Source organism: Pseudomonas sp. MG-9, assembly GCF_018729515.1.
Taxonomy (GTDB): domain Bacteria; phylum Pseudomonadota; class Gammaproteobacteria; order Pseudomonadales; family Pseudomonadaceae; genus Aquipseudomonas; species Aquipseudomonas serboccidentalis.
Genome location: NZ_JAHHZH010000003.1, coordinates 569,461 through 627,131 on the forward strand (window position 1 = coordinate 569,461; position 57,671 = coordinate 627,131).

At 61.1% G+C, this 57,671-nt stretch carries 41 protein-coding genes and 1 other RNA gene (2 of these 42 only partly in view); 17 read left to right on the forward strand and 25 right to left on the reverse strand.

The genetic code is table 11. The annotated features are described in order from the left end of the window. From recR to KKQ10_RS10740, 11 genes are all read right to left on the reverse strand, one after another. Positions 1-439 carry the 5' portion of a recombination mediator RecR gene (gene recR, locus KKQ10_RS10690; RefSeq protein ID WP_127652042.1) on the reverse strand. 164 nt of this gene lie to the left of the window's left edge, so the window shows 439 of its 603 coding nt (coding positions 1-439); the start codon lies at positions 437-439; the stop codon falls past the left edge of the window. Between the two features lie 66 nt (positions 440-505). Then, positions 506-1,540, reverse strand: a complete 1,035-nt coding sequence (curA, locus tag KKQ10_RS10695; RefSeq protein ID WP_127652041.1) for an NADPH-dependent curcumin/dihydrocurcumin reductase — start codon at positions 1,538-1,540, stop codon at positions 506-508. 273 nt (positions 1,541-1,813) lie between these two features. Beyond that, positions 1,814-2,152, reverse strand: a complete 339-nt coding sequence (locus KKQ10_RS10700; RefSeq protein WP_102358119.1) for a YbaB/EbfC family nucleoid-associated protein — start codon at positions 2,150-2,152, stop codon at positions 1,814-1,816. A 68-nt stretch (positions 2,153-2,220) separates the two neighbouring features. Beyond that, a complete protein-coding gene (dnaX, locus tag KKQ10_RS10705; protein WP_215501064.1) occupies positions 2,221-4,332 on the reverse strand; it encodes a DNA polymerase III subunit gamma/tau in 2,112 nt (703 codons plus the stop codon). Positions 4,333-4,707: 375 nt separating this feature from the next. Continuing rightward, positions 4,708-6,657 carry a hypothetical protein gene (locus KKQ10_RS10710; RefSeq protein ID WP_215501065.1) on the reverse strand — a complete coding sequence of 650 codons (1,950 nt, stop codon included), beginning with the start codon at positions 6,655-6,657 and terminating at the stop codon, positions 4,708-4,710. Positions 6,658-6,885: 228 nt separating this feature from the next. Further along, positions 6,886-6,982: signal recognition particle sRNA small type (gene ffs, locus KKQ10_RS10715), an RNA gene on the reverse strand. Positions 6,983-7,116: 134 nt separating this feature from the next. After that, positions 7,117-8,280 (reverse strand): zinc-binding metallopeptidase family protein, encoded by a 1,164-nt coding sequence (locus tag KKQ10_RS10720; protein ID WP_215501066.1) that lies wholly within the window; start codon positions 8,278-8,280, stop codon positions 7,117-7,119. 228 nt (positions 8,281-8,508) lie between these two features. After that, entirely contained in the window at positions 8,509-10,866 is a 2,358-nt protein-coding gene (gene ligA / locus KKQ10_RS10725) for an NAD-dependent DNA ligase LigA (protein WP_215501067.1), read from the reverse strand. 141 nt (positions 10,867-11,007) lie between these two features. Next, entirely contained in the window at positions 11,008-11,871 is an 864-nt protein-coding gene (zipA, locus tag KKQ10_RS10730; RefSeq protein ID WP_215501068.1) for a cell division protein ZipA, read from the reverse strand. Between the two features lie 259 nt (positions 11,872-12,130). Then, positions 12,131-15,619, reverse strand: a complete 3,489-nt coding sequence (smc, locus tag KKQ10_RS10735; protein ID WP_127652035.1) for a chromosome segregation protein SMC — start codon at positions 15,617-15,619, stop codon at positions 12,131-12,133. Between the two features lie 2 nt (positions 15,620-15,621). Next, positions 15,622-16,281, reverse strand: a complete 660-nt coding sequence (locus tag KKQ10_RS10740; RefSeq protein WP_215501069.1) for a GntR family transcriptional regulator — start codon at positions 16,279-16,281, stop codon at positions 15,622-15,624. 267 nt (positions 16,282-16,548) lie between these two features. Here KKQ10_RS10740 and xdhA point away from each other — a divergent pair, with 267 nt between their 5' ends. The 4 genes from xdhA to guaD all read left to right on the forward strand — a co-directional run bounded on the left by xdhA (position 16,549) and on the right by guaD (position 22,689). Then, positions 16,549-18,003 carry a xanthine dehydrogenase small subunit gene (gene xdhA, locus KKQ10_RS10745; protein WP_215501070.1) on the forward strand — a complete coding sequence of 485 codons (1,455 nt, stop codon included), beginning with the start codon at positions 16,549-16,551 and terminating at the stop codon, positions 18,001-18,003. Next, complete coding sequence (gene xdhB, locus KKQ10_RS10750; RefSeq protein WP_215501071.1) at positions 17,996-20,395, forward strand: xanthine dehydrogenase molybdopterin binding subunit; 2,400 nt, start codon at positions 17,996-17,998, stop codon at positions 20,393-20,395. The genes xdhA and xdhB overlap by 8 nt, the downstream gene beginning before the upstream one ends. Positions 20,396-20,513: 118 nt before the next feature. Beyond that, positions 20,514-21,371, forward strand: a complete 858-nt coding sequence (gene xdhC / locus KKQ10_RS10755; RefSeq protein ID WP_215501072.1) for a xanthine dehydrogenase accessory protein XdhC — start codon at positions 20,514-20,516, stop codon at positions 21,369-21,371. Between the two features lie 13 nt (positions 21,372-21,384). Continuing rightward, complete coding sequence (gene guaD, locus KKQ10_RS10760; RefSeq protein WP_127652031.1) at positions 21,385-22,689, forward strand: guanine deaminase; 1,305 nt, start codon at positions 21,385-21,387, stop codon at positions 22,687-22,689. A gap of 183 nt (positions 22,690-22,872) precedes the next feature. Here the strand turns inward: guaD and KKQ10_RS10765 are convergent, their stop codons facing one another. Then, on the reverse strand, positions 22,873-23,637 hold the full coding sequence (locus tag KKQ10_RS10765) for a GntR family transcriptional regulator (protein ID WP_007961054.1): 765 nt from the start codon (positions 23,635-23,637) through the stop codon (positions 22,873-22,875). A gap of 354 nt (positions 23,638-23,991) precedes the next feature. Here KKQ10_RS10765 and KKQ10_RS10770 point away from each other — a divergent pair, with 354 nt between their 5' ends. Beyond that, a complete protein-coding gene (locus KKQ10_RS10770; RefSeq protein WP_127652030.1) occupies positions 23,992-25,182 on the forward strand; it encodes a benzoate/H(+) symporter BenE family transporter in 1,191 nt (396 codons plus the stop codon). 82 nt (positions 25,183-25,264) lie between these two features. Here the strand turns inward: KKQ10_RS10770 and KKQ10_RS10775 are convergent, their stop codons facing one another. Then, a complete protein-coding gene (locus KKQ10_RS10775) occupies positions 25,265-25,609 on the reverse strand; it encodes a YggL family protein (protein ID WP_127652029.1) in 345 nt (114 codons plus the stop codon). Between the two features lie 234 nt (positions 25,610-25,843). Here KKQ10_RS10775 and dacB point away from each other — a divergent pair, with 234 nt between their 5' ends. Beyond that, a complete protein-coding gene (dacB, locus tag KKQ10_RS10780; protein ID WP_127652028.1) occupies positions 25,844-27,304 on the forward strand; it encodes a D-alanyl-D-alanine carboxypeptidase/D-alanyl-D-alanine endopeptidase in 1,461 nt (486 codons plus the stop codon). A 134-nt stretch (positions 27,305-27,438) separates the two neighbouring features. Here the strand turns inward: dacB and KKQ10_RS10785 are convergent, their stop codons facing one another. After that, positions 27,439-29,826, reverse strand: a complete 2,388-nt coding sequence (locus KKQ10_RS10785) for a sensor domain-containing diguanylate cyclase (RefSeq protein ID WP_215501073.1) — start codon at positions 29,824-29,826, stop codon at positions 27,439-27,441. A gap of 145 nt (positions 29,827-29,971) precedes the next feature. Then, positions 29,972-32,242: a bifunctional 23S rRNA (guanine(2069)-N(7))-methyltransferase RlmK/23S rRNA (guanine(2445)-N(2))-methyltransferase RlmL gene (gene rlmKL, locus KKQ10_RS10790; RefSeq protein ID WP_127652026.1), complete on the reverse strand. Its 2,271-nt coding sequence runs from the start codon at positions 32,240-32,242 to the stop codon at positions 29,972-29,974. Positions 32,243-32,773: 531 nt separating this feature from the next. Here rlmKL and rmf point away from each other — a divergent pair. Next, positions 32,774-32,989 carry a ribosome modulation factor gene (rmf, locus tag KKQ10_RS10795; protein ID WP_003223300.1) on the forward strand — a complete coding sequence of 72 codons (216 nt, stop codon included), beginning with the start codon at positions 32,774-32,776 and terminating at the stop codon, positions 32,987-32,989. A gap of 237 nt (positions 32,990-33,226) precedes the next feature. On the opposite strand, the gene KKQ10_RS10800 is transcribed toward rmf, so the two are convergent. Next, positions 33,227-34,249: a quinone-dependent dihydroorotate dehydrogenase gene (locus tag KKQ10_RS10800; protein WP_215501074.1), complete on the reverse strand. Its 1,023-nt coding sequence runs from the start codon at positions 34,247-34,249 to the stop codon at positions 33,227-33,229. Between the two features lie 223 nt (positions 34,250-34,472). Between KKQ10_RS10800 and KKQ10_RS10805 the strand changes: the two genes are divergently transcribed. The 8 genes from KKQ10_RS10805 to cobA all read left to right on the forward strand — a co-directional run bounded on the left by KKQ10_RS10805 (position 34,473) and on the right by cobA (position 46,103). Then, positions 34,473-35,684 carry a CmpA/NrtA family ABC transporter substrate-binding protein gene (locus tag KKQ10_RS10805; protein WP_215501075.1) on the forward strand — a complete coding sequence of 404 codons (1,212 nt, stop codon included), beginning with the start codon at positions 34,473-34,475 and terminating at the stop codon, positions 35,682-35,684. A gap of 15 nt (positions 35,685-35,699) precedes the next feature. Continuing rightward, positions 35,700-36,275 (forward strand): ANTAR domain-containing response regulator, encoded by a 576-nt coding sequence (locus KKQ10_RS10810; protein ID WP_042558507.1) that lies wholly within the window; start codon positions 35,700-35,702, stop codon positions 36,273-36,275. 311 nt (positions 36,276-36,586) lie between these two features. After that, positions 36,587-37,798 (forward strand): nitrate/nitrite transporter, encoded by a 1,212-nt coding sequence (locus tag KKQ10_RS10815; protein ID WP_127652023.1) that lies wholly within the window; start codon positions 36,587-36,589, stop codon positions 37,796-37,798. 7 nt (positions 37,799-37,805) lie between these two features. Then, a complete protein-coding gene (locus tag KKQ10_RS10820) occupies positions 37,806-39,479 on the forward strand; it encodes a bifunctional protein-serine/threonine kinase/phosphatase (RefSeq protein ID WP_215501076.1) in 1,674 nt (557 codons plus the stop codon). A 376-nt stretch (positions 39,480-39,855) separates the two neighbouring features. After that, entirely contained in the window at positions 39,856-42,309 is a 2,454-nt protein-coding gene (gene nirB / locus KKQ10_RS10825) for a nitrite reductase large subunit NirB (RefSeq protein ID WP_215501077.1), read from the forward strand. Then, positions 42,306-42,623 (forward strand): nitrite reductase small subunit NirD, encoded by a 318-nt coding sequence (gene nirD, locus KKQ10_RS10830; RefSeq protein WP_027613287.1) that lies wholly within the window; start codon positions 42,306-42,308, stop codon positions 42,621-42,623. Before nirB ends, nirD begins: the two co-directional genes overlap by 4 nt. Next, positions 42,623-45,337, forward strand: coding sequence for a nitrate reductase (locus tag KKQ10_RS10835; RefSeq protein WP_215501078.1), 2,715 nt, complete (start codon positions 42,623-42,625; stop codon positions 45,335-45,337). Before nirD ends, KKQ10_RS10835 begins: the two co-directional genes overlap by 1 nt. 13 nt (positions 45,338-45,350) lie before the next feature. Beyond that, on the forward strand, positions 45,351-46,103 hold the full coding sequence (cobA, locus tag KKQ10_RS10840; protein WP_127652019.1) for a uroporphyrinogen-III C-methyltransferase: 753 nt from the start codon (positions 45,351-45,353) through the stop codon (positions 46,101-46,103). An 88-nt stretch (positions 46,104-46,191) separates the two neighbouring features. Here the strand turns inward: cobA and KKQ10_RS10845 are convergent, their stop codons facing one another. The 8 genes from KKQ10_RS10845 to ppsA all read right to left on the reverse strand — a co-directional run bounded on the left by KKQ10_RS10845 (position 46,192) and on the right by ppsA (position 54,451). Continuing rightward, positions 46,192-47,241 carry an OmpA family protein gene (locus KKQ10_RS10845; protein WP_102357820.1) on the reverse strand — a complete coding sequence of 350 codons (1,050 nt, stop codon included), beginning with the start codon at positions 47,239-47,241 and terminating at the stop codon, positions 46,192-46,194. 107 nt (positions 47,242-47,348) lie between these two features. Beyond that, on the reverse strand, positions 47,349-47,939 hold the full coding sequence (gene sigX, locus KKQ10_RS10850) for an RNA polymerase sigma factor SigX (protein ID WP_011333251.1): 591 nt from the start codon (positions 47,937-47,939) through the stop codon (positions 47,349-47,351). 87 nt (positions 47,940-48,026) lie between these two features. Next, positions 48,027-48,851 carry a mechanosensitive ion channel family protein gene (locus tag KKQ10_RS10855; protein WP_007916401.1) on the reverse strand — a complete coding sequence of 275 codons (825 nt, stop codon included), beginning with the start codon at positions 48,849-48,851 and terminating at the stop codon, positions 48,027-48,029. A 2-nt stretch (positions 48,852-48,853) separates the two neighbouring features. Further along, positions 48,854-49,102, reverse strand: a complete 249-nt coding sequence (locus KKQ10_RS10860) for a hypothetical protein (protein ID WP_003223293.1) — start codon at positions 49,100-49,102, stop codon at positions 48,854-48,856. 63 nt (positions 49,103-49,165) lie between these two features. Beyond that, on the reverse strand, positions 49,166-50,161 hold the full coding sequence (gene cmaX, locus KKQ10_RS10865) for a divalent cation transporter CmaX (protein ID WP_127652018.1): 996 nt from the start codon (positions 50,159-50,161) through the stop codon (positions 49,166-49,168). Between the two features lie 21 nt (positions 50,162-50,182). Further along, the gene (rraA, locus tag KKQ10_RS10870) at positions 50,183-50,674 is read right to left on the reverse strand and encodes a ribonuclease E activity regulator RraA (protein ID WP_215501079.1); all 492 of its coding nucleotides are present in this window, start codon (positions 50,672-50,674) and stop codon (positions 50,183-50,185) included. A 226-nt stretch (positions 50,675-50,900) separates the two neighbouring features. Beyond that, the gene (locus tag KKQ10_RS10875) at positions 50,901-51,890 is read right to left on the reverse strand and encodes an alpha/beta fold hydrolase (protein ID WP_127652016.1); all 990 of its coding nucleotides are present in this window, start codon (positions 51,888-51,890) and stop codon (positions 50,901-50,903) included. A gap of 185 nt (positions 51,891-52,075) precedes the next feature. Beyond that, positions 52,076-54,451 (reverse strand): phosphoenolpyruvate synthase, encoded by a 2,376-nt coding sequence (ppsA, locus tag KKQ10_RS10880; RefSeq protein ID WP_215501080.1) that lies wholly within the window; start codon positions 54,449-54,451, stop codon positions 52,076-52,078. A gap of 332 nt (positions 54,452-54,783) precedes the next feature. On the opposite strand from ppsA, the gene ppsR reads away from it, so the two are divergent. Then, on the forward strand, positions 54,784-55,602 hold the full coding sequence (gene ppsR, locus KKQ10_RS10885) for a posphoenolpyruvate synthetase regulatory kinase/phosphorylase PpsR (RefSeq protein WP_127652014.1): 819 nt from the start codon (positions 54,784-54,786) through the stop codon (positions 55,600-55,602). Between the two features lie 96 nt (positions 55,603-55,698). Here ppsR and KKQ10_RS10890 read toward each other — a convergent pair whose 3' ends face one another. After that, on the reverse strand, positions 55,699-57,108 hold the full coding sequence (locus KKQ10_RS10890; protein WP_215501081.1) for an aminotransferase-like domain-containing protein: 1,410 nt from the start codon (positions 57,106-57,108) through the stop codon (positions 55,699-55,701). A gap of 91 nt (positions 57,109-57,199) precedes the next feature. Between KKQ10_RS10890 and KKQ10_RS10895 the strand changes: the two genes are divergently transcribed. Then, a protein-coding gene (locus tag KKQ10_RS10895; RefSeq protein WP_215501082.1) for a DMT family transporter crosses the window boundary here: on the forward strand, positions 57,200-57,671 show its 5' portion. The gene runs 467 nt beyond the window's last position; 472 of the gene's 939 nt are visible here — the first part of the coding sequence; its start codon is at positions 57,200-57,202; its stop codon lies beyond the right edge, outside the window.

Sequence of the window (57,671 nt, forward strand, 5' to 3'; positions counted from 1 at the left end):
CCGTCGGGTTGGTGGCGAGGATGACTTCGGTAAAGGTACCCGCCTCTTCGATGCGCGCCATCAACTGCGGAATGCCGATCGCCTCAGGCCCCAGACCGTCGAGCGGCGACAGATGGCCCTTGAGCACGAAGTAGCGGCCACGGAAACCGGTCTGCTCGACCGCATACACGTCCATCGGCCCTTCCACCACGCACAGCAGCGTGTCGTCGCGGCGCGGATCGGCGCATTGCGGGCACAGATCGTCTTCGGTCAGCGTGCGGCACTGACGGCAATGACCGACCCCTTCCATGGCCTGGCTCAGGGCCTGGGCCAGGCGCGTGCCGCCGCTGCGATCACGCTCGAGCAACTGCAACGCCATGCGCTGGGCGGTTTTCTGACCCACGCCCGGCAAGGTTCGCAGGGCGTCGATCAGTTGGCGAATCAAAGGGCTGAAGCTCATGGGTAAAAAGTCCGACAAAACAACGAGACGCGGTTTATACCCGCGCCTCCGGCCAGCGTCAAATGCTCAGTCCTGAGCGACCTTCACCACCAGTTTGCCGAAGTTGCGCCCCTCCAGCAGACCGATAAACGCCTCCGGTGCCTGCTCCAGGCCTTCCACCACGTCCTCGCGGAATTTCACCTTGCCGTCGCGCACCCACGGCACCATGTGGCTGATGAATTCCGGCTGACGGTCGCCATAGTCGTCAAACACGATGAAGCCCTGAATCCGCACACGCTTGGTCAACAACGTACGTTGCAGCATCGGCAGACGATCCGGGCCTTGCGGCGCTTCAGAGGCGTTGTAGCCGGCAATCAGCCCGCACAGCGGAATTCGCGCCTTGGGGTTGAGCAGCGGCACCACGGCATCGAAGACATGACCACCGACGTTCTCGTAATAGATGTCGATGCCATTCGGGCACGCCTTGGCCAGTTGTTCGGCAAAATCCGGCGCCTTATGATCGATGCAGGCATCAAAACCCAGCTCCTCGACCACGTATTTGCATTTGTCGGCGCCACCGGCCACGCCGACGGCGCGCAGACCTTTGATCTTCGCCACTTGGCCGACCACCGAGCCAACTGCGCCGGACGCAGCGGCAACCACCAGGGTTTCACCCTCCTTCGGCTGACCGATGTCGATCAGGCCCATGTACGCGGTCATTCCCGGCATGCCCAATACACCGAGAGCCATCGACGGGCTCGGCAGGCCGGACGGGATCGGAATGATGTTGCGCCCGTCGCTGATGCTGTGGCTCTGCCAACCGGTGAGGCCGACCACCAGATCACCCTTGTGGAATTTCGGATGACGGGAGTCTTCGACACGGCTGACAGCACCACCGGTCATCACTTCGCCGATTTGTACCGGCGCGGCGTAGGACGGCGCGTCACTCATACGCCCGCGCATGTACGGGTCGAGCGACAGGTACAGGGTTTTCAGCAGCACCTGACCGTCTTCGAGATCCGGCAACGCTTCGCGCTCCAGACGGAAATTTTCCGGGGTCGGCGCACCGACCGGGCGCGAGGCGAGGACGAAGCGTTGGTTGAGCGTCAGAGGGTCGGACATGTCAGCATCTCCTGTGAATGGGGAATTCAGGGGGTATAGGGAGCAGACCTTTGTGGCGGTAGCGGGTTCGATGTTTCGACACTGCACGAGATTTATGCAGGAGCTGCGGCATGCTGCGATCTTTTGATTTTGCTTTTAAAGATCAAGATCAAAAGATCGCAGCCTCGTTTCACTCGACAGCTCCTACAGGGTTTGTACCTGATCCGGCAGAAACAAAAATGCCAGGCGCGATGCCTGGCATTTTGTGTAGCTCATCTGTCGCGCAATGGCGAATCAGAATGGCAGTTTCATACCCGCTGGCAGGTTCATCCCGGCGGTCATGCTGCCCATTTTTTCCTGGCTGTTGGCTTCGATCTTGCGCACGGCGTCGTTGACGGCGGCAGCGACCACGGCTTCCAGCATTTCTTTGTCGTCTTCGCTCAGGCCTTCAACCAGGCTTGGGTCGATGCTGACGCTTTTCACGTCGTGACGACCGGTCATCACCACGGTGACCATATCGCCACCGGCCTTGCCGATGACTTCGGCGTTGGCCAGTTCTTCCTGCATCTTGGCCATTTTTTCCTGCATCTGCTGCGCCTGCTTCATCAGGCCGGCCATGCCACCTTTCATCATGGGAATCACCTCAAAAGTACTTGGATCAAATCAGCACCCGGCGAATGCACGCCGAACGCCTTCAGTTATTAGCCCTGAGTGACCAGAGCGTCGACAGGTTCAATAGTATCGTGTCGCACGACCGCACCGAACTGCTGGACCATCTGCTGGATGAACGGATCACCGTGGATCGATTCCTCCGCTTCGCGCTGACGGTTGGCCCGACGACGAGACGCAGCCTGCGCCGGGGTTTCCTGCTCGGGCTTGATCAGCTCGATGGTCAGGGTCAGCGTGCGACCGTGGAACTGGTTCAATGCATCGTTCAGGCGACGCTGCTGCGTAGCGTTGAACAGCGCACTGTGCGCCGGGTCCAGGTGCATCAGCCAATGGTCGCCATCGACCGCGATCAGCGTGCAGTTGGCGGCGATGCTGCCGGTCATGCCGGAGATCGGCAGTTGCGGGAACAGCTCCAGCCATTGCAACGCCAGACCGGTGGCCGGCGCGGCGGCAGGCTCCGGCTCGGGTTCCGGAACCGGCTCGGCGGTGTGTTCGCTGGCCAGGTCGTCGAGGTAGCTGTAGGCCGAATCCATGTCCGGCTCGATGTAGTCTTCGTCCAGCGGCGGTTCGTCGTCCAGGTCCATGCCCGGCGTGGCGGCATCGACCTCGGCGACCGACGGCTCGGGAATCGGCGCGGCGGCCCACTCCGGTGCATCCGGTACCACGCTGTCCGGGGTCGGCAGCGGCATCGGCGGCAACTCGGGCTGCTCGCCAGCGGTTTCCAGCACCGGTTCGACGGCCGGTTGCTGCGCGGGCTCAGGCTCGGGTTCGACCGGATCGTTCCACGGCAGGTCGACGACCTCTTCGGCGACGACCGGCTCGGGTTCTGGCGGCAGCTCTGGCGCCGGCGCGGGCTCGGCGACCACGACAGGCGCGGGTTCCGGGGTCGGTACTGGCGCAGGCGCAGGCGCAACAACCGGTGCAGGTGCAGGCGTCGGCGCAACAGCCGCAGCGACTACCGGCGCAGGTTTAGGCGCGGCAGCCACTGAGTTTGCGGAATCAACTGTGGCCTGGCTGATCCCCACTGGCTTTAGCGGTTGCCTCGGGGCGTCCGCCGTGTCCGCCGGCCGGAAGGCCAGCATCCGCAGCAGAACCATCTCGAAGCCACCCCGGGGGTCCGGCGCCAGCGGCAAGTCGCGGCGGCCGATCAGGCCCATCTGGTAATAGAACTGCACATCTTCGGCCGGCAGCGCCTGAGCCAGCGCCAACACCCGATCACGGTCGCCATGACCGTTGTCGACACCTTCGGGCAACGCCTGGGCGATGGCGACGCGGTGCAGCACGTTGAGAATTTCCGAGAGCACGCCGTTCCAGTCCGGGCCTTGCTCGGCCAGGTGGCGCACGGCTTCGAGCAACGCCTTGGCGTCGCCTTCGATCAGCGCGTGCAGTACGTCGAAGACCTGGCCGTGATCCAGCGTACCGAGCATCGCCCGCACGTCGGCGGCCAGTACCTTGCCTTCACCGAAGGCGATGGCCTGGTCGGTCAGGCTCATGGCGTCACGCATCGAGCCGTCAGCGGCGCGACCCAGCAGCCACAGTGCGTCGTCTTCGAACGGCACGTTCTCGGCGCCGAGGACGTGGGTCAAATGCTCGACCACGCGCTCGGGCGTCATGTTCTTCAGAGAGAACTGCAGGCAACGCGACAAAATCGTTGCCGGAAGTTTCTGCGGGTCCGTCGTCGCCAGGATGAACTTGACGTACGGCGGCGGCTCTTCGAGGGTTTTCAGCAGCGCATTGAAGGAATGGCTGGAGAGCATGTGCACTTCGTCGATCAGGTAGACCTTGAAGCGCCCGCGGCTCGGGGCGTACTGCACGTTGTCGAGCAGCTCGCGGGTGTCCTCGACTTTCGTCCGGCTCGCGGCGTCGATCTCGATCAGGTCGACGAAGCGACCTTCATCGATCTCGCGGCACACCGAACACTCGCCGCAGGGGCTGGAAGTGATACCTGTCTCACAGTTCAGGCATTTGGCAATGATCCGCGCAATGGTGGTCTTGCCGACCCCGCGCGTACCGGTGAACAGGTACGCGTGGTGCAGCCGCTGGCTGTCCAAGGCATTGATCAGAGCCTTGAGCACATGGGTCTGGCCGACCATTTCGCGGAACGAGCGCGGACGCCATTTACGTGCAAGAACCTGATAACTCATCGAAAACCGTCGCAACGAAGGAAGCTGAAGCGGCTAATGCTAGCGGAGCAAGGGCAAAATTGCATCCGGTGTGCTCGTCTAATATGGCCAAGCTGCTGTTGGCGGGGGAATATCAGCCCGGGATCGTAGCAATCAATGGCCCTGGACTGGTTCAACCAGCGTCTACTGCCTGAAGAACAACAGCAAGGGGTGGCGGAAAATGTTGGGGGAGATCGAGACATGATCCGGTTGTATACCGGCAGTTTCGAAGACAACCCGTAACTCTGCAGGAGTGAGCCTGCTCGCGATGGCGGTGTATCAGCCGCCATCCTTTAGTGAATGATCTACCGCTATCGCGAGCAGGCTCACTCCTACAGGGAGATTGTGGCCAGGTATTCAGTAGCCGTGCGATTCGCGGAATTTCTGGTAGTCATGAAATTCGATCCATTCGACCACGTCGTACGGCAGATAGAGCTGCTGCCGTGCGCGCGAGATGGCGATGTACACGGCGCAGATCCGCTCATCGAACGCATAGGCGTCCTTGAACTTGACGTTGGTCAACAGCTCGGGTGTCAGCAGCACCCGGTCGAACTCCATGCCACCCGCCTCCTGCGCCTGCATCAGCATGCAGCTCTTGCCGGGGCCGCCGATCATGCGATTCAGACGGGTCAGGTCAGCCACCTTGAAGCCCTTTTGCAGCTCGGCCTCGACCCACAGAAACGCCTCGTCGAACTGATTGGCCTCGCGCACCTGCTGCCAGTCGGGCAAGTCGCTGAAATACCGATACGGGCCCTTATCGCTGTACTCGGCACTGTAGTAGTCGACCTTGAACAGCTCGATGGCGGTGGTCATGAAGTGTTCGAGATCGCGCTGCGCTTTCATGTCGGCAAAGCTGAACAGGCAGTTGCCATCGTGCAATTGCATGGCCCACATCATCGTGTCCCACGGTGAGGCGGTCAGCACCACGCAACCTTCGGGCGGCACAAAGCCTTGTGGATAAAACTCGATTCCGACGTCCGCCTCACGCGCGCCTTCGAAAGGCACCTTGGTCTTTTCCGAGTGCCGGGAAATCAGCGGATTGACCAGACGCTCGACGTTGCGGCCGGAGCGTACCGAATAGGTGATATCGCTCTGGCGCACTTCACGCTTTCTTTTCACCAGATCGCGGCTGGCGTGCTGATACTCATCGCCCAGGGTGATCAGCACCTGACGGCCGCGCTCGATGATCTGCAGCAGCGAGGCAGGAATATCCTGGCTCTCGTCAATCAGCACATGGGTATAGCGAGGCGGCACCACGCAGCCGGCCAGACTCGCCCGCTTGATCAGCAACAACGCTTCGAAGCCGCTCTGCCGCCCCCATGCCGGGTTGGCCTCAAGATAGGTCCAGACGCGGCTGGAATATTCCAGCAGCACCTTGGACTCAAGGCTGGACAACGAAAGCTGGAAATACGGCAGATGCTGGGCGCTCAGGCTGTAGTCCCGGGACTGACAATAGCGCTCAAGGGTTTCCAGGCAAACGTTGAAGGTCCGTTGCGCATCATGGCCGCGAAAGCCGAGGATATTCAGTTCCTGCGCCACACTCTGCTTACTCGCCAACCTGGCGGCAGCACCCGCCGGCTGCGGTCTGCGACCGTGTATCAGCCCGCGCGCGAAGGCTTCGAACGTGATGCCGGGCTTGCGATCACCGGTAATGCCCATGCGCTGACCGAGCGTGGCCAGTTTTTCCGGGGTGCGCGCCAGCAGCAGGGTTTTCTCCGGTCGCAGACACTCGGTCAAGGCACCGAGCAGATGGCTCTTGCCGATCCCGGCGTAGCCCTGCACGTGCAGGTCTTCGTCCAGATTGGCGCGGAAGGTCCTGACCAGTTTGTCTTGTGCCGCGCTCAGCCAGCGCTCGCGATGGATGGGGCTGATCATCTGTTGGCTGAACGGATTGTTGGCGGCGTGGTGGCGCGTCTTGAACTCGTCATCCCATTTGCCATCAGGCAGCAGGTAATCCTGCGCCGATACTTCGTCGGCCAACAGCAATCGCAGGTTCAGCCGCCGGATGGCGTTGAGCCCGAAGTACAGCTGGCGCGGATCGAACAGTCGCTGCGCCTCGGACAACAGCCCTGCCCGGCCATCGACCGCCCATGCAATCAACTTGGCCAGGACCTTCTCCGCCGCGGCGGCGGTGAGATCCTTTTCGGCCGCCTGGGCCAGATTCTGAATGACCAGCACCGCGGCCAGTTGCGCGTCCGTCAGCTCGCCGAGGGTTTTCACGCCCTCTGGCTGCAACAGGCTCGCGCAGGTTTCATCCGTCACGGGCAAGTAAACGGCAGTGGATAAATCGTGATGTTCCGGGTGCATACAACCTCGTAGCCAGGGCGCGAACTTGTCAACGACGCGCGCAGCAAGACGGTGGAGTATGCCACTGTTGCGCAGCGAAGGCCGAACAGGCATTGGGGCGTTGCCTTCGCGAGCAGGTTCGCTCCCACAGAGGCTGGCGTGAAAACTCGAATCGCAGGCATAAAAAAACTGCAGTGGGCGAAACCCATGCAGTTCTGTTGAAGCGTTCGATGTTCGTTAAGGTGGTAACCCCACCAGCCACACCCCGGCACACAATGTTCCCGCTGTGGCTGCTTCCTTCCGGATCTGACCAGGTTCACGGGTAATCGTTGCGGGGGGACCGATGGGGTCACCATAACGACACTCACCTGTCGGCGAGCCGCGCCATTGTACCTATCTGAAGCGAAGTTACAACCGTTGGTTTCAGATTAAAAATATGAGTGGCTTCAAGGACATAAAGATCGCAGCCTGCGGCAGTTCCTACAGGGTGAGAACCTCGTCTGCCCGACCACCCGCCTGCTGGATCACCAGATGGATGAAGTGCAGCTTGGCAATCGCCGCCGCCGGCAGCACGAACGGGTAGAAATCCGGCTGGCCCATGCTGCGCGACAGTTCGTTGAGCATGCCGGCCAGTTCGATCCACGCATTGACGAATGACAGGAATGCCGCGCCGCCGGGGTGCTCCGGGTCGTACAGGGTGCCGGGCGGAAACGGCTGGTAGTCGAAGTCCATTTCCCGCGCGCTCATGCCGAAGCCCAGCGCAGTGTCCACGGCGTCCATCATGTGCAGGTAATGCGCCCAGGTTTCGGCCCAGTCTTCCCACGGATGCATGGTCGCGTAGGCGCTGACGTAGTGTTGCGGCCAGTCCAGCGGTGCGCCCTGTTGATAATGACGGTCAAGCGCTTCAGCGTAACTGGCGCGTTCGTCGCCAAACAGGCTACGGAAGGCTTCGAGCCACGGGCCGTTGGCGATCAGGCGATCCCAGTAGTAATGCCCGACCTCATGCCGGAAATGCCCGAGCAGCGTGCGATAGGGTTCATGCATCGCCGCCCGCACCTGCTCGCGGTGGGCGTCGTCGGCTTCCTTGATGTCGAGGGTGATCAGGCCGTTGGCGTGGCCGGTCATCGGTGCGTTGCCTTCAAGGTCGACGCCGATGAAATCGAAGGCCAGACCGGTGTCTTCATCCACGGTTTTCGGGATGACCGGCAGACCGAGGGTGATCAGTTGCGCGACGAGGCGTCGTTTGGCGATTTCGACTTTGCGCCAGCGCTCGGGGTTTGCCGCCACCGCGAGGTCGGGGATGGTGCGATTGAGGCTGCACGCGACACACAAACTGTCGTGCGCATTGAGGGGCAGCAGCCAGTTGCAGGCGGCCGGCGTGTCCAGGTTGGCACAGCGGCGAAACAGTCCGGCATCGGGGTCGGCGTCGAGCGTCCAGATGCCACCCTCCACACCGGGCGACAATGAAGTGATGCGACTTTCTTCAGGCTGGTAGCCCAGCGCAGCGTTGCAAGCCAGGCACTGGCTGTTGCGAAAGAACAGCGACTGGCCGCAGCGGCACGGCCAGACTTTGCTGTTGCGTGAAGTTTCGCCCATGAACGGCGCGACGATGCGAGAACTGAGCTGCTCGAAAAAGCGGTACATGGCGATCTCTCCCTGGGGCTTGCCAAGACTAGATCATTGCCGAGACAACATCGTTCCCACTAACACCATGAGGAATCATTGTGGTGAGGGGGGCTTGCCCCCGTTGGAGTGCAACGCACTCCAACGGCAGACTATGGATGAACTGCATTCTCTGAAGTCGGGGCTGCTTCGCAACCCAACGGGGGCAAGCCCCCTCACCACAAAAAAGCGCACTCTCCGGAAGAGGTATCAGGCAGAAATACCATGGGTTTTGAGGAAGGCGATAAACGCTTCTTCGTCCATGACCTTCACGCCCAGCTCATTGGCCTTGGTCAGTTTCGAGCCGGCGCCCGGCCCTGCGACCACGCAATGAGTTTTCGCCGATACCGAGCCCGCCACCTTGGCGCCGAGGCTTTCCAGATGCTCTTTGGCCACATCACGACTCATCAGCTCAACCTTGCCGGTCAGCACCCAGGTCTGGCCGGACAGCGGCAGGCCTTCGACGACTTTCTTCTCGCTCAACCAGTGCATGCCGAAATCACGCAGCTGTTTCTCGGCGGACTCGGCGATCTGCCGGTGCTCTGGCGAAGCAAAGAACTCGCGCACCGAATTGGCCTGTTTCTCCGGCAGTGCCTGACGCATGTCCAGCCAATCGGCATTCATCACCGCTTCCAGCGAGCCGAACTTGTCTGCGAGTTTCTGCGCGCCGCCCGGGCCGACCGAAGGGATGTGCAGCTTGTCGAGTAACCCACCGAGCGTGGTACTCGCAGCAAATTCGGCGCCCAGCTCGCCCTGATCCTGAATCTGCAAGCCGTGCCCCAGCAATTCAGTAATCACCTGCTGGTTGTGCGCATCTTCGAAGAAGCTGTGAATCTCGTGCGCCACTTCCAGGCCGATGTCCGGCAGGTAGGTCAGCACCTGTGGCAACGCCTGTTGCACGCGCTCCAGCGAACCCAGCGAACGCGCCAGGACCTTGGCCGTCTCCTCGCCGACATCGGGAATGCCGAGGGCGTAGATGAAGCGCGCCAGCCCCGGCTGTTTGCTGTCTTCGATCGCCGTCAGCAGCTTGTTGCTGGAGACTTCAGCGAAGCCCTCCAGATCGACGATGTCGTCGAACTTCAGCGCGTACAGGTCCGCCGGCGAACTGACCAGACCTTCGTCGACCAGTTGCTCGACGCTCTTGTCGCCGAGGCCTTCGATGTCCATCGCCCGGCGCGACACAAAGTGAATGATCGCCTGTTTCAGTTGTGCGCCACAGGCCAGACGGCCGACGCAGCGGTACACCGCGCCTTCGCTGATGGTTTCCTTGCCTTTGCTGCGCTTGACCAGTTGCGTGCGCTCGACGTGGGAGCCGCACACCGGGCAGCTTTGCGGGATATGCACCGGGCGCGCATCGTCGGGGCGACGTTCGGTGACCACTTGCACCACCTGCGGGATCACGTCGCCGGCGCGGCGGATGATCACCGTGTCGCCGATCATCAAGCCCAGACGCGCCACTTCATCCATGTTGTGCAAAGTGGCGTTGGCGACAGTGACACCGGCAACCTTGACCGGTTTCAGTCGTGCAACGGGGGTGACGGCACCGGTGCGGCCGACCTGGAATTCCACGTCGAGCAGTTCGGTGAGTTCTTCCATCGCCGGGAATTTGTGCGCGATGGCCCAGCGCGGTTCGCGGGCACGAAAGCCCAGCTCACGCTGATCGGCAATGCTGTTGACCTTGAACACCACGCCGTCAATTTCGTAGGCCAGCGAGTTACGCCGCTCGCCGATGTCGCGGTAGTAATCCAGGCACTCGCCGATGCCTTTGGCCAGTTTCAGCTCATGGCTGATCGGCAGGCCCCACGCCTGCAATTGCTTGAGGTTGCCGATGTGGGTGTCAGAAATATCGTGGGAGACCTGACCAATGCCGTAGCAGCAGAATTCCAGCGGGCGGTTGGCGGTGATCTTCGAATCCAGCTGACGCAGGCTGCCGGCAGCGGCGTTGCGCGGGTTGGCGAAGGTCTTGCCGCCGACTTCCAGTTGCGAGGCGTTGAGGCGCTCGAAACCGGCCTTGGACATGAACACTTCACCGCGCACTTCCAGGGTCGCCGGCCAACCGCTGCCGTGCAGCTTCAGCGGAATGTTGCGCACGGTGCGCACGTTGACGCTGATGTCTTCACCGGTGGTGCCGTCGCCGCGTGTGGCGCCGCGCACCAGCACGCCGTCCTGATACAGCAGGCTGACCGCCAGGCCATCGAGCTTCGGTTCGCAGCTGTACTCCACCGCCGCACCGCCACCGAACAGATCGCCGGCCGGCAGATCCAGCCCTTCAGTCACCCGGCGGTCGAACTCGCGCATGTCGGTTTCTTCGAAGGCGTTGCCGAGGCTGAGCATCGGCACTTCGTGACGCACCTGGGTGAACGCGGTCAGGGCCACGCTGCCGACGCGCTGGGTCGGCGAGTCGCTGGTGATCAGTTCCGGGTTGGCCGCTTCCAGCGCCTTGAGCTCGTGGAACAACCGGTCGTATTCGGCGTCCGGAATGCTCGGTTCGTCGAGGACGTGGTAACGGTAGTTATGCTGATCGAGCTCAGCGCGCAGTTCTAGAATGCGGGTTTTGGCGGCGGTCATGGGTGTTCTCTCATAAAGCAAAAGAGCAGCCGAGGCTGCTCCAGTTTCATCATTTAAAGATCGCAGCCTCGTTGCACTCGACAGCTCCTACAGGGTCCTCTGTAGGAGCTGCCGAAGGCTGCGATCTTTTGATCTTGGCCTTTAGCGCTTCTGGGTCAGGGCCCGGCGTTCGAATTCGACGATGCGCTGACGGTAGTGCTCGATGGTCTGCGCGGTCAGAACGCTGCGCTGATCGTCTTTCAACTCGCCGTTCAGTTCCTGGGACAGCTTGCGGGCTGCCGCCACCATCACGTCGAAGGCCTGCTTCGGATGACGCGGGCCTGGCAGGCCGAGGAAAAAGCTCACCGCCGGGGTGCTGAAATGGTCGATGTCGTCCAGATCGAAGATACCCGGCTTGACGGCGTTGGCCATGGAGAACAGCACTTCACCGTTACCGGCCATGCTTTCGTGGCGGTGGAAAATATCCATCTCGCCGAAACGCAGACCGCTTTCCAGAATGTTCTGCAACAACGCCGGGCCTTTGAAGCCGGCTGCGTCGCGGCAGATCACGCTGATCACCAGGACTTCTTCGGCTTGCGGCTGATCCTTGTCGGCCACGGCCGGCGAAGGCTTGCTGTCTTCGACAAAGTCATCATCACGGCTGCTGAAGCTCGGGCCACCGTCCAGGTCCAGGTCGAGGTTCAGGTCGCCCTGGGCCGGACCATTGCTGCCACGCTTGCCACGTTTGGAGCCCGATTCGCGAGGCTCGCGTGCTTCGCGGGCCGGCATGCTCACCGACGGCAGATCGTGTTCGTCCAGTTGCGGTTCTTTATGCGTGTCCAGCACGCGAGCCGGGCCCAACAGCTCAGCGCTGGTGTCCTCGTCCGGCAGGTTGGACAGACTTCGGTCAAGACGGAATTTCAGTTTTCCCTTGCCGCCGCGCATACGGCGCCAGCCATCGAAAAGAATACCGGCTATCACAATGATGCCGATGACGATCAGCCACTCGCGCAGACCGATTTCCATGTAATCCCGTGCCTCTATAAAAAATGCTGAAAAATAAGGGGTTTACACTGTGTAAACCGCTTTAAAACGTGGCGCCAACTCTATGTTCTGACAGGCGTTTTGCCCACGTATACGAAAAATTGACATTAAACTAGCACGACCAAAGACAACTTTACACCGTCTGTCACATTGGCTTGCGCGAATATGTCGATTGGCCAGCAAGTCGAAGTCGGTAAAAAAGTCCTACAGAACATCAATACCCTTCCGACACCACGCTGGCTCAGGCGTCCACCATCGCCATCGCCTCCTCGACATCCACTGCAACCAGTCGCGAACAACCCGGCTCGTGCATCGTCACCCCCATCAGTTGATCGGCCATTTCCATGGCGATCTTGTTGTGGGTGATATAGATGAACTGCACGGTCTGCGACATCTCTTTAACCAATCGTGCGTAGCGTCCAACGTTAGCGTCATCCAGTGGCGCGTCAACTTCATCGAGCATGCAGAACGGCGCCGGATTCAATTTGAAGATCGCAAAAACCAGTGCCAGTGCGGTCAGGGCTTTTTCCCCGCCGGAGAGCAAATGGATGGTGCTGTTCTTCTTTCCAGGCGGCCGCGCCATGATCGTCACCCCTGTATCGAGTAGATCTTCGCCCGTCAGTTCCAAATAGGCGCTGCCTCCACCGAAAACTTTCGGGAAAAGTGCCTGTAAACCGCCATTGATCTGATCAAAGGTATCTTTGAAACGGTTACGGGTTTCCTTGTCGATCTTGCGAATGACGTTTTCCAGGGTCTCCAGTGCTTCCACCAGATCGGCGTCCTGCGCATCCAGATAACGTTTACGCTCGGATTGTTGCGTGTATTCGTCGATGGCCGCGAGGTTGATCGCGCCCAGACGCTGAATCCGCGCATTGATTCGTTCGAGTTCATCTTCGGCGGCGCGTTCACTGGCCTCAGGCGTCAAGGTCGCGAGCACGCCATTGAGATCGTAGCCGTCTTCGAGCAATTGATCCTGCAACGCCTTGCGTCGCACGGTCAGCGCTTGCCATTCCATGCGCTGCTGTTCGAGTTGGCCGCGGATCAATTGCGATTGCTGCTCGGCCTGGGTCCGACGTTTTTCCGCTTCGCGCAATTCGCGGTCGGCGTCTTCCAGCGCGATCTGCGCAGTCTTCAGTTCTTCGTCGACGGTCATGCGTTTGTCGAGCAGCTCTTCGAGTTTCAGGCGCAGCTCTTCCAGCGGCGCCTCACCCTCCTCCAGATTCAGACTCAACTGTTCGCGTTTTTCGGTGAGGCGCTCGGCCTGCATCTCCAGACGCTCCAGCGCCTGACGCGTGGAATCGTGCTGGGCACGCAACGAGCCGAGACGCACGGCCAGTTGATGAGCGTGATCCTTGTGCTGACGGGCTTCCTGTCGCACGCGGTCGAGGCGTTCGCGCAGGCTGTCGCGCTGGGCCAGCAGCAATTCGCGCTGTTCGGTGTCCAGCGCCATGGCGTCGAGCGCTTCCTGCAATTGCATGCGCGCTTCGCCGATCTGTTCGTGTTCCAGCTCGCGCTGTTCGCCGAGTTCGACCAGCTCTTCATCGAGGCGCGTACGGCGCAAGGTCAGTTGTTCGGCCTTGGCTTTGCCGGCGGACAATTGGGCTTTCAGTTCACCTTGCTGACGCGCTTCGTCTTGCAGCAAGCGCCGCAAATGTTCGCGACCGTTTTCCTGCTGACGCTGTTGCGCACGCAGGGTTTGCAAGCGGGTTTCCATGGCCTCGACCGTGGCTTCGCGCTCTTCGCGCTCGGCCTGCAGCGTCTCGATTTCCTGACCTCGGGCGAGCATGCCGCTCTCGGCTTCACTGGCACGACGCACGCGCAGAAAGTGCCGGCCGACCCAATAACCGTCGCGGCTGATCACGCTCTGGCCGGCGCTCAACTGTCCGCGCAAGGCCAAGGCCTGCTCGAGGCTGTCGACCGGTTTGACCTGACCGAGCCACGGCGACAGATCAATCTGCGCCTCTACCTTGTCCAGCAAGCTGCCGGCCACCCGCACGCCATCGTTGCCCGGGCTGAGCAGGCGCAAATCACCCTGGCTGAAACCGGACAGATCGAAACCGCTGAAATCGTCGACGAGTACCGCTTGCAGATCGGCGCCGAGCACGGTTTCCACCGCCAGCTCCCAACCCGCCTCGACCTTCAGGCCCTCGGCCAGGCGCGGGCGCTCGGCGAGGTTGTGTTCCTTCAACCATTCGGCGGTGCCGGTGCCCGGATCGAGCGCGGCTTGCTGCAGGGCCTCAAGGGACGCCAGGCGACCGTTGAGCCGCTGCAGATCGCCCTGCGCCTGTTGCTGCGCGGTCAGCGCCTGCTGCAATTCCTGACGCAGTTGCTCAAGCTTTTCGACCTGCGCTTCTTCGCTGGTCTGCAAGTCTTCCAGGGTCGCTTCGGACTCGGCAAGTTGCTCGTTGAGCGCCATGATCGCGGCGTCTTCCGGATCGGCCGAGAGCAAGTCGCGTTCCTCCGCGAGACGCTTTTGTCGATCGGCCAGACGCTCCATGCTGGTTTCCAGCTGCTGGATGCGCGACTGCTGCACTTCGGCCTGACGCCGGGGTTCAGCGGCGGTCAGGTTGAAGGTGTCCCACTGCTCCTGCCAGCCGTGCATGACGCTTTCGGAATCTTCCAGCGCAGCGGCGGCTTCTTCGGCGGCGGCGCTGGTGACCTCCTGCTCGGGGGTGAGCATGTCCAGCTCTTCGCCGAGGGTCAGCAGCAGCGTGCGGTCGTGGCCCAGATGCGATTCGGTTTCCAGACGCGCGCGTTCGGCTTCTTTCAGGTCATCCTGCAACTGACGCAAGCGCTGCTGGCCGTGCTGGATGCTCTGCTCGACCCGGGCGATATCGCCGCCGACCGAATAGAAGCGCCCCTGCACCAGATTGAAGCGTTCGGACAGTTCATGGTGCCCGTCGCGCAGGCGCTCAATGGCCGCATCCGCATTACGCTGCTCGGCGACCAACGCTTCGAAACTGACTTCCTGAGTGCCGATGATCGACTCGCGCTGGCCGACCTGATCGTTCAGATCCTGCCAGCGCAGGGCCGACAGTTGCGCCTTGAGCTGACGCTCTTCGGTCTTGTATTCCTGATACTTCTTCGCGGACTCGGCCTGACGGTGCAGGCGTTCGAGCTGGCGTTCGAGTTCTTCGCGCAGGTCGGTCAGGCGGGCGAGGTTTTCGTGGGTGCGGCGAATGCGGTTTTCGGTCTCGCGCCGGCGCTCCTTGTACTTGGAGATGCCCGCCGCTTCTTCGATGAAGTTGCGCAGGTCTTCGGGCTTGGCTTCGATCAGCTTGGAGATCATCCCCTGCTCGATGATCGAGTAGCTGCGCGGCCCCAGACCGGTGCCGAGGAAGATATCGGTGATGTCGCGACGGCGGCATTTGGCGCCGTTGAGGAAATAGCTGTTCTGACTGTCGCGGGTAACTTTGCGGCGAATGGAAATCTCGGCATACGCCGCGTATTCACCAACCAGCGTGCCATCGGAGTTGTCGAACACCAGCTCGATGCTCGCCTGGCTCACCGGTTTGCGGCTGGTCGAGCCGTTGAAGATGACGTCGGTCATCGACTCGCCACGCAGGTTTTTCGCCGAGCTTTCGCCCATCACCCAGCGTACGGCGTCGATGATGTTCGACTTGCCGCAACCGTTCGGCCCGACGACTGCCGCCATGTTACTGGGGAAGTTCACCGTGGTCGGGTCGACGAAGGACTTGAACCCCGCCAGTTTGATGCACTTTAGCCGCACGCTCAGGCAACCGTCAGGGCGGAAACCACCAGATCGCAGCTGCGCCGGGCGTAAGCCGTCAGCACGATGCGGATCTGCGGCAAATCACGGGCGAGCACGGCGGCGAGCAGGCGTTCGAACAGTTCGAGGAACTCGCTCATTTCGGCCTTGCGCTGTTCGAGGGCGAGGAAGTAGGCACGGCTCATGGCCGGCTGCAGGTTCTCGACGGTCTCTTGCAGGTACGGGTTGTTGGCGAACGGGTACGCTGCGCGCATCACGGCGAAGCTGTCGTCGACGAAGGTGCGGATGTCCTGACGTTCATAGCTGGCGCTCAGGCGCTGCTGGATCTGCACGAACGGCGCCATGTCGGCCTGGGTCTGCCAGCCATTGGCGACCGCATTGCCGAGCAGGATGTACAGCTCGCTCATCAACGTGCACAGGCTCTGCACCTTGTGCGCGGTGAGTTCGGTGACATGGGCGCCACGTCGCGGCAGGATCGCGATCAGGTGGCGGCGTTCGAGGATCAGCAGGGCTTCGCGGACCGATCCGCGGCTGACATTGAGGGCCAGCGTGACCTTCTGTTCCTGAATGCGCTCTCCCGGCTTCATTTCGCCGCGAATGATGCGTTCGGCGAGGTGGTGAGCGATTTGCTCGGCGAGGCTGTCCGGCGCCTTGAACGTCATGGTTGTCCTTCAAACTCTTCGATCTGCACAAGCGGCGCAGTGTAGCGCAAATGCAGGTGCATGGCGGAGTGCCCGCAGGGCGGTTTTTGGCACGATTCAAGCAAAAAAGCAGTGGATCCGCTCAGGGTCAATACTCAATAGAGCACACGTTAATCGACAGAAGCGATTTTCCTGACCCTTAAGTCAGAAAACCATTGACCGAAAAGTCAGACCTGCTAAATTCGGTTCAAGTCGGTTAACAACAATAATGAGTCTGCGAGGCCTTCCGTGATCCAGTTTTTACTTAACCAGGAACTCCGTAGCGAGCACGCCCTGGACCCGAACCTGACCGTGCTCAATTACCTGCGCGAGCATGTGGGCAAATCCGGTACCAAAGAAGGCTGTGCCAGCGGCGATTGTGGCGCCTGCACCGTGGTGGTCGGCGAGTTGCAAACGGGTGACGACGGCCGCGAACACATTCGCTACCGTAGCCTCAACTCGTGCCTGACCTTTGTGTCGTCGCTGCACGGCAAACAACTGATCAGCGTCGAAGACCTCAAGCACCAGGGCGAACTGCACAGCGTGCAGAAAGCCATGGTCGAGTGCCACGGCTCGCAGTGCGGGTTCTGCACCCCCGGTTTCGTCATGTCGCTGTTCGCCCTGCAAAAGAACAGCGATGCACCGGATCAGGCCAAGGCCCACGAAGCGCTGGCCGGCAACCTCTGCCGCTGCACCGGCTACCGGCCGATCCTCGCTGCCGCCGAGCAATCGTGCTGCGGCAAGCAGCCGGACCAGTTCGATGCCCGCGAAGCCGAGACCATCGCCCGCCTCAAAGCCATCGCCCCGACCGATATCGGCGAACTCAACAGCGGCGACAAGCGCTGCCTGGTGCCGCTGACCGTCGCCGATCTGGCCGACCTCTACGATGCTTATCCACAAGCGCGGCTGCTGGCCGGCGGTACCGATCTGGCGCTGGAAGTCACCCAGTTCCACCGCACCCTGCCGGTGATGATCTACGTCGGCAACGTCGCGGAAATGAAGCGCATCGAAACCTTCGACGACCGCATCGAAATCGGCGCCGCCACTGCCCTCTCCGACTGCTACGACGCGCTGAATGCCGAATACCCGGACTTCGGCGAACTGCTGCACCGATTCGCCTCGCTGCAGATTCGCAACCAGGGCACCCTCGGCGGCAACATCGGCAACGCCTCGCCAATCGGTGATTCGCCACCGCTGCTGATCGCCCTCGGCGCGCAGGTGGTGCTGTGCAAGGGTGAAACCCGGCGCACGCTGAACCTGGAAGATTACTTCATCGACTACAAGGTCACGGCCCGCCAGGAAAGCGAGTTCATCGAGAAGATCATCGTCCCGCGCGCCAGCGCCGAGCAGTTGTTCCGCGCCTACAAGGTCTCCAAGCGCCTGGACGACGACATCTCTGCGGTCTGCGCCGCCTTCAACCTGCGTGTGGAAAACGGCGTGATCACTGGCGCCCGCATGGCTTTCGGCGGCATGGCGGCGATCCCGAAACGCGCCGCCCATTGCGAAGCCGTGCTGCTCGGACAGCCGTTCAACAACGCCGTGGTCGAACGCGCCTGCGCCGCGCTGGCCGAGGACTTCACGCCGCTCTCGGACTTCCGCGCCAGCAAGGATTATCGCCTGCTCAGCGCGCAGAACCTGCTGCGCAAATACTTCATCGAACTGCAAACACCGCACATCGAGACTCGGGTGACCGCTTATGTCTAACCATCACGCCGTAGAGAAGACTCAGGCCGAACTGGCTGAACTGTTCGCCCAGGACCTGACCACCGGTGTCGGCCGCAGCGTCAAGCACGACAGCGCCGCCAAGCATGTGTCCGGTGAAGCGCAGTACATCGATGACCGTCTGGAATTCCCCAACCAGCTGCACGTTTACGCACGACTGTCAGACCGCGCCCACGCGAAAATCATCAGCATCGACACCAGCCCCTGCTACGCCTTCGACGGCGTGCGCATTGCGATCACCCACGAAGACGTGCCGGGCCTGAAAGACATCGGCCCGCTGCTGCCGGGCGATCCGCTGCTGGCCATCGACGATGTGCAGTTCGTCGGCCAACCGGTGCTGGCCGTGGCCGCCAAAGACCTGGAAACCGCGCGCAAAGCAGCGATGGCGGCGATCATCGAATACGAAGATCTGGAGCCGGTGCTGGATGTAGTCGAAGCCCTGCGCAAACGCCACTTCGTGCTCGATAGCCACACCCATCAGCGCGGCGATTCAGCGTCGGCACTGGCCACGGCCGAACACCGCATTCAGGGCACGCTGCACATCGGCGGCCAGGAACACTTCTATCTGGAGACGCAGATCTCCTCAGTGATGCCCACCGAAGACGGCGGGATGATCGTCTACTGCTCGACGCAGAACCCCACCGAAGTGCAGAAACTGGTGGCCGAAGTGCTCGACGTGTCGATGAACAAGATCGTCGTCGACATGCGCCGCATGGGCGGTGGTTTCGGCGGCAAGGAAACCCAGGCCGCCAGCCCGGCGTGCCTGTGCGCGGTAATCGCGCACCTCACCGGGCAGCCGACCAAGATGCGTCTGCCACGGGTCGAAGACATGCTGATGACCGGCAAGCGTCACCCGTTCTACGTCGAGTACGACGTCGGCTTCGACAGCACCGGGCGCCTGCACGGGATCAACATGGACCTGGCCGGCAACTGTGGCTGCTCGCCGGACCTGTCCGCATCGATCGTTGACCGGGCGATGTTCCACTCGGACAACTCGTACTACCTGGGTGATGCGACCATCAATGGTCACCGCTGCAAGACCAACACCGCGTCGAACACCGCCTACCGTGGTTTCGGCGGTCCGCAAGGCATGGTTGCCATCGAAGAAGTGATGGACGCGATTGCCCGCCACCTGCACCTCGACCCGTTGGCCGTGCGCAAGGCCAACTACTACGGCAAGACCGAGCGCAACGTCACCCACTACTACCAGACCGTCGAGCACAACATGCTCGAGGAAATGACCGCGGAACTGGAAGAAAGCAGCCAGTACGCCGAGCGCCGCGAAGCGATCCGCCGCTACAACGCCAACAGCCCGATCCTGAAAAAAGGCCTGGCGCTGACCCCGGTGAAATTCGGCATTTCCTTCACCGCCAGCTTCCTCAACCAGGCCGGCGCGCTGATCCACGTCTACACCGACGGCAGCATCCACCTCAACCACGGCGGCACGGAAATGGGCCAGGGCCTGAACACCAAGGTCGCGCAGGTGGTGGCCGAAGTGTTCCAGGTGGAAATGGACCGGGTGCAGATCACCGCGACCAACACCGACAAGGTGCCGAACACCTCGCCGACCGCCGCCTCCAGCGGTGCCGACCTCAATGGCAAGGCTGCGCAGAACGCCGCCGAGATCATCAAGCAGCGTCTGGTGGAATTTGCCGCGCGGCACTACAAGGTCAGCGAAGAAGACGTGGAATTCCACAACGGCCATGTGCGCGTGCGTGACCACATCATGACCTTCGAAGCGCTGATCCAGCTGGCGTATTTCAATCAGGTCTCACTGTCGAGCACCGGCTTCTACAAGACCCCGAAAATCTACTACGACCGCAGCCAGGCCCGTGGCCGGCCGTTCTACTACTTCGCCTTCGGCGCGGCGTGCTGCGAAGTGATCGTCGACACCCTGACCGGCGAGTACAAGATGCTGCGCACCGACATCCTCCACGATGTCGGTGCCTCGCTGAACCCGGCGATCGATATCGGTCAGGTCGAGGGCGGTTTCGTTCAGGGCATGGGCTGGCTGACCATGGAAGAGCTGGTCTGGAACAACAAGGGCAAGCTGATGACCAACGGCCCGGCCAGCTACAAGATCCCGGCCGTGGCGGACATGCCGCTGGATTTGCGGGTGAAACTGGTGGAAAACCGCAAGAACCCGGAAGACACGGTGTTCCATTCCAAGGCTGTCGGTGAGCCGCCATTCATGCTCGGGATTGCCGCGTGGTGTGCGATCAAGGATGCAGTGGCGAGCCTTGGTGACTATCAGCATCAACCGCAGATTGATGCGCCGGCGACCCCGGAGCGGGTGTTGTGGGGGTGTGAGCAGATGCGCCAGCTCAAAGCGGTAAAACCGGTTGCTGCTGAAGCTGAGCTGGCTCCGCTTTAAGGACCGAGGTGCGGCTATCGCGAGCAGGCTCACTCCTACAGGGGAATGCATTCCAACTGTAGGAGTGAGTCCTGCTCGCGATGGCGGACTGACAGACAACGAAGATGTCGAGGTGAACATGTACAACTGGATCGACGCCCTCGCCGACCTGCAGAACCAGGGTGAACCCTGCGTTCTGGTGACGATCATCGAAGAACTCGGCTCGACCCCGCGCAATGCCGGCTCGAAAATGGTCGTCAGCGCGAAACAGACCTTCGACACCATCGGTGGCGGGCATCTGGAATACAAAGCCATGCAGATCGCCCGCGACATGCTCGCCAGCGGCAAGCAGGACACCCATCTGGAGCGCTTCAGCCTCGGTGCCAGCCTCGGTCAGTGCTGCGGCGGCGCCACGGTGTTGCTGTTCGAACCGATGGGCCAGGTGCAGGCGCAGATCGCCGTATTCGGCGCCGGCCATGTCGGCCGCGCGCTGGTGCCATTGCTCGCCAGCCTGCCCTGCCGGGTGCGCTGGATCGATTCGCGGGAAGAGGAATTCCCCCAACAGATCCCCCACGGCGTGCGTAAAATCGTCGCCGAAGAGCCTGTGGATGAAATCGATGACCTGCCCGTCGGCAGCTATTGCATCGTCATGACCCACAACCATCAGCTGGACCTTGAACTCACCGCCGCGATCCTCAAGCGCAACGACTTTGCCTGGTTCGGCCTGATCGGTTCGAAGACCAAACGGGCCAAGTTCGAACATCGCCTGCGTGATCGCGGTTTCGACGCCAGCGTCGTGCAACGCATGCGCTGCCCGATGGGCATCGGCGAAGTCAAAGGCAAACTGCCTGTGGAAATCGCCATCTCCATCGCCGGCGAAATCATCGCCACCTACAACGCCAATTTCGGCCTGCACACCGCCAGCGCCGAACCGATTGCCAGACTGCTGCCCGCTTCCCGGCGCAGTCAGGCCGCCAAACTCAAAGCCTCAAACTGATTAGAGAACCCTCATGCCTCTGACTCGCAAAGCCTACCGCGCCGCCATCCTGCACAGCATCGCCGACCCCGCTGAAGTGGGGATCGACGCCTCCTACGAATATTTCGAGGACGGCCTGCTGGTGGTCGATGGCGGCAAGATCAGCGCCCTCGGCCACGCCAGCGAACTGTTGCCGACGCTGCCGGCGGACATCGAGATCACGCATTATCAGGACGCGCTGATCACCCCGGGCTTCATCGACACCCACATCCACCTGCCGCAAACCGGCATGGTCGGTGCCTACGGCGAACAACTGCTGGACTGGCTCAACACCTACACCTTCCCGTGCGAAAGCCAGTTCGGCGACAAGGCCCACGCCGATGAAGTCGCGGACATTTTCATCAAGGAACTGCTGCGCAACGGCACCACCACCGCGCTGGTGTTCGGCAGCGTGCACCCGCAATCGGTGAATTCGTTCTTCGAAGCCGCCGAGAAGCTCGACCTGCGAATGATCGCCGGCAAGGTGATGATGGACCGCAACGCCCCGGACTACCTGACCGACACCGCCGAATCCAGCTACGTCGAGAGCAAGGCGCTGATCGAGCGCTGGCACGGCAAGGGCCGCCTGCACTACGCCGTCACCCCGCGCTTCGCCCCGACCAGCACCCCGGAACAACTGACCCTCGCCGGACAACTGCTGACCGAATACCCGGATCTGTACATGCAGACCCACATCAGCGAGAACCTCAAGGAAATCGAGTGGGTCAAGGAACTGTTCCCGGAGCGCAAGGGCTACCTCGACGTTTACGATCACTACCAGTTACTCGGCGAGCGCTCGGTATTCGCCCACGGTGTGCACCTGTGCGACGACGAATGCGCGCGCCTGGCGGAAACCGGCTCGGCGATCTCGTTCTGCCCGACCTCGAACTTGTTCCTCGGCAGCGGCCTGTTCAACCTGCCGATGGCCGAGAAGCATAAGCTGAACGTCGGCCTGGGCACTGACGTCGGCGGCGGCACCAGTTTCTCGCTGCTGCAAACCCTCAACGAAGCCTACAAAGTCATGCAGTTGCAGGGTGCGCGTCTGAGTCCGTTCAAGTCGCTGTACCTCGCAACGCTTGGCGGTGCGCGGGCGCTGCGCCTGGAAGACAAGATCGGCAACCTGCAACCGGGCTCCGACGCCGACTTCCTGGTGCTGGATTACAACGCCACGCCGCTGCTCAGCTATCGCCTGAAGCAGGCCAACACCATTGCCGAGACGTTGTTTGTGTTGATGACGCTGGGCGATGACCGCACGGTGCAACAGACGTATGCGGCGGGTGCTTTGGTGCATCAGCGCTGAGTTTTCCCGAGGCATAAAAAATCCCCCGGGGGTGTTCACCCCGGGGGATTTTTATTGCTTGTCCGATTGCTATCGCGAGCAGGCTCACTCCTACAGTGATCTTTGTTGTTCACACATTTTGTGGCCACTGAAGATCCACTGTAGGAGTGAGCCTGCTCGCGATTGGAGCGACCCGGTATCAGCTCAGAGCTTGGCCGCCGGACGCCCAGGCTTCTTGGTCTGCAACAGATGCGAGAACACCGCATGCAGGTCATCCGACGCACTTTCCTCATCGAGGTTGAGCTTGCTGTCGATGTGATCCATGTGATGCATCATCAGGTCCACCGCCAGCTCACCGTTGCGCGCTTCGATGGCGTCGATCAACTGGGTGTGCTCGTCGTAGGAACAATGCGAGCGGTTGCCGCTTTCGTACTGGGCGATGATCAGCGAGGTCTGCGAAACCAGGCTGCGCTGGAAGCTGATCAGTGGCGCGTTTTTCGCCGCTTCGGCCAGTTTCAGATGGAATTCGCCCGACAGACGGATACCGGCACCGCGATCGCCACGGGAGAAGCTGTCGCGCTCATCGTTGACCATCTGGCGCAGTTCGGCGATCTGCTCGGCGGTGGCGTGCTGCACGGCGAGCTCAGTGATCGCGCGCTCCACCAGACGGCGGGCCATGAACACCTGACGCGCTTCTTCAACGCTCGGGCTGGCGACCACGGCGCCGCGGTTCGGCCGCAACAACACCACGCCTTCATGGGCCAGACGCGACAGCGCACGGCGAATGATGGTGCGGCTGACCCCGAAGATTTCCCCCAGCGCTTCTTCGCTCAACTTGGTGCCGGGCGCCAGACGCTGTTCGAGGATGGCCTCGAAGATATGCGCGTAGACAATATCGTCCTGGGTTCCGCTGCGGCCGGCTTTGCCTGCTCGCGGTTGTTTCTTGAGGGGTTGCAACTGTTCGTTCATGGGCACTCGAGTCGGGAGAACTGCGGCGAATAGACCGTGACTGTAATACGGCACAGTAGGTCGCTGGCAAGTATCGCGTAAAAAACAGCGCGATTGTACACAATGGAAGGTGGCAACACGACTGTATGGCTGTTTGCGTCCACGGCTGTATTGCAACGATCCGTTACGATTGAGTTTAGGCTTGATCGCAGAATCCGCCGCCAGAACACCACCTCCCCTGTAGGAGCTGCCGAAGGCTGCGATCTTTTGACTTTGATTTTAAGAAGCAAGATCAAGAGATCGCAGCCTTCGGCAGCTCCTACAAGGGTTAGCGTTATGGCGGACATCTTCATCTGTATAAGGAACACCACCGTCATGAACGACGCCACCTACACCCGGCTGCGCCCTCTCGCCGACACCTCGCCGTCGGCCATCGTCGCCGGTTTCATTGCGATGATGACCGGCTACACCAGCTCACTGGTGCTGATGTTTCAGGCCGGGCAAGCGGCGGGCCTGAGCAGCGGGCAGATTTCCTCGTGGATCTGGGCGATCTCCATCGGCATGGCGGTGTGCTCGATCGGCCTGTCGCTGCGTTACCGCACGCCGATCACCATCGCCTGGTCGACCCCGGGCGCGGCCCTGCTGATCACCAGCCTGGGCGGCGTTACCTATGGCGAGGCCATCGGCGCCTATATCACCTGCGCGGTGCTGGTGACGATTTGCGGGCTGACCGGCAGCTTCGAACGCCTGGTGAAAAAGATTCCGGCTTCGCTGGCGGCGGCGTTGCTGGCAGGGATTCTGTTCAAGATCGGCAGCGAAATCTTCGTCGCTGCGCAGCATCGCACCGGGCTGGTGCTGGGGATGTTCTTCACCTATTTAGTGGTCAAACGCCTGTCGCCACGTTACGCGGTGCTCGCGGCATTGCTGATCGGCACCGCGCTGTCGGGCTTCATGGGCCTGCTGGATTTCAGCGGTTTTCACCTGGAAGTGGCGACACCGGTGTGGACTACGCCGCACTTCTCGCTGGCGGCGACCATCAGCATCGGCATCCCGCTGTTCGTGGTGGCCATGACCTCGCAGAACATGCCCGGCATCGCCGTGCTGCGCGCCGACGGCTACAACGTGCCGGCGTCGCCGCTGATCACCACCACCGGCATCGCCTCGCTGCTGCTGGCGCCATTCGGCTCCCACGGCATCAACCTCGCGGCAATCAGCGCAGCCATCTGCACCGGCCCGCACGCCCACGAAGACCGCAACAAGCGCTACACCGCCGCGGTGTGGTGCGGGATTTTCTACGGGATTGCCGGAGTATTCGGCGCTACGTTGGCGGCGCTGTTTGCCGCGTTGCCGAAAGAACTGGTGCTGTCGATTGCCGCACTGGCGCTGTTCGGCTCGATCATCAACGGCCTGAGCATTGCCATGACCGAGGTGAAGGAACGTGAAGCGGCGCTGATCACCTTCATGGTCACCGCGTCGGGGCTGACGCTGTTTTCCATTGGGTCGGCGTTCTGGGGGATTGTGGCGGGGGTTTTGACGTTGCTGATTCTGAATTGGCGCAAAGCTTAAAAGCAAAGATCGGGCCGCGTTCGGACGATCTTTTGATTCACGAAAAAAAACGGCGACCCGAAGGTCGCCGTTTTTTTCAGTATCACTTAGCCGCGTTGATCGGCTTTTCCGGATACCAAACGTCCAGCAGCGGGCTGACGGTCATGCCGGTCAGTTCGCTACGGCTTTTCAACCAGGCTTCAACGGCAGCGCGCTGCTCTTCGTTGACCGAGCCACGCTTCTGCAGGCACACCAGACCGAAGTCGTCGCCGCCGACATAGCCCAGACCGTTGGCTTCCATGGCTTCTTTGATGAATGCTTCGAGGAAAGCGTCAATGGCTTCTTCGGACAAGTCTTCTTTGAAGTCCAGGTTCAGTTCGAAACCCAGCTCTTGAAATTCATCAACGCACAGTTTTTTGCGCAGACGCTGGGAACGGTTAGTCGCCATTGGAACAATCCTCTTAAGTAATAACGGCCGGCACTTTACCAGTTTAAGCGGTCAATTGCCCGACTCTCTGGGCGCTGTGGCCGACCGCCTGTAAAAAAATAACGAAATGGCCGCCTCGGGCAAGGCACAAGCTGTTACAGCTTGGGGCATAATGCCGACACTTTCATGACCACTGAGGGCTTTTTCATCCATGCCCTCGTTATTTTTCCCCTCTTCTGCAGGGTTTTATTTCATATGATCAAATCGTTGCGTCCACTGTTTCTCGCCGGCCTTCTTCTGCCCCTGGCCCTGCCGGTTTCTGCGGCCACCATCAACACCGCCCTCACCCCTAACGTCGAAAAAGCCCTGAAGACCAGCAAACTGCCGCCCAATGCACTGTCGCTGGTGATGATTCCGCTCGACGGCCCGGGCAACGCGACCGTGTACAACGCCGACGTCTCGGTCAACCCGGCCTCGACCATGAAACTGGTCACCACCTACGCCTCGCTGGAAATGCTCGGCCCCAACCATCAGTGGAAAACCGAGTTCTACACCGACGGCGACCTGAGTGGCGGCATCCTCAACGGCAACCTGTATCTCAAGGGCGGCGGCGATCCGAAGCTGAACATGGAAAAACTCTGGCTGCTGATGCGCGACCTGCGCGCCAACGGCGTGACCCAGGTCACCGGTGACCTGGTTCTCGACCGCGGCTTCTTCATCCAGCCACAACTGCCCGAGTTCAACGACGACGGCAACGACGAGAACAAGCCGTTCCTGGTCAAGCCGGATTCGCTGCTGGTCAACCTCAAGGCCCTGCGTTTCGTCGCACGCAATGACGGTGGCCGGGTGCTGATCTCGGTGGAGCCGCCGATTGCCAGCGTGCGCATCGAAAACACGGTCAAGGCGCTCAACTCCAAACAGTGCACCGGTGGCGTGCGCTACAACCCGGTGACCCAGGCGGACGGCAGTGTGACCGTGACCGTCGCCGGCCAACTGGGTGAAGGTTGCAGCTCGCAGACTTACCTGTCGCTGCTCGACCACGCGACCTACACCGCCGGCGCCGTACGCGCGATCTGGAAAGAACTGGGTGGCAGCATCCAGGGCAAGGATCGCCTCGCCGCGACCCCGAGCAGCGCCAAACTGCTGGCCCGCGCCTACTCACCGGATCTGGCGGAAATCATCCGCGACATCAACAAATACAGTAACAACACCATGGCCCAACAGCTGTTCCTGAGCCTGGGCCAGAAGTACCGTAACGAAGCCGACGGTGACGACGCCAAGGCCGCACAACGCGTGGTCCGCCAGTGGCTGGCGAAGAAAGGCATCACCGCGCCGCACCTGGTGATGGAGAACGGCTCCGGGCTGTCCCGCGCCGAACGCGTCAGCGCCCGCGAAATGGCCAACATGCTGCAAGCCGCCTGGCACAGCCCGTACGCCGCCGAGTACATCAGCTCGCTGCCGATTGCCGGCACCGACGGCACCATGCGCAAACGCTTGAAGACCACCGCGATGCGCGGCGAAGCCCACGTCAAGACCGGCACCCTGAACACCGTGCGCGCGATTGCCGGCTTCAGCCGCGACGTCAACGGCAATACCTGGGCGGTGGTGGCGATCCTCAACGACAAGGCCCCGTTCGGCGCATCGTCGGTGCTGGATCAGGTGCTGCTGGATCTGTACAAGCAGCCGCGGTTGCCGCAGACGGCTTCGGCCCTGTAAACCGATCCCTGCCACAACACAAAACCCCTGTAGGAGTGAGCCTGCTCGCGATTGCGGTTTACCAGACACCTTGATGTGTCTGGACTGACGCAATCGCGAGCAGGCTCACTCCTACAAGGGATTGGCGTAACGGCCTAACTCATCTGCTCAACCCGATCCCGCCCGCCCTGCTTCGCCGCATACACCCCCGAATCCGCGCGCAGCAGCAACGCATCCGCGCCCTCCCCCGGGCGCCAGCTGGCGATGCCGAAACTCGCCGTCACCACGCCGACCACATCCACCGGCGCACCGCGCAAGCCCTGCCACAACTCCACCGCCAGCATGTACGCGTGCTCGCCGTCGATGTCCGGGCACAGCACCATGAACTCTTCGCCGCCCAGACGGCAGAACACATCAGTGCGACGCAGACGATGACCAATGCGCTCGCACACCGCTTGCAGCACGCGGTCACCCACGGCATGCCCGTACTGGTCGTTGATCCGCTTGAAGTGGTCGATGTCGAGCATGATCACCGACAGTTCGCCACCGCCGCGCTCGACCCGGGCCATTTCGGTGGTCAGGCGTTCTTGAAAGTAGCGACGGTTGTGGATGCCGGTCAGTGAGTCGGTGACCGACAGTGCCCGCAATTCCTCTTCCACCCGCTTCAGATCGGAAATGTCCGAGATGTAGCCGTGCCACAGCACGCCGCCGCCCGGCAGCTCTTCCGGCGTCGCCTCACCACGCACCCAGCGCAGGCCGCGCTCGGGCAGTTGCACGCGGTACTCCTCGCGCCAGGGGCTGAGGTTGTCTGCCGAGGCGCGGATCGAGGTGCGCACGCGGGTGATGTCCTGCGGGTGGATGCGGGAGAAAATCGCCTCGGCATCGAGCAGCAGCACGTCCGGCGCCAGCTCGTAGATATCGCGGATGCCGTCGCTGGCGTAGATCACGCTGAAGCGCCCGTCGAATTCCATCTTGAATTGATAGATGCCGCCAGGCACGTGAGCACTGAGCTTTTTCAGCAGCACATCCCGCGCCGCCAGCGCCTCGTGCACGCGCTTGCGCTCGGTGATGTCGATGCAGATCGCCAGATGCCCGACCCACAGGCCCTGCTCATCGAGCACCGGGGTGGCGAGCATGTTCACCGGCAGATGACTGCCATCGCTGCGCACCAGCGTCCACTCGCGCGCTTCATGACCGCCGACTTCGCCACCCTCGACCAGCATCGCGTGACAGGTCGGGATGCTCTTGCCGTAGCGCGCGCTCAATTCCGCCGCGCGCGCTGCGAGTTCGCGCGGCAGGTGCAGGTTTTCCAGGGTCATGTGGTCGACGACATCGGCGCTGCTGTAGCCGAGCATCTGCTCTGCGCCGGGATTGAAGGTGTTGATCACCCCGCGCAGGTCAGTGGCGATGATTGCGACTTGGGTCGCGGCGTTCAGCACCCCGCGCAACTGGCCGTGGGTGCCGCGCAGTTCCTGCTCGCGTGCGTGCAATTCCTGGGTGCGCAGTTCGACCATGCGCAGGGCGCGCTGGCGCTGACTCACCAGGACGTAGAGCAACGCGCTGAGCAACAGGCTCAGCAGCGCCCCCAGCACCACCAGGCTGCTGACCGACGAATGGTTGGCCTGCAGAAAGGCTTCGCTGGGCTGTATGTCCACTTGATAGTCATGGTCGGCCATGCGCAACAACCGCGTGGCCGACAGATCACTGGCCCCGGCTGTGTTGGCGGATTCGTAGAGCACTTCATGCTGATCATCAGTGGACAGATCAAGGATGCGCACCGTGAGGAAGTCCTGGTTGTCCTCGGGCAAGCCATCGGCCAGCAACTGTTGCATGCTGATCACCGCCATCACATAGCCTTCAGACGTACCTGTCGGCGCCCCTTCACGGCTGACCGGCGCCAGCAGCAATACGCCCCGGGCATACGCCGGATCGATGCCCACCAGGTGCAATGGCTGCGACACCGCCATGTGCCCGGTGCGGTCGGCGCGCTCCAGTGTCGCTCGTCGCAGAGGTTGCGCCAGCAGATCGTAACCCAACGGCGTGGGCAAATGACTCCGGCTCTGGGTGTAGATCACCGGTACGTATTCGGGGCGATCACCGGCCGCCTGTAACTGGCCTTCAGCGTTCAGCTCGCGAAGGGTGAAGGTGCTGAAACCTTCGTTGCGCACGGCTTGTTCGATCGCCGGGCGCTCGGCACGGCTCACCCGAGGCGCGTAGGAATAGGCCTGGGTACGTAATAAAAGAGGTTTGGCATAACCGTCGAATTCGGCACGGGATACCGAATAGGAGTTGGCGAAGAAACGGCGCAGGCCGTCGAGGCGTTGTTCCTGATCCTGGAAACGTTCTTCGATACGGCTGTAACGCTCATTGGCCAGCAGTTGGAAGCGCTGGCGCAATTGATGATGAAACTGATTGAGGGAAGCCCAGGCGAGCAGCCCCGTGAGAATCCCGCCGGCGAGCAATACCAGCAGCGCGACCAACCAGGCCGAGACGTCTTCGCTGATAAAACCCAGGATCCTTGGGCGCACGGGGTGCAACGACATAAAGACAACTCACTACGCCAGCATTTGCGGGAAAACCCCATTGACCGTGTGTGAGTTATAGCTATTAGCCACTAATTTAGCTAGCGCAGGAGGATCCACGGAGCCTTTAAAAATCAAGGCTCTGTGGATCCAACTTTGGCAAGTGTCAACGAGCCGTGATTTTCCAGGCGCGGTGAATCTTGGTGTTGCGGGCAAAATCCGGATCAATGGTCTGCGCGCTGATTTCCTCGACCGCGTAGCGCTCGGCCAGGTTCTCCTCCAGCTGGAACTTGCGGAAGTTGTTGGAGAAGTACAGCACACCGCCCGGGGCCAGACGCGCCATGGCCAGGTCGATCAACTGCACCTGGTCACGCTGCACGTCGAAAATGCCTTCCATGCGCTTGGAGTTGGAGAAGGTCGGCGGATCGATGAAGATCAGGTCGAACTCGTCCCGGCAGCTTTCCAGCCACGCCATCACGTCGCCCTGCTCCAGACGGTTCTTGTCGGAGAAACCGTTCAGCGACAGGTTGCGACGCGCCCAGTCGAGGTAGGTTTTCGACAGGTCGACGCTGGTGGTGCTGCGCGCCCCGCCCTTGGCGGCGTGCACGCTGGCCGTCGCGGTGTAGCAGAACAGATTGAGGAAGCGCTTGCCGGCCGCCTCTTTCTGGATGCGCATGCGGATTGGCCGGTGGTCGAGGAACAGCCCGGTGTCGAGGTAGTCGGTGAGGTTCACCAGCAGCTTGACGCCACCTTCGCTGACCTCATTGAACTTGCCCTGCGCGGCCTGACGCTCGTACTGCTTGGTGCCGCTCTGGCGCTCGCGGCGTTTGACCACCACGCGGCTCTTGTCGACGTTCAGCGCCTGCGGAATCGCGGCCAGGGCATCGAACATGCGTGCCGAGGCCTTCTCCGGATCGATCGACTTCGGCGCAGCGTATTCCTGCACATGCACCCAGTCGTGGTACAGGTCGATGGCCATGGCGTATTCCGGCATGTCGGCATCGTAGACGCGGTAGCAATCGATGCCTTCGCGCTTGACCCACTTGCTCATCGCCTTGAGGTTTTTCTGCAGGCGGTTGGCAAACATCTGCCCGCCTTCGCTCAGGCGCGGTTGCTCGATCACCGGCGCTGGGGCTGGCGTCGGTTTGATCGGATTGCCGTTCTTGTTGAACTTGCGCTCTTGCGGCTCGTTCGGGGTTTGATCGTAAGCCGCTTGCTCGCGCTCGGCCTGACGCTGTTCCGGGGTACGACGCTCGCCGGTAACGAACTGATCCGGCAGCACCTTGATCAGCAGCAACTTGCACGGCAGCGCGCCGTTCCAGAACGAATACTGTTTGTGGCTGCGGATGCCCATGCGCTTGCCCAGGTCCGGCGCACCGGTGAACACCGCCGCTTCCCAGTTCAGGCAGGCCTGACGCAGACGCTCGCCGAGGTTCTGGTAGAGGTAGAGCAGGCTGGCTTCATCACCCAGACGCTCGCCATACGGAGGGTTGCAGATCACCAGACCTTTCTGGTTCTGGTCCGGACGCGGCTCGAAGGTCGCGACTTCGCCCTGATAGATCTTGATCCACTCGCTCAGACCGGCGCGCTCGACGTTGTTGCGGCCCGGTTGAATCAGGCGCGGGTCGGCTTCGTAACCGCGAATCCACAGCGGTGGCTTGGCCAGACCGGCAGCGGCACGCTCGACGGCTTCTTCATGGAGTTTTTTCCACAGCGCCGGGACGTGGCCCAGCCATGCAGTGAAGCCCCACTGCTCGCGACGCAGGTTCGGCGCCATGTCGGCGGCGATCATGCCGGCCTCGACGAGGAACGTACCGACACCGCACATCGGGTCAGCCAGCGCGCCGCCTTCGGCAGCAATGCGCGGCCAGCCGGAACGAATCAGGATCGCCGCCGCGAGGTTTTCCTTCAGCGGTGCAGCGCCTTGCTGCAAGCGGTAACCGCGCTGGTGCAGGCTGTGGCCGGAGAGATCGAGGGACAGAATCGCCTCACCGCGATCCAGACGCAGGTGAATGCGCAGGTCCGGGTTGAGTTTGTCGATGGACGGACGGTCGCCCTGCGGGGTGCGCAGTTTGTCGACGATGGCGTCCTTGACCTTCAAGGCGCCGAAGTGGGTGTTGTCGATGCCCGAGCCGTGACCGCTGAACTCAACGGCCAGAGTGCCGTCGCTGAGCATGTGGTCCTGCCAGTCGACATCCAGCACGCCGTGGTAGAGGTCTTCGGCGTCCTTCATCGGGAAACGCTTGAGGACCAGCAGCACACGGTTGGCCAGACGCGACCAGAGGCACAGGCGATAAGCGGTTTCCATGGTCGCCATGCCACGCACGGCGGAGGTGTGCTCGCGGGCGTCTTCAAGGCCAAGCCCGACGGCTTCCTCGATGAGCAGGCCTTCAAGGCCTTTGGGGCAAGTGAGGAAGAGTTCGAAACGATCGGACATGGTATTTCCAGAGCCTTTGGCTAGTGAACCGGCAACGCATTGCCGATCCGGTTTTCAATCAGGCGCTTTTCTAAAAGAGCGCCCGCGTGGCACGAAGGTGTGCCGTTCCATCCCCGCTGCTCGGGTTAAAAGAGCTTAGATGCAAGGACAGGTAAAAAAGTTGATGAAACAAAAAGTCTTAAAGCGACCCTTCGTCGCTTATTAACCGAGCGTAAACGTGGGTCATTCTCACTAAAGGATTAACCCCATCATCCCGCGCGAGGCTGATCATACCGGGGTTTGCTGAAAAAACGCTCATGAAACCCGTCGTTACTTATGGCTGTAGCACTATTTTCGTTACGTCCTTATGACAAAACGATCATTCCCTCGGTGTGACTCATTGGTTAGAACTGACCACAGGTTGACGTCGCAACGGCGTCAACACCTTGGCTCGCCACGCCGGCAGCGAGCCGCCCCACGGCAGAGTTTTTCTGCCAGACCTCGGTTGAGGTCAACGCGACACAAACAGTCAACAAGTGAGGGAAACACCCTATGAGAAGACTTAAGCGTGATCCGTTGGAAAGAGCATTTTTGCGCGGATATCAATATGGCGTTGGTGGCAAATCCCGCGAGCTTTGCCCATTTACTCTACCGTCGGTACGTCAAGCCTGGATCAACGGCTGGCGAGAAGGACGCGGCGACAACTGGGACGGTATGACCGGCACTGCGGGGATCCACAGACTCAACGAACTTCACGCCGTCGGCTGACACAGGGCACTTATTGCGACACGACAATCTGAATTTTTAGCGACTTACCATGCACGTCCTTCCCGGACGGCGGGCTGCGGCCCAGGGGCTCCTTCGAGGAGCCCTTTTTTATGCCTGAATGACACACATCTCATGTAGGAGCTGCCGGAGGCTGCGATCTTTTGCTTTTGATATTAGAAAACAACATCAAAAGATCGCAGCCTCCGGCAGCTCCTATATTGACCGGGTCAGCCTGGGTTATTTGCGCAGGGCGGCGATCGCGTCTACCGACTCACGAATCAGCGCCGGGCCTTTATAGATGAAGCCCGAATAGATCTGCACCAGGCTCGCACCGGCGAGAATCTTCTCCGCCGCATGCTTGCCTTCGGTAATCCCGCCAGCCGCAATGATCGGCAACCGTCCGGCCAATTCACCGGCCAGCACTTTCACGGTATGCGTGCTCTTCTCCCGCACCGGGGCACCCGACAGACCACCCGCCTCGTCGCCATGCTCCATGCCTTCGACGCCGACGCGGCTCAGGGTGGTGTTGGTGGCGATCACCGCGTCCATGCCGGTTTCGATCAGCGCCTGCGCGACCTGCGCGGTTTCTTCGTCGGTCATGTCCGGGGCGATCTTGATCGCCAGCGGCACGTGTTTGCCGTGACGCAAGGCCAGTTCGGCGCGGCGCGTGGCCAGGTCCGCCAGCAACTGCTTGAGCGAGTCACCGAACTGCAGGCTGCGCAGGCCCGGGGTGTTCGGCGAGCTGACGTTGACAGTGATGTAACTGGCGTGGGCATACACCTTGTCCAGGCAGATCAGGTAGTCGTCGACAGCGCGCTCGACCGGGGTGTCGAAGTTCTTGCCGATGTTGATCCCCAGCACGCCCTTGTATTTGGCTGCGGCGACCCGCGCCAGCAGGTTATCGACACCGAGGTTGTTGAAGCCCATGCGGTTGATGATCGCCTCGGCTTCCGGCAGGCGGAAGATCCGCGGTTTCGGGTTGCCCGGCTGCGGACGCGGAGTCACGGTGCCGATTTCGACAAAACCGAACCCCAGTTGCGAGAAGCCATCGATGGCCGCGCCGTTCTTGTCCAGACCGGCCGCCAGACCCACCGGGTTCGGGAAATCCAGGCCCATGACCGTCACCGGCACGTTCGCCGGCTTCTTGCACAGCAAGCCGTTGAGGCCCAAACGCCCACCCGCGCCGATCAGATCCAGCGACAGATCATGGGAGGTTTCCGGGGAAAGTTTGAACAACAGCTGACGGGCCAGGGTGTACATGGGCGGCGATGACTCGGGCGGCGAAAAGAGGCGGCGATTATAGCCGGGCAACGCTCCCTGGCGCGAGGCGTACAGGCAAATCAGCCCGACTGGCATATGCCTTGCACCTTGCGGGTTATCAGCCCACGGGCCAATGGCGGCGTGCGGGCACGGACAATGACGTCGTCCTTGGGTTTTGCTTGGGCAAAGCCGGGGACGACGTTTTTTTTGAAGGTGGCTTTATATGAGTGATTCGCCCGTCGGGCCGCTGGCCTGGGTCAACGGCAGTGACGCCCCGGAGAAAAGCGTGATCAACCTCGGCTTCATGGCCCTGAGCGATTGCGCCTCGGTGGTCGTGGCCGCAACGCAGGGCTTTGCCCAACCTTATGGCCTGACGATCAACCTCAAGCGTCAGGCCTCATGGGCCACGTTGCGCGACAAACTGGTCAGTGGTGAACTGGATGTCGCCCACAGCCTGTACGGGCTGATTTACGCGGTGCATCTGGGCATCGGCGGCGTCGCCCCGTGCGACATGGCGGTGCTGATGGGGCTGAACCAGAACGGCCAGAGCCTCAACCTGTCCCGCGGCTTGCAGCAACTGGGCGTGACCAGTCCTGAGGCGCTGGATCGGCACGCGCACCAAACCCGCGCAAAACTGACCTTCGCCCAGACCTTCCCCACCGGCACCCATGCAATGTGGCTTTATTACTGGCTGGCGAGTCAGGGCATTCATCCGTTGCAGGATGTCGACAGTGTGGTGGTGCCGCCGCCGCAAATGGTCGCGCACCTGCAAGCCGGGCGCATCGATGGGTTCTGCGTCGGTGAGCCGTGGGCTGCCAGCGCCGTGCAGCAGGATCTGGGGTTCACCCTCGCCACCAGCCAGACCATCTGGCCCGATCACCCGGAAAAAGTCCTCGGCTGCACCCGCGCGTTCGTCGAACAATATCCCAACACCGCCCGGGCGCTGGTGATGGCGATCCTCGAGGCCAGCCGCTTCATTGAGCAAAGCCCGGAAAACCGCCGCAGCACCGCACAACTGCTGAGCGCCCCGGAATATCTCGACGCCCCGCTGTCCTGCATCGAGCCGCGGTTTCTCGGTGACTACGCCGACGGCCTCGGTAATCGCTGGCAGGACCCGCACGCCTTGCGCTTTCATGGCAACGGCGAGGTCAATCTGCCGTATCTGTCCGACGGCATGTGGTTCATGACCCAGTTCCGCCGCTGGGGCTTGCTGCGTGAAGATCCCGACTACCTCGGCGTCGCCCGCCAGGTTCAACAGCTGGAGATCTACCGCGAAGCCGCCACCGCCGTGGGCGTCGCCGCCTGGGGCAAGGAAATGCGCAGCAGTCAGTTGCTCGACGGCAAAGTCTGGGACGGCAGCGATCCGGCCGGTTACGCCCGCAGTTTCAAGCTGCACGCCCTGAGCGACGCCGCTGCCCTTCTCGCCCGCCGCTGACAGGAGACCGACACCATGTTGCGCATTCTGCTGATCAACGACACCGCGAAAAAAGTCGGGCGCCTGAAAGCCGCGCTGACCGAGGCCGGTTTCGAGGTCATCGATGAGTCCGGCCTGACCATCGACCTGCCGGCACGCGTCGAAACGGTGCGCCCGGACGTGATCCTGATCGATACCGAGTCACCGAGCCGTGATGTGATGGAGCAAGTGGTGCTGGTCAGCCGCGACCAGCCCCGGCCAATCGTGATGTTCACCGACGAACATGACCCGGGGGTGATGCGTCAGGCGATCAAGTCCGGGGTCAGCGCCTACATCGTCGAAGGCATTCACGCCCAGCGCTTGCAGCCGATTCTGGATGTGGCGATGGCCCGCTTCGAAAGCGATCAGGCCCTGCGCGCGCAACTGCACGCCCGCGACCAGCAACTGGCCGAGCGCAAGCGCATCGAACTGGCCAAAGGGTTGCTGATGAAGATGAAGGACTGCAACGAGGAAGAGGCCTACACCCTGATGCGCCGCCAGGCCATGAGCCGCCAGCAGAAACTGATTCAGGTGGCGGAGCAGATCATTGCCATGAGTGAGTTGCTCGGCTGATTAAAGATCAAAAGATCGCAGCCTTCGGCAGCTCCTACACGGACATGCGTATTCCTGTAGGAGCTGTCGAGTGCAACGAGGCTGCGATCTTTTGATCCTTGGCACAAATCTGGCTAGGCATTCAGTACAGGTAACCAACGGCGGTTGCCCCACCCACGACAAAGACGTCGCTCACCCGTTCGCCCCTCATGGCGAAACAGGTAGCGGCGTTTTTTGCGTTTTGGCCCCACAGCCCGGGGCCGGTGGTGCGGCCGTGGCGGCGCTCCACCTGCTGTGACTCCTATAGAGACTCTTTTCAGCTGAGGTGCGCGATGAATTCAAGCTTCTGGAAATCCGGCCATACCCCGACCCTGTTCGCAGCCTTTCTGTATTTCGACCTGAGTTTCATGGTCTGGTACCTGCTCGGCCCGCTGGCGGTGCAGATCGCCGCCGACCTGCACCTGACCACGCAACAACGCGGCCTGGTCGTGGCGACGCCGATTCTGGCCGGGGCGGTGCTGCGCTTTGTGATGGGCATGCTGGCTGATCGTCTGTCACCAAAAACCGCCGGACTGATCGGCCAGGTGATCGTGATCTGCGCACTGTTCGGCGCCTGGAAACTCGGCATCCACAGTTATGAACAGGCGCTGGTGCTCGGGCTGTTCCTCGGCATGGCCGGCGCCTCGTTCGCCGTCGCGCTGCCGCTGGCCTCGCAATGGTATCCGCCGCAACATCAGGGCAAGGCCATGGGCATCGCCGGCGCCGGTAACTCCGGCACCGTGTTTGCCGCGTTGATCGCTCCGGTGCTGGCCGCGTCATTCGGCTGGAGCAACGTATTCGGCTTCGCGCTGATTCCATTGCTGCTGACCCTGGTGCTGTTCGCCTGGCTGGCAAAAAACGCCCCGCAGCGGCCGAAAGCCAAAGCCATGGCCGACTATTTCAAGGCGCTCGGTGACCGCGACAGTTGGTGGTTCATGTTTTTCTACAGCGTCACCTTCGGCGGCTTCATCGGCCTGGCCAGCGCCCTGCCCGGCTATTTCAATGACCAATACGGCCTGAGCCCGGTCACCGCCGGTTACTACACCGCCGCCTGCGTGTTCGGCGGCAGCCTGATGCGCCCGCTGGGTGGCGCACTGGCGGATCGCTTCGGCGGCATCCGCACCTTGCTGGCGATGTACACCGTGGCGGCGATCTGCATCGCGGCCGTCGGCTTCAACCTGCCAAGTTCCTACGCCGCGCTGGCGCTTTTCGTCTGCACCATGCTCGGTCTTGGCGCTGGCAACGGTGCGGTGTTCCAGTTGGTGCCGCAACGTTTTCGCCTTGAGATCGGGGTGATGACCGGGCTGATCGGCATGGCCGGCGGCATCGGCGGCTTTGCCCTGGCCGCCGGCATGGGCGCGATCAAGCAAAGCACCGGCAGCTATCAACTGGCGTTGTGGTTGTTCGCCAGCCTTGGCGTATTGGCGTGGTTCGGCCTGCACGGCGTCAAACGTCGCTGGAGAACCACTTGGGGTTCGGCAGCCGTGACCGCGGCACGGGTCTGAAACGCCGATGGCTTTGCAACTGAGTTTCGCCGAAGCCAGCGCCACCGGCCCTCGCGAGGAGAATCAGGACGCCCTGCGCCTGGTCACACCGGCTCCGGCACTGGCGGCGAGCAAGGGTTACCTGTTCGCCATTGCCGACGGTGTCAGCCAATGTGCCGATGGCGGGCTCGCTGCGCGTTCGACCTTGCAGGCTTTGGCCCTCGACTACTACGCCACGCCGGAAACCTGGAGCGCGGCCCAGGCCCTGGATCGCCTGCTGCTCGCCCAGAACCGCTGGTTGCAGGCCAACGGTGGAGGGCAACCGCTGCTCACCACGGTCAGTGCCTTGGTCATGCGCGGTCGGCGCTTTACCTTGGCTCATGTAGGCGATTGCCGGGTTTATCGCTGGCACGCCGACAGTCTGCAGCGGGTCAGCGACGATCACGTCTGGGATCAACCGGGTATGCAGCACGTGCTCAAACGCGCGCTGGGGCTGGATCAGCATCTGGTGCTGGATTTCCTCGACGGTGAATTGCGCGCAGGCGAGTGTTTCGTGCTGCTCAGCGATGGCGTGTGGTCGACATTGGGTGATACCGCGATTGCCGCGATTTTGCGTGATCAGCCGGATCTCCACAGCGCGGCACACACGCTGGTCAACGCCGCCCACCTGGCCGGCAGTCAGGACAACGCCAGCGCGTTGCTGGTGCGGGTCGATGCCGTCGGTGAGGCGAGCCTCGGCGATGCGCTGATACATTTACAGCAATGGCCGCTGCCGCCACCGCTGAAAACCGGGCAGATGTTCGAAGGCTGGCAGGTGCAAGGCGTCGTCGGCCAGAGCCAGCAATCGCTGCTGTATCGGGTCATGGATGGGCAAGGCCGGAGCTGGCTGTTGAAAACCCTGCCGGCGCGTCTGGCCGATGATCCCCAGACCGGGCAGGCCTTGCTGTCGGAAGAATGGTTCCTCAAACGCGTCGCCGGACGGCACTTTCCTGAAGTCCATGCCGGCAACCAGCGTCAGCATTTGTACTACGTGATGCGTGAATATTGCGGAACGACGCTGGCGCAGTTGTTTCAACAGAACGGCCCCTTGCCCGTGGCGCAATGGCAGGAGATCGCCGAGCGGCTATTGCGCGCGGTGGGATTGCTGCATCGGCGACAGATTCTGCACCGCGACATCAAGCCGGAAAATCTGCACCTGGGCGACGACGGTGAGTTGCGGTTGCTGGATTTCGGTCTGGCGTACTGCCCGGGACTGTCACAAGACACACCGTCAACGCTGCCGGGAACACCGACTTTCATCGCCCCGGAAGCCTTTCGCGGCGAGCCACCCAGTGCGCAACAGGATTTGTACGCCGTCGGCGTGAGCCTGTATTTCCTGCTGACGGGGCACTTTCCCTACGGCGAGATCGAAGCCTTTCAACGACCGCGATTCGGCGTGCCGGTGAGTGCCAGTCGCTACCGTCCGGACTTGCCGGAGTGGGTCGCGCAGAGTCTTGAGCGCGGTGTTGCTGCGGACCCGCAACAGCGATTTGAAACGGCTGAAGAATGGTTATTGCTGCTGGAACAGGGTGAGCGGCGCAGTCTGAGCGTGCGACCCAGACCTTTATTGGAGCGAGAGCCGCTGAAGGTCTGGCGGACGATGGCGTTGCTGGCCCTGCTGGGGAATCTGGTGCTGCTGGTGTTGTTGTTTCATCACCCTTGAAAGATCGCAGCCTTCGGCAGCTCCTACAGGGAATTGCGTACACCTGTAGGAGCTGCCGAAGGCTGCGATCTTTTGATCCTGCGCTCCAAAAAAGCGCAACACGCCTCCAAAAAGTGCAGCGAGACATCCCCAATCGAGCCAATGTCCCAGCAATTACAGTCCTCCCGGCACTTGGCACAACCGCTGCATTACTCGTTTCACCATACATAAAACCCAACCTTCAACGACGAAGGCCGGGTTTCCCGAGAGAACGGGACCAGGACAAAGGCGTCCTCGCTAGGCAACTAGCGGGACGCCTTTTTTTGTTTGCGCAAAATTTGTCGAGCAAGGCCTGACTGCCCACAAGAGGCCAGCCGCAGCTCCCCCGGAGAACCTGATGAAAAAACTCAAACTGGTGATGATCGGCAATGGCATGGCCGGGGTTCGCACCCTGGAAGAACTGCTCAAACTGAGCAACGAGCTGTACGACATCACGGTCTTCGGCGCCGAACCGCACACCAACTACAACCGCATTCTGCTGTCACCGGTGCTGGCCGGCGAGCAGACCTTCGAAGAGATCGTGCTCAACGACCTCGACTGGTACCTGGAAAACAACATCAAGTTGTTGCTCAACCGCAAGGTGGTGCAGATCGACCGGGTCAAACGTCGGGTGATCGCCGAAGACGGCACCGAGGCCGAATACGACCGCCTGTTGATCGCCACCGGTTCGACGCCATTTATCCTGCCGATCCCTGGCAATACCTTGCAGGGTGTGATCGGCTACCGCGACATCGCCGACACCCAGGCGATGATCGACACCGCGAAAACCCACAAACACGCGGTGGTCATCGGCGGCGGCCTGCTCGGCCTCGAAGCCGCCAACGGCCTGATGCTGCGCGGCATGCACGTCACCGTGGTGCACCTCGGCGAATGGCTGCTGGAGCGGCAACTGGACAAGACCAGCGGCCAACTGCTGCAAAGCGCCCTCGAATCCCGTGGCCTGCACTTTCGCCTGTGCGAGCAGACCCAGGCCCTGCACGATGCCGGCAATGGCCGGGTCGGCTCGGTGCAATTCAAGAACGGCGACATCATCCCTGCTGATCTGGTGGTCATGGCCGCCGGCATTCGCCCTAATACCGAACTGGCGGAACAGGCCGGCATCCCGTGCAACCGCGGGATTCTGGTCAACGACACCCTGCAAACCTACGATCCGCGCATTTATGCCATCGGCGAGTGCGCCAGCCATCGCGGCATTGCCTATGGCCTGGTAGCACCGCTGTTCGAACAGGCCAAAGTCTGCGCCAACCACCTCGCACAATTGGGTTTCGCCCGCTACCAGGGCTCGGTGACCTCGACCAAATTGAAAGTCACCGGCATCGACCTGTTTTCCGCCGGCGACTTCATGGGCGGCGAAGGCACCGAAACCATCACCCTCTCCGACCCGATCGGCGGCGTATACAAGAAACTGGTGATCAAGGATGACGTGCTGGTCGGCGCTTGTCTGTACGGCGATACGGCAGATGGCGGTTGGTATTTCCGCCAGATTCGTGAGAATCACGCCATTGGCGAGATCCGCGATCACCTGATGTTCGGCGAAAACGCCCTCGGAGACGTAGGACATCAGGGCCAGGACAAAGCCATGGTCATGGCCGACACCGCCGAAGTCTGCGGCTGCAACGGCGTGTGCAAAGGCACCATCGTCAAGGCGATTCAGGAACACGGCCTGTTCAGTGTCGATGAGGTGAAAAAACACACCAAAGCCGCGAGTTCCTGTGGTTCCTGCGCTGGTTTGGTCGAGCAGATTCTGATCAACACCGTCGGCGGCGCGGCGGACGTCAAACCGAAGAGCGAAAAAGCCATCTGCGGTTGCAGCGACCTCAACCACGGGCAGATTCGCCAGGCCATTCGCGAACAGCACCTGCTGACCATCGCCGGCACCATGAGCTACCTCAACTGGCGCACCCCCAACGGCTGTGCGACGTGCCGCCCGGCGCTGAACTATTACCTGATTTCCACCTGGCCCGGCGAAGCCAAGGACGATCCGCAATCGCGCCTGATCAACGAGCGCGCCCACGCCAACATTCAGAAGGACGGCACCTATTCGGTGGTTCCAAGGATGTGGGGTGGCGTGACCAACCCGTCGGAACTGCGGCGGATTGCCGACGTGGCCGACAAGTACAACGTGCCCATGGTCAAGGTCACCGGCGGTCAGCGTATCGACCTGCTGGGGATCAAGAAGCAGGACTTGCCCGGTGTCTGGAAGGACCTCGACATGCCGTCCGGCCATGCCTACGGCAAATCCATCCGCACCGTGAAAACCTGCGTCGGCAGCGAATTCTGCCGCTTCGGCACGCAGAATTCGACACAGTTGGGCATCGAGCTGGAACATGACCTGTTCAACATGTGGTCGCCGCACAAAGTGAAGCTGGCCGTCTCCGGATGCCCACGCAACTGCTCGGAAGCGGGGATCAAGGACGTAGGCATTATCGGCGTCGACTCCGGCTGGGAGATGTACATCGGCGGCAACGGCGGGATCAAGACCGAAGTCGCCGAATTCTTCGTCAAGCTGAAAACCGCCGAGGAAGTCCGCGAATACAACGGCGCGTTCCTGCAGCTGTATCGCGAAGAAGCCTTCTACCTCGAACGCACCGTGCACTACCTGCAACGGGTCGGCATGGAGCACATCAAGAAAGCCGTGCTCGAAGACCCCGAGCGCCGCAAGGCTCTGAACGAACGCCTGCAGTTCTCCCTGTCGTTCGAACAGGACCCGTGGAAAGAGCGTCTGGCGCAGCCGCAACTGAAGAAAGAATTCGATGTGATCCCTGTGAAAAACCTGGAGGTGCCGGCATGAACTGGCTCGATATCTGTGCCCTGGAAGAGATCAATGCCCTCGGTTCGCGGATCATCGCCGGGCCAAAAGGTGACATCGCGATTTTTCGTACAAGTGACGACGAGGTTTTCGCACTCGACGACCGCTGCCCACACAAAGGCGGGCCGTTGTCACAGGGGTTGATCTACGGCAAACGCGTGGCCTGCCCGCTGCACAACTGGCAGATCGACCTGCAAACCGGTGAAGCCCAGGCACCGGACATCGGCTGCGCCCATCACCACCCGGCGCGGGTCGAGAACGGTCGCGTGCAATTGGCCCTGCGGGATGCCGTCTGATGAACCGCCAGACGACCGCCTCGACCTGCTGCTATTGCGGGGTCGGCTGCGGCGTGCTGATCGAACATGACGGCGAGCGCATCCTCGGCGTCAGCGGCGATCCGGCGCATCCGGCCAACTTCGGCAAACTGTGCAGCAAAGGCTCGACCCTGCACCTGACCGGCGACCTCGCGGCACGCGCGCTGTACCCGGAATTGCGCCTGGGCAAAGGCCTGGCGCGCAGCCGTACTGACTGGGACAGCGCACTGGAACACGCCGCCAACGTGTTCGCCGAGACCCTCGCCGAACATGGCCCGGACAGTGTGGCGTTCTACATCTCCGGCCAGTTGCTGACCGAGGACTATTACGCCTTCAACAAGCTCGCCCGGGCGCTGGTTGGCACCAACAACATCGACAGCAATTCACGGCTGTGCATGTCGTCAGCGGTGGTCGGCTACAAACGCAGCCTCGGCGCCGATGCCCCGCCGTGCAGCTACGAGGACCTGGAACTGAGCGATTGCGTGATGATCGCCGGCAGTAACATGGCCTACGCCCACCCGGTACTTTTCCGGCGTCTGGAAGAGGCAAAATCCCGCCGTCCACAGATGAAAGTCATCGTCATCGACCCCCGGCGCACCGACACCTGCGACCTCGCGGACCTGCATCTGGCGATTCTGCCCGGCACCGACGTCGCGTTGTTCCATGGGATTTTGCATCTGTTGTTGTGGGAAGACTGGATCGACCGCGACTTCATCAAGGCGCACACCGAGGGTTTGCCCGAGCTGAAAAACCTGGTGCGCGACTACACTCCGCAGATGGTGTCGCAACTGTGCGGGATCAGTGTCGAGCAATTGCAGCAATGTGCCGAATGGGTGGGCACCTCGCCAAGTTTCCTGTCGTTGTGGTGCATGGGCCTGAATCAGTCCACGGCCGGCAGCGCGAAAAACAGCGCGCTGATCAACCTGCACTTGGCCACCGGGCAAATCGGTCGCCCGGGCGCAGGACCTTTCTCGTTGACCGGTCAGCCGAATGCCATGGGTGGGCGGGAAACCGGCAGCCTGTCCAATTTGCTGCCCGGCCATCGTGACGCAGCCAATCCCGAGCACCGCGCCGAAGTGGCGGCTTATTGGGGTGTCGATCAACTGCCCGAAAGCACCGGTCTGAGTGCGATTGAGCTGTTCGAGCGCGTGCGCAGCGGCCAGATCAAGGCGCTGTGGATTGCCTGCACCAACCCTGCTCAATCGATGCCTGATCAACACGCCGTTCGCGAGGCGCTCCAGGCCTGCCCGTTCGTAGTGTTGCAGGAAGCCTTTCGTACCACCGAAACCGCCGCCTTCGCCGACCTGTTGTTGCCCGCTGCCAGTTGGGGTGAAAAGGAAGGTTCGGTGACCAACTCCGAACGGCGAATTTCCCACGTGCGACAGGCCATTCTCCCACCGGGTGAAGCGCGGTCGGACTGGGCGATCACCGTGGATTTCGCACAGCGACTGGAGAAACGTCTGCGCCCGCAACAGCCGAGTCTGTTTGCCTTCGAGCAACCGGCGCAGCTGTTTGATGAATACAAGCAACTGACCCGTGGGCGCGACCTGGACTTGTCAGGCATCAGCCATCAATTGATCGACGAGTTGGGGCCGCAGCAATGGCCCTTCCCCACCGGCGCCCGGCAAGGCACTGCGCGCCTGTATGGCGACGGGATATTTCCTACGGCCAGTGGTCGCGCGCAGTTCATCACCGATCCCTACCGCGCCGCCAAAGAACAACGGGATGCGCGGTTTCCGCTGACCCTGATCACCGGACGCCTGCGCGATCAATGGCACGGCATGAGCCGCACCGGCACCGCTGCGCAATTGTTCGGGCATGTCAGCGAAGCGGTGTTAAGCCTGCATCCGGACGAAATGCGCCGACATCGCTTGCAGCCGGGCGATCTGGTCAATCTGAAGAGTCGGCGCGGTGCACTTATCGTGGCAGTCGGCAGCGACGACAGCGTGCGTCCGGGTCAGGCCTTTCTGCCGATGCACTGGGGCGACCGGTTTCTCAAGGGCGGGGTAAACAGCCTGACCTTGCCGGCCTTCGATCCTTTGTCGAAGCAGCCCGAACTCAAACACAGCGGCGTGCGTCTGGAGCCGGTGAATTTGCCATGGCACTTGTTCGCACTCATCGAGGGCGATGTTCAACGGCATTTCGAGACGCTACGACCCCTCTGTGAGGCGTTTTCCTACGTCAGCCTCAGCCTTGTCGGACGTGAACGGCCCGCGCTGCTGATACGCGCTGCCAGCGCCACGGCTCCGGAACCACAACTGCTGCGCGATATCGACCAGTGCCTGGCGCTGATCGACGGTCCGGTACTGGCCTACGACGACCCGCGCCGCGCCATTGGCAAACGGGTACGCATCGAAAACGGCCGAATCACCGCGATCCGCCTCGCGGGCGAAACCTTGGCCCAACACTGGCTGCAAGGATTGTGGCTTGAAGGCCGCGCCGACGAACAACTGCGCCGCTGGCTTCTGGCCCCGATGAGTGCGCCACCGGGCAATGCCGACTTGCAGGCCAACCCGGGCAAAACCCTGTGCAACTGCAAAAACGTCAGCCACAGCGCGGTGTGCGCCGGGATTCGCCAAGGCCTCGATTTGCAGGGCCTCAAACAACAACTGGGATGCGGCACGCAATGCGGTTCATGCGTCCCCGAAATCAAGCGCTTGCTGGCCGCAGATCTGCAGCCGGTATCGGTTATCTGATAAGGAAAACACCATGAATGCAAAAGTCTGGCTGGTGGGCGCAGGCCCCGGTGATCCCGAGTTGCTGACGCTCAAAGCAGTCCGCGCGCTGCGCGAAGCGGACGTGGTGCTGATTGACGATCTGGTCAACGACGCGGTGTTGGAGCATTGCCCCGCTGCGCGAATCATTGCCGTGGGCAAACGCGGCGGTTGCCGCTCGACACCTCAGGCGTTCATCCACCGACTGATGCTGCGTTACGCGCGCCAGGGTAAATGCGTGGTGCGGCTCAAGGGCGGCGACCCGTGCATTTTCGGCCGTGGCGGTGAAGAGGCGCAGTGGCTGCGCGAACGTGGTGTTGCGGTGGAGCTGGTCAATGGCATTACCGCCGGACTCGCCGGCGCGACGCAGTGCGATATTCCACTGACGTTGCGTGGTGTGGCGCGCGGCGTGACGCTGGTGACCGCGCACACCCAGGACGACAGCCAACTGAACTGGCAGGCGCTGGCGCAGGGCGGGACGACACTGGTGATTTACATGGGCGTGGCCAAGCTTGGCGAGATTCGCGATCAGCTATTGGCCGGCGGGATGGCGGCGAATACGCCGGTGGCGATGATTGAAAATGCGTCACTGCCTGAGCAGCGCGAATGCCGCAGTGATCTGCTGGGTATGAGCGAAGACGCGAGTGCCTTTGATTTGAAAAGCCCGGCGATTCTGGTGATCGGCGCGGTGGCCGCCATTGCAGAAGATCAAAAGATCGCAGCCTTCGGCAGCGCCTACAGGGCATAGGCCGCTCCAATGTAAAAGTGGCTGCAGCCAAATCGCAGACAAAGAAAAGCCCGGCCTGAGCCGGGCTTTTCTCAAAGCGGCGAGCTAATTACTTAGCTTGAGCTTCAACCTGCGCTTCTACGCGACGGTTAACAGCGCGACCAGCTTCAGTTTTGTTGTCAGCAACTGGGCGGGATTCGCCGTAGCCGATCGACTGAACGCGGGACGACTCAACACCGTACTGGTTGGTCAGAACTTGCTTAACGGCGTTTGCACGACGCTCAGACAGTTTCTGGTTGTAAGCGTCAGGACCGACGGAGTCAGTGTGACCTTCAACAGTGGTGTGAGTGGCTGGGTACTGCTTCATGAAGTCAGCCAGGTTCTTGATGTCAGCGTAGCTGTTTGGCTTGACGACCGACTTGTCGAAGTCGAATTTCACGTCCAGCTCTACACGAACAACTTCAGCAACTGCTGGGCAGCCATCAGCGTCAACAGTTACGTTGGCTGGGGTGTCCGGGCACTTGTCAACGTTGTCGCAAACGCCATCGTTGTCGCTGTCGGAGCAGACTTCAGCCGGAGCTGGAACTGGAGCAGCAGCTGGCTTGCCGCCGCCACCGAAGTTCACACCCAGACCAACCGATGGAGCGTAGTCCCAACGGCCGTTGTCCAGTTTGTAGTCAGCTTCTACGCCAGCACGGGCGAAGAAGTTTTCGGCGAAGTAGTACTTAACGCCAGCGCCAGCAGTCAGGAAAGTCGACTGGTCGCGACCGGTGTGGCCGTCAGCAGCTACGTTGGTCAGGTTGCCGTGCTTAACGCCACCTTCAACGTATGGACGCAGAGCGTCGCCAGCGTTGTTGAAGTGGTATTGAGCGGTCAGACCGAAGTTGTCACCGCGCAGTTTCTGGCTGCCGGTACCATCGTTCGAACGGGTGTGGTTGTTACGATCCCAGCCGAAGTTGATCGAGACGTCATCGGTCAGGAAGTAACCGATTTTGGCGCCTGGGTTGAAGCCGTCTTCGACATGATCAATGCTGTCGTTGTACTGCTTCTTGTAGTTGATCTCGCCTTCAACTGCGCCTTGGCCTTGTGCCAGTGCGCCGAACGAAGTAGCGGCAATAAGAGAACCAATGGCCAAGCCCAAGGTGTTTTTCAGTTTCATCCGTTAAATCCCCATCTGGTGATTGTGAAGCAGTCCCGCAAACCGGGGGACAACTCGGCGGCAAGTCTATCAGAACTTGCCTACACGTAAGAGATATTTGCGCTGAACTAAGTTTCAGCAATGCCTGCAAATTTCTCACGCAATTTGTCTAGAGCACGTTTGTACCGCATTTTTGTCGCACTCAAACCCATGTGCATGATGTCTGCGATCTCCTGAAATTCAAGTTCTGCGACAAATCGTAGCACCAGAATTTCACGGTCAATCGGGTTCACATACACCAGCCAGCGATCGAGTCCGCCCTTCTCCTCGGGTTTCGGCGCCTTTTCTTCCGACGCTTCTTCCAGGGGGTCCAGACTCAAAGCGTCCATCAAGCGACGCTTTCGCCGTTCCTTCCGATACTGCGTGATGCATTCGTTGTAAGTGATGCTGTACAGCCACGTCTTGAACTTCGATTTCCCCTCGAAGTTCTTCAGGCCGTACAGCACCTTCAGCATCACTTCCTGACAGACATCGTCTGCGTCGCGATCGTTCCCAAGATATCTCGCACAAACGTTAAATAATGTTCGCTGGTAACGCCGCATCAGCTCTTCATAGGCGCGCGTCACGTGAAACAGCTCGGTATGCGAGCGCGCGACCAACTCCTCATCAGAGAGCTCACGGGGGTCATAGCGCGTGGATAGCGTTTGGGCTTTATTCAAAACAAGTCGTGCCGACAGTCAGGTCAATGTCCGCCGCTACCCTCTCAGGGCAATTTGCGGCGGCATACATTAGCAGGGTTTGCCGGGTTAGCGGCTACTCACATGCTGTTCCAGCAGGATCCGATTGGAAAGTGAGACTAGCTCACCCTCATCGGTCAGCAATGTGGTTTTAACCGTGCCGATCTCTTCGATCTGGCCTTCGACCTCACCAACACGCACTTGTTGCCCAACCTGATACAACTCACGCACATAGATTCCCGCAAGAATCTGACCGGCAATTTCCCGGCTTCCCAACCCCATGGCCAGCGCAACCGCCAGACCAACGGTAATCAATACGATGACGATCACATGGTTCAGCAGGTCGGTCTTGACCTCAAGCTGACTGATCGCGACCGAAATGCTGATGATGATCACCAGCCCTTGGGCGATTCGGCCCAAGCCCGAAGCGTAGTCCAGTCCTACGCCTTCTGCCGCCCCGCGCACCAGCCCATTGGCCAGTTGCGCGAGCAAAACACCCACCAGCAAGACCAGCGCGGCGCCGAAAACTTTCGGCAAATACAACGCCAGCATGTCCAGCGTAGCTGAAACTCGCTCAAGTCCAAGGGACTCTGCTGCAGAAACGAGGAAAATCAGCAGAACGAACCAGTAGACGATCTTGCCGATCAGGGTCGAGATCGGCACTTGCAACCCGGCCCGCGACATCAATTTGGTCAGCCCGGTGCCGCCCATCAGGCGATCGAGGCCCAGTTTGGCGAGCAATTTGGACAGCAGGGTATCGAGCAGTTTGGCCACCACGAAGCCCAACAGCAGCACCACCAGTGCGCCGAACAGGTTCGGGATGAAGTTCGCAACTTTGGTCCACAACGCAGTCATTGCAGTGACGAGGCTCTGAGTCCAGAGATCAAGTTCCATATTCAATCAGCCTTATCAGCAGTGCGTGCAGTAGTTTTACGAAGACGGGAAACCGGCGAGACGTGGGCCGATCCGTTATTCAGGGCGATCATCAGCGCGGGCAGCCAGCGGCCCAGCAGGCTGAACAGATCACCGGCGCCGACCTGGCGGTTGGCGGTTTTGAGTACGCGACCCAGGCAGGCATCGTCGTCGCGGCTGGACGGCGAGGCGTTGAGCATGTCGCGCAAAGACTGTTCAAACGGATCGTGCATACGCACCTCTCGTGATGTCTGTGAAAGACGCGGGCAAATTTGGTCGGGTCACATGTTGCATCTTCATACCCAGCGCAAACGACGGAATAACCACCATTGACCGAAGGCCATGGTCAGCACCGTCAGACAGGCGATGAGGAAGCCATAAGGGCTGCTCGAGAACGGAATTCCGCCCACGTTGATACCCAACAGACCGGTAAGAAAACTCATCGGCAAAAAGATGCAGGTGATGATGCCGAAGCGGTACATCGTGCGATTCATGCGCACGTTCAAACGCCGGTCTTCGGCCTCCAGCACAAGCCCCATGCGCTCTCGGGTCAATTCGAGCTCTTCGAGATAGCGGGTCAGGCTGTTGTTCAATTCGTTCCAGTAGTCGGCGTCATCATCGACAAACCACGGCAGTTTTATTCGCGTCAGCTGTCCGAAAATATCCCGCTGCGGCGCGAGAAAACGCTTCAGTCCGGCAGCCCTGCGACGGATGTGCAAAATCGAGCCATGCTCTGGGGTATACCGTTCGTCGGCATCCAGTTTTTCTTCCTCTTCATCGACCAGTTCCGACAGGCACGTGACCAGATCCTGCACCTTGTTGGTGAGGAATTGCGCCAGATAAAGGATCAGTTCAGAGGAGGTTTTCGGGCCCTTGCCCTCGCTCAGCAGCGCCAGCAGTTCATCGGTGGCGCGCAGCGGGCGCAGACGCAAGGAGATGACGCGCTGGGCAGAGGCGAAAATCCGCACCGAGACCATGTCTTCCGGCTCGGCACCGGGGTTGAGATTGACCCCACGCAGAAACAGCAGCAGCTCGGCATCCGGCAACGGCAACAGGCGCGGCCGGGTGTTTTCTTCCAGCAGCAGGTCGCAGGTGAATTCATTCAGACCGCTGGATTTGCGCAGCCAGGTCTGGGTTTGCGGATGGCTGCGATCCCAATGCAGCCACAGGCTCTCGTGGGCCTGCAGCTGCAGATCGTCGAGCTCAGTCCGGGCAATCGAACGCGCACCGCCTTTACCGTCCAGTACCAGGGCATGCACCAGCCCCCACTGCGCGTTTTCTTCCTCGAACATCCGCATCCCTTTGTCGAAAACTTATTCAGGCATCTTCAGCGGACTCGGCGAAACGATCACGCCGTTGTTGTCCGCATAAATGTATTGGCCCGGGTGGAACGTCACACCGGCGAAGGTCACCGCCACGTTGAGGTCACCGATGCCGCGCTTTTCGGTTTTCATCGGATGGCTGGCCAGCGCCTGGACGCCAAGATCGGTCTGGGCAATGACATCGACGTCACGGATGCAACCGTAGATGACCATCCCTTCCCAGCCGTTTTTCGCGGCTTTCTCGGCGATCATGTCACCGAGCAGTGCGCGACGCAGCGAACCGCCGCCATCGACCACCAGCACCTTGCCGTTACCCTTGAGTTCGGCCTGCTCTTTGACCAGCGAGTTGTCTTCGAAGCATTTGATGGTCACGATTTCGCCGCCGAAGGAATCACGGCCACCGAAATTGCTGAACATCGGTTCCAGCACCTGCACCAGCTCCGGATAGGCGTCGCACAGGTCAGGCGTGAGGTAATGGTTCATCGAAAAACTCCTGTAACAAGGAAGACGATCAAGGATGTCGCACTCTTTTGAAACGAGTCCCGGCGGTCGCTGTTTACCTTAGTTCATGCAATGTTCGCTGAACGAACCTGAACAAACGCTGAAACGTAATAGCTAAACAGCCACCCAATATGACCAGAATTGCACAATGCGTCATATCTTAGCCGCAAGCCGATCCGAACGAAATGCCCTTTTCAGAGCCTTCGGCTCAAACCGCCGCAGCCAGATCCGGTTTCTCGCCCAACAGCGGTGCGTGCTGATCCTGCAGCCAGCGCGCCACCAGCGGCCAGACTTCGGCTTGCGCGGCCTTGCTCACCAGCATCTCGACATGCCCGAAGTTGTCACTGAAGCCCTGTTCGCGCCCCAGATTGACGAATTGCTTGTGCCCGGAACCGATCTGCTCGAACAGCTTGCGACAGGCCCAGGCCGGATCCTGATGATCCCCCGCTGCCGTCACCGCCAGCACCGGCACCTGAACCTCGGCAAGTCCGGCCCACCAATCCTTGTCCTTGTCGCCAAAGCGGCCGAACAAGCCGTACCAGCGCATGCTTTCCAGCGCCAGACCGATCGGCTCGTCTTCCGGGCCGCGCCTGAGGCGTGAGCCGGACAATTGCGCGAAACGCTTGAGAATGAAGCGCCCGCTCCACTCCACCGGCGGAATCTTCAGCGGCCAGTAAGTGCGGCTGACCTGCGTACCGAAAAACGCCGCCGATGCCACCGCCGGCTCGCCGAGATACTCGCCGCCCAGCGCTGCCGCCAGGGTGATGCCGCCCAGCGAATGGCCGATCCAGTGCGGCACCTGCCCGCTCTGCTCGCGCACGAACGCGGCAATCGCCGGCAGATCGTAACGGGCGTAGTCGGCCACACGATTGCGCCGGTAGTCCTCGTTGCGCTGCGACAGGCCGTGGCCGCGCATCTCCGGGATCCACACATCGAAGCCCAGACGCGCGAGGTAGGCGCCCAGCCCCAGGCCTTTCGGGGAAAACCAGAAGCGTCGGTTGGAAAAACTGCCGTGCAGCAAAATCACCGGCACGCCACGGGTCGCCGGTTCATCGGCCATGCCCAGACGGGTCACGGCGATTTCCACGGACCAGTCGGGACTGTTGCCGGGTTTCAATCGATAGACGTCTTCGCTCAGATCACCGCGTCGTTCGGCGCTGATCAGGGCGACAGGAAACAGGTTGCTGCTGCTTTGCATAATGCTCTTGCACAAAAAAGGGCGGCATCTACAGGAGCCCGCCCTACTGGAATCTCAAAGCCCCGCCCCATGCGGGAGCGAGCCTGCTCGCGAAAGCGCTGTATCAGCCAACATCCCTGCGGATGTCGCTCCGTCTTCGCGAGCAGGCCCGCTCCCGCAGGGGAGGCGGCCCGTTCACATACTTATCAAGCCTGTGCCTGGCCTTCCGCCAGGAAGAACCAGGTTTCCAGCACGGAATCCGGGTTCAGCGACACGCTTTCGATGCCCTGCTCCATCAGCCACTTGGCCAGATCCGGGTGGTCCGAAGGGCCCTGACCGCAGATGCCGATGTACTTGCCGGCCTTGTTGCACGCGGCAATCGCGTTCGCCAGCAGCTTCTTGACCGCCGGATTACGCTCATCGAACAGGTGCGCGATGATCCCGGAGTCACGGTCCAGGCCCAGGGTCAACTGGGTCAGGTCGTTGGAACCGATCGAGAAGCCGTCGAAGAATTCGAGGAATTCTTCAGCGAGAATCGCGTTGGATGGCAGTTCGCACATCATGATCACGCGCAGGCCGTTGTCGCCACGGGCCAGGCCGTTTTCGGCGAGCAGATCGACCACCTGGCTGGCTTCGCCGAGGGTACGGACGAACGGCACCATGATTTCGACGTTGGTCAGGCCCATCTCGTTGCGCACGCGCTTCAGTGCGCGGCACTCGAGCTCGAAGCAGTCACGGAACGATTCGCTGATGTAACGCGACGCACCACGGAAGCCCAGCATCGGGTTTTCTTCTTCCGGCTCGTACAGCTTGCCGCCGATCAGGTTGGCGTATTCGTTGGACTTGAAGTCCGACAGACGCACGATGACCTTCTTCGGCCAGAACGCTGCAGCGAGGGTGCTGATGCCTTCCACCAGTTTTTCGACGTAGAAGCCGACCGGATCGTCGTAACCGGCGATGCGCTTGTCGACGCTGTCCTTGATTTCCTGCGGCAGGCCGTCGTAGTTCAGCAGTGCCTTGGGGTGCACGCCGATCATGCGGTTGATGATGAACTCCAGACGGGCCAGGCCCACACCGGCGTTCGGCAGTTGCGCGAAGTCGAACGCGCGGTCCGGGTTGCCGACGTTCATCATGATCTTGAACGGCAGCTCCGGCATGGCGTCCACGGAGTTCTTCTTGACGTCGAAGCCCAGCTCGCCTTCGAAGATGTAACCGGTGTCGCCTTCGGCGCAGGACACGGTCACGCCCTGACCATCTTTGAGCAGTTGAGTGGCGTTGCCGCAACCCACAACCGCCGGAATCCCCAGTTCACGGGCGATGATCGCCGCGTGGCAGGTACGACCGCCACGGTTGGTGACGATGGCACTGGCGCGCTTCATCACCGGTTCCCAGTCCGGGTCGGTCATGTCGGAGACCAGCACGTCGCCTGGCTGGACTTTGTCCATCTCGGACACGTCTTTGATGATGCGTACCTTGCCGGCGCCGATGCGCTGGCCGATGGCGCGACCTTCCACCAGCACGGTGCCGGTTTCTTTCAGCAGGTAACGCTCCATGACGTTGGCCTGGGTGCGGCTCTTCACGGTTTCCGGACGGGCCTGCACGATGTACAGCTTGCCGTCGTCACCGTCCTTGGCCCACTCGATGTCCATCGGGCAGCCATAGTGCTTCTCGATGATCATCGCCTGCTTGGCCAGCTCGCTGACTTCGGCGTCGGTCAGGCAGAAGCGCGCGCGTTCAGCCTTGTCGACATCGACGGTTTTCACGGAACGACCGGCCTTGGCCTCGTCGCCGTAGATCATCTTGATCGCTTTACTGCCCAGGTTGCGCCGCAGGATCGCCGGACGACCGGCCTCCAGGGTGCCCTTGTGCACGTAGAATTCGTCCGGGTTGACCGCGCCTTGTACGACGGTTTCGCCCAGACCGTAGGCGCCGGTGATGAACACCACGTCACGGAAACCGGATTCGGTATCGAGGGTGAACATTACGCCGGCGGTGCCGGTTTCCGAACGCACCATGCGCTGCACGCCAGCCGACAGTGCGACCAGTTTGTGGTCGAAACCCTGGTGCACGCGGTAGGAAATCGCACGGTCGTTGAACAGCGAGGCGAACACCTCTTTGGCGGCGCGGATAACGTTTTCCACACCACGGATGTTCAGGAAGGTTTCCTGCTGGCCGGCAAACGATGCGTCCGGCAAGTCTTCGGCGGTTGCCGAGGAACGCACGGCCACGGCCACGTCAGGGTTACCGGCCGACAGCGCGGCGAACGCGGTGCGGATCTCGGCATTCAGTTTTTCAGGGAATTCGGCTTCCATGATCCATTGACGAATCTGCGCGCCGGTCTTGGCCAGCGCATTGACGTCATCGACGTCCAGGGCGTCGAGAGCCTTGTGGATCTGGTCGTTGAGGCCGCTCAGTTCGAGAAAGTCGCGATAGGCCTGCGCGGTGGTGGCAAAGCCGCCGGGGACCGACACACCGGCACCTGCCAGGTTGCTGATCATCTCGCCCAGGGATGCGTTCTTGCCCCCCACATGCTCAACATCGTGTTTGCCGAGCTTATCGAGGGAAACTACGTACTCTACCAAGGTGATCTCTCCACTAACTGTGTTGGAAAAGCTCAGAAACCGGCAGCTCGGGGGAGCGTTGGCCGGTTGTATGGCCTGGACCTGGAAAATAAGTGAGAATGCGGGCCAATGGCGGCCGGCAAATCGCGCCTATCATATCCAAGAATGCTTATAAGTGTCCTGTGTTGCATAGGTATGCCGATGTGGCGAGTGACTGTTGTTGCCAGACAAGGCGCCGCGACAAGTCATAGCTGGCTATGGCGAGGAGCGGCAACGTAGTATGGCGACAACAGGCGCCGCCACATCGGCATGCATATGCAACGCAGGACACTCACTTAAGGCCCAAGGTGCAAATGAAACGATCTGCTTTCTTTATCTCCGATGGCACCGGCATTACCGCCGAAACCCTGGGTCAAAGCCTTCTGGCGCAGTTCGAAAACATTACCTTCACCAAGCTCACGCGGCCGTACATCGACAACGCGGACAAAGCGCGGGCCATGGTACAACAAATCAACAAAGCCGCTGAAACCGACGGCTTGCGTCCGATTATCTTCGACACCATCGTCAATCAGGACATTCGTGAGATTCTCGCAACGTCCAATGGTTTCATGATCGACATTTTCTCGACCTTCCTGGCCCCGCTCGAACAGGAACTGACCGAGCATTCTTCCTACACCGTCGGCAAGTCGCATTCGATCGGGCACAACTCCAATTACATGGAGCGCATCGAGGCCGTGAACTTCGCCCTCGACAACGACGACGGCGCGCGCACCCACTATTACGACAAGGCCGACCTGATACTAGTGGGCGTGTCGCGTTGTGGTAAGACGCCGACGTGTCTGTACATGGCGATGCAATTCGGCATCCGCGCGGCCAACTACCCGCTGACCGAAGAAGACATGGAACGCCTGACCCTGCCGACCGCCCTGCGCGCCCATCAGCACAAGCTGTTCGGCCTGACCATCGACCCGGACCGCCTCACCGCGATCCGTAACGAGCGCAAGCCCAACAGCCGCTATTCGAGTTACGCCCAGTGCGAGTTCGAAGTGCGCGAAGTGGAAAACCTGTTCCGCCGCGAGAACATCCCGCACATCAACTCCACGCATTTTTCGGTAGAAGAGATTTCGGCGAAGATTCTGGTGGAGAAAGGCGTGGAGCGGCGTTTCAAGTAGCTTCCGGATATCTGCAACACCGCTATCGCGAGCAGGCTCACTCCTACAATTTGAAATGCATTCCCCTGTAGGAGCGAGCCTGCTCGCGAAGAACGATCACACGGTCTCGGTCAATGCCCGCGCCAGCGCTTCAAACCCGCCCAGCAACAACCGGTCATCCCCCACCGAATTGCACACACTCGCCCGAATGAACTGTGGCACCGCCGCATGCCCGACCGCAAAGGCCTCGGCGGTGGCGACCAGATAGTTGTTTTCTTTCAGCTCCGCAGCAATTTGCGACGCGCGCCACAGCTCCGGCACTTCGATCCAGAAGTGCGGACTGTGGACGTGCGTCCGGTACGTCAGGTCTTTCAGCGTCGCGCTGACCAACGCCTTGCGCCGGCCAATTTCACTGATTTGCTCGTTGAGCAGTTGTGTGGCAATGCCACTTTCGATCCAGCGGCACGCCACCTCCATTGCCAACGGATTGGCCATCCAGCACGTCCCGCGAATGGCTGAACTCAAGCGCCCGAGCAATGCGTGCGGCGCATGCAGATAACCGACACGCAGTCCGGCTGAAACCGCTTTGCTCAAACTCCCGATCAGCACCGACCGCTCCGCAGCAAACGCGCTCAGGGGCAACGGCCGCTGACTATCCAGCAGCGCATGTGCCTCGTCCTCGAAAATCAGCAGATTGTATTGCCGGCAGATTTCGGCAATGGCTTCGCGGCGCGGGACCGACATCACCGCCGCGGTAGGATTCTGCAGGGTTGGCGTGCAGTACAACGCAGACACCCGATGCTGTCGGCAGACGTCCTCCAGCGCCGCTGGCAACAAGCCTTCGGCATCCATGGCGACACCGATAAGCTTGATCCCGAGTTGGCGTGCGACGCTGATCAAACCCGGGTAGGAAAGATGCTCGGTGACCACGGTGTCACCGGCCTTGAGCAAGCCCATCAAGGCGCACAGCAGCGCGTGCTGACCACCGTTGACGCACAACACCTGATCGGCATCCACCTGAAATGCCCCATGGCTCAGCCAGTAAGCACCCGCCTGCCGATGCCGGGGCAAACCGCTTTCGGCGGTGTAGCCCGTCAGCTGCTGCAGGCTCTGCGAATCGTTAGCCAGCGTCTGCAGCGTCAGGCTCATGAACGCGCTTTCCTGCCCGGGAATCGGCTGATTCCGACTCATGTCGAAACAGGCACGCGGCTCATCGCTGACATTGCGAAAGCCCTTGTCCCGCGACCGCTCCATCCCGCGCTGACGCACGAAAGTGCCGTCTCCTACGCGCGCGACGACCAAACCGACCCGCTCCAATTCGCCATAGGCTCGACTGATGGTGCCGATGGTCACCCCCAGGCTGTCGGCCAACAGCCGGTGCGGCGGCAGCTTCGCTCCGGCGCCAATCACGCCTTCGGCAATGGCTTTTTCCACCGCATCCGCCAGTCGCTTGTACTTCACGCCGACGCCATTGGCGAGGCCGTCACGCAGGATTGACACCATGGCAATACTTACTTTGACAGTCATTGTCGCCCCGAATAGCGTGCTGAAAACAGGTTCAATCAGGGATAGCCCTTTTCACCCACGAGGTCAATTCCTCTGCTGCGGAGCACAAAGCATGTCGACTGCCATCAGCGCACCGTTGAACGCCAGCAAGCCCTGGCTTGCCGGATTACTCACCTGCACGCTGTTTCTGATTGTCTGCCTGAGCTGGGGCACCACGTGGCTGGGGATCAAGATTGCCGTGGAAAGCATTCCGCCGCTGACCGCCGCGGGCCTGCGCTTTCTGATTGCCTTTCCGCTGTTCCTGAGCTTCGCCGTGCTGCGCAAGGAGCCGCTGCTGTTCCCACGCCAGAGCCGCTGGTTTTTCGTGTTCGTCACGCTGTCGTATTTCAGCCTGCCGTACTACCTGCTCAACTACGGCGAACTGCATGTGTCGTCAGGGCTGACAGCGCTGCTGTTCAGCTGCATGCCGGTGTTCATCCTGATGTTTTCCGCGCTGTTTCTGCGCGAGAAAATCTACCTCTCTCAGATGCTCGGCATCGTCATCGGTTTCGCCAGTCTGTTCATGATCATTCGCAGCCAGGGCC

Bases quoted from the DNA above. Each gene is read 5' to 3' on its own strand.
- curA (WP_127652041.1), bottom strand. From the start codon at position 1,540: ATGTCCGACCCTCTGACGCTCAACCAACGCTTCGTCCTCGCCTCGCGC.
- KKQ10_RS10700 (WP_102358119.1), bottom strand. From the start codon at position 2,152: ATGATGAAAGGTGGCATGGCCGGCCTGATGAAGCAGGCGCAGCAGATG.
- dnaX (WP_215501064.1), bottom strand. From the start codon at position 4,332: ATGAGTTATCAGGTTCTTGCACGTAAATGGCGTCCGCGCTCGTTCCGC.
- KKQ10_RS10710 (WP_215501065.1), bottom strand. From the start codon at position 6,657: ATGCACCCGGAACATCACGATTTATCCACTGCCGTTTACTTGCCCGTG.
- KKQ10_RS10720 (WP_215501066.1), bottom strand. From the start codon at position 8,280: ATGTACCGCTTTTTCGAGCAGCTCAGTTCTCGCATCGTCGCGCCGTTC.
- ligA (WP_215501067.1), bottom strand. From the start codon at position 10,866: ATGACCGCCGCCAAAACCCGCATTCTAGAACTGCGCGCTGAGCTCGAT.
- zipA (WP_215501068.1), bottom strand. From the start codon at position 11,871: ATGGAAATCGGTCTGCGCGAGTGGCTGATCGTCATCGGCATCATTGTG.
- KKQ10_RS10740 (WP_215501069.1), bottom strand. From the start codon at position 16,281: ATGACGTTCAAGGCGCCGGACAGCCTCGCCGAGCAAATCGCTCACCAC.
- xdhB (WP_215501071.1), top strand. From the start codon at position 17,996: ATGTCTAACCATCACGCCGTAGAGAAGACTCAGGCCGAACTGGCTGAA.
- xdhC (WP_215501072.1), top strand. From the start codon at position 20,514: ATGTACAACTGGATCGACGCCCTCGCCGACCTGCAGAACCAGGGTGAA.
- guaD (WP_127652031.1), top strand. From the start codon at position 21,385: ATGCCTCTGACTCGCAAAGCCTACCGCGCCGCCATCCTGCACAGCATC.
- KKQ10_RS10765 (WP_007961054.1), bottom strand. From the start codon at position 23,637: ATGAACGAACAGTTGCAACCCCTCAAGAAACAACCGCGAGCAGGCAAA.
- KKQ10_RS10770 (WP_127652030.1), top strand. From the start codon at position 23,992: ATGAACGACGCCACCTACACCCGGCTGCGCCCTCTCGCCGACACCTCG.
- KKQ10_RS10775 (WP_127652029.1), bottom strand. From the start codon at position 25,609: ATGGCGACTAACCGTTCCCAGCGTCTGCGCAAAAAACTGTGCGTTGAT.
- dacB (WP_127652028.1), top strand. From the start codon at position 25,844: ATGATCAAATCGTTGCGTCCACTGTTTCTCGCCGGCCTTCTTCTGCCC.
- KKQ10_RS10785 (WP_215501073.1), bottom strand. From the start codon at position 29,826: ATGTCGTTGCACCCCGTGCGCCCAAGGATCCTGGGTTTTATCAGCGAA.
- rlmKL (WP_127652026.1), bottom strand. From the start codon at position 32,242: ATGTCCGATCGTTTCGAACTCTTCCTCACTTGCCCCAAAGGCCTTGAA.
- rmf (WP_003223300.1), top strand. From the start codon at position 32,774: ATGAGAAGACTTAAGCGTGATCCGTTGGAAAGAGCATTTTTGCGCGGA.
- KKQ10_RS10800 (WP_215501074.1), bottom strand. From the start codon at position 34,249: ATGTACACCCTGGCCCGTCAGCTGTTGTTCAAACTTTCCCCGGAAACC.
- KKQ10_RS10805 (WP_215501075.1), top strand. From the start codon at position 34,473: ATGAGTGATTCGCCCGTCGGGCCGCTGGCCTGGGTCAACGGCAGTGAC.
- KKQ10_RS10810 (WP_042558507.1), top strand. From the start codon at position 35,700: ATGTTGCGCATTCTGCTGATCAACGACACCGCGAAAAAAGTCGGGCGC.
- KKQ10_RS10815 (WP_127652023.1), top strand. From the start codon at position 36,587: ATGAATTCAAGCTTCTGGAAATCCGGCCATACCCCGACCCTGTTCGCA.
- KKQ10_RS10820 (WP_215501076.1), top strand. From the start codon at position 37,806: ATGGCTTTGCAACTGAGTTTCGCCGAAGCCAGCGCCACCGGCCCTCGC.
- nirB (WP_215501077.1), top strand. From the start codon at position 39,856: ATGAAAAAACTCAAACTGGTGATGATCGGCAATGGCATGGCCGGGGTT.
- nirD (WP_027613287.1), top strand. From the start codon at position 42,306: ATGAACTGGCTCGATATCTGTGCCCTGGAAGAGATCAATGCCCTCGGT.
- KKQ10_RS10835 (WP_215501078.1), top strand. From the start codon at position 42,623: ATGAACCGCCAGACGACCGCCTCGACCTGCTGCTATTGCGGGGTCGGC.
- cobA (WP_127652019.1), top strand. From the start codon at position 45,351: ATGAATGCAAAAGTCTGGCTGGTGGGCGCAGGCCCCGGTGATCCCGAG.
- KKQ10_RS10845 (WP_102357820.1), bottom strand. From the start codon at position 47,241: ATGAAACTGAAAAACACCTTGGGCTTGGCCATTGGTTCTCTTATTGCC.
- KKQ10_RS10855 (WP_007916401.1), bottom strand. From the start codon at position 48,851: ATGGAACTTGATCTCTGGACTCAGAGCCTCGTCACTGCAATGACTGCG.
- KKQ10_RS10860 (WP_003223293.1), bottom strand. From the start codon at position 49,102: ATGCACGATCCGTTTGAACAGTCTTTGCGCGACATGCTCAACGCCTCG.
- cmaX (WP_127652018.1), bottom strand. From the start codon at position 50,161: ATGTTCGAGGAAGAAAACGCGCAGTGGGGGCTGGTGCATGCCCTGGTA.
- rraA (WP_215501079.1), bottom strand. From the start codon at position 50,674: ATGAACCATTACCTCACGCCTGACCTGTGCGACGCCTATCCGGAGCTG.
- KKQ10_RS10875 (WP_127652016.1), bottom strand. From the start codon at position 51,890: ATGCAAAGCAGCAGCAACCTGTTTCCTGTCGCCCTGATCAGCGCCGAA.
- ppsR (WP_127652014.1), top strand. From the start codon at position 54,784: ATGAAACGATCTGCTTTCTTTATCTCCGATGGCACCGGCATTACCGCC.
- KKQ10_RS10890 (WP_215501081.1), bottom strand. From the start codon at position 57,108: ATGACTGTCAAAGTAAGTATTGCCATGGTGTCAATCCTGCGTGACGGC.